Origin of the sequence: Rothia sp. HMSC078H08, assembly GCF_001808955.1 — a bacterium.
Classification (GTDB): Bacteria; Actinomycetota; Actinomycetes; order Actinomycetales; family Micrococcaceae; genus Rothia.
This window is the reverse complement of the sequence record NZ_KV795254.1, coordinates 103,503-161,173: the sequence shown is the minus strand read 5'-3', so window position 1 is coordinate 161,173 and position 57,671 is coordinate 103,503. Positions and strand designations below refer to the sequence as shown.

The following is a 57,671-nucleotide window of genomic DNA, read 5'->3' as shown; positions in this document are numbered from 1 at the left end:
CGACAGCGTCTGCCTTGCCGACCAGCTCGTCAGCCAGCTCGCGGTCGGCAATGTCGCCTACGACGAGCTTGAAGCGGGATTCGGGAAGACCCTCCAAAGACGCAGCATTTGCGGCATAGGTCATCTTATCCAGCACAGTAATAGTGTGATCAGTGTTATCGATGAGGTGGTGAACAAAGTTCGAACCAATAAAACCGGCGCCGCCGGTAACAAGAATGTGAGCCATACGGTAGATTTTACCTGGCTAAACAGCGATTTTTATGCCTCAACAAAGAGATAAACATGACACAATAAGAAGTTATGAAGGGAATTATTCTTGCCGGCGGTACCGGAAGCCGTTTGCCCCCTATCACTCAGGGCATTAGCAAGCAGCTCACTCCGGTCTATGACAAGCCGATGATTTACTACCCGCTGTCCACTCTCATGCTGGCGGGTATCCGCGATATTTTGATTATTACCACTCCTGCCGACCAGGAGCAGTTCCAGCGACTGCTCGGTGACGGTTCCCGTTTCGGTATTAATCTCGAATACAAGGTGCAGCCTTCCCCGGACGGTCTTGCACAGGCATTTATTCTGGGTGCCGACTTTATTGGTAATGACCCCGTAGCCCTCGTGCTCGGTGACAACATCTTCTACGGTCCCGGTCTGGGTACTCAGCTTGCCACCTACGAGCAGAAGGACGGCGCAACCGTCTTCGCTTACCGGGTTGCTGATCCTCGCGCCTACGGCGTGGTGGAGTTCGACGAGAACTTCAACGCACTGTCCATCGAAGAGAAGCCCGAGAACCCCAAGAGCGACTACGCTATTCCGGGTCTGTACTTCTACGACTCCAAGGTTGTAGAGTATGCACGTCAGATTAAGCCTTCTCCGCGCGGTGAGTTGGAAATCACTGACCTCAACCGCGTCTACCTGGAACAGGGTAAACTGAAGGTTGAGGTTCTGCCTCGCGGTACCGCGTGGCTCGATACCGGAACCTTTGATTCACTCGCTGATGCCACTAACTTCATCCGCACTGTTCAGAGCCGTCAGGGCCTGTCAGTTGGTTGCCCGGAGGAAATTGCGTGGCGCCACGGTTGGCTCTCCGATGAGCAGTTGCGCGACATTGCTACCCCGCTTGTTAAGAGCGGTTACGGTAGCTACCTGCTCGGATTGCTCCGCTAATAAACACCAGGGGATTTTCGTATCCCTTCACCGCCTGCAACAACACTCCACGTTGCAGGTACACTAACTCAAACTTTCTGGAGTATTCTCACTACCATGACCATTTTGGAATTTTTCCGCACCACGAGGGCTAACCTCTGGCTGCTGATTATTGGCATCGTTGTCGGTGCCGCAGCGGGCTTCGGCTATGCCTCTCTCCAGCCGAGGGTCTACGCTGCTTCGTCCTCGGGCTACGTGACCGTGGGCGAGTCCGGTACGGTGGATGTTCTCTCCGGCTCTACAGCCGCTAAGGAGCGCGCTCGTTCCTACGCTGCTATCGTCTCCTCTGAGGCCGTGGCACAGAAGATTAAGCAGAACAACCCCGAACTCTCCATGACTACCGGGCAGATTCGTGCAAGCCTCACTGCAACTGCGGGTGATAACGCCGCGCTGATTACCGTGAGCGCGCAGGCTTCTTCCCCGAAGAACGCACAGTTGCTCGCTAACGGTGCGTTGCAGGCTACCGCCGACTACATCAAGGAGATTGAGCAGAACCCCGGTAATGCTCAGGCTCTGGTAAACGGCGAAAACACCGGTGCATCCCCGACTGGCGGCAACACCGTTCGCGTGATTCCGCTGAATAACGCAAGCGTGAACCCGCCGCTGGTAGCTCCGAATTACCAGCAGAACACTCTTATCGGTGCTGGCACCGGTTTGGTTCTGGTCTACGCTGCAATCTTCCTGCGCCGCGCACTGGATCAGCGCATCCGCACTCGTGACGATGCTACCAAGGCAACCGGCGCGAGCATCCTGGGTGTTCTGCCCGTCAGTGACGACCTGAACGAAGAAAACATCGTTAACGGCAACACCGACGACCACATCGCACAGGAATCCATTCGTCAGTTGCGCACCAACCTGCGCTTCGTGAACGTTGACACTCCCCCGCGTTCGTTCATCGTCACCTCCGCAGTGCCCGGTGAAGGTAAGTCTACCGTGTCGCTGTCGCTGGCTCGCGCAATGGCTGATGCGGGTTCGCCCGTCATCCTCATTGACGCCGACCTGCGCCGCCCGACCGTGGCTAAGAAGCTGAAGCTCGACGCTAAGGTCGGTCTGACCCAGGTTCTGGCTGGTCAGGTTGAGATTGCTAACGCTGTGCACCAGCTGGGTGATTCGAACCTCTTCGTCCTGCCTGCAGGCCGTATCCCCCCGAACCCCTCCGAACTTCTGGGTTCGGATAAGATGCGCCAGCTGATTAACGAGCTCTCCGAAGAGTTCATCGTGGTCGTTGACGTTCCGCCGCTGTTGCCCGTGACCGACGCTTCGCTGCTCTCCCACTCCGTGGATGGCGTGATCCTCGTTGGTTCTATCGGCCGAAGCCACCGTGAGCAGATGACCGAGGCTGCCAACATCCTGAAGAAGGTCAACGCTAACCTCCTCGGTATGGTTCTGAACCGTGCACCCCGTAAGGGTCTGGGTAACTCCTACTACGGCTTCGGCTACGCAAGCGCCTACGTTGGTTATGCAACCTACTACGGTTACGGCAAGGACGGCGACAAGAAGTCGTCAAAGAAGTCCTCGGCTAAGAAGTAATAACGTAATAAGCGCCCTAAATTATAGGGAGCGACTTAGGGCGGGATGGGCAGTATTTTCTGTCTGTCCCGCCTTATACTTATCTGGTATACATGTGCACCGAAAGGCTATTGTGACCACTCACTCATCCAATACCCCGGAGCCGCAGACTACTCCGCTCGCGGCACGGATTCGGCTTGCGCACGCCTACTTCCAGCGAATTGCCGACATGCACTCCATCGATATTCTGCATGTCAAAGGCTACGCTTTCTCCCAGGAAATTTACCGCAAGGGCAGGTACAGCTCCGACGCTGACCTGCTCGTCCGTCCCTCTCACGTGGACCGCTTTGTAGAGATCCTTCTGGCAGATGGATGGCGTATCCAAGCCCACTTCGAAACAGGTTCCGTGTTCGAGCACGCGATGACGCTCTACCACGCTTCATGGGGCCTGACCGATATTCATCGTTTCTTCCCCGGTCTGGGACGCCACGGCGACTACGAGAAGGCGTTTGACCGCATCTGGGCAGCGCGCAAGACCCGTATGATTGCACACCGCCCCTGCACTGTCCCCAGTGACCTGGACGCGCGTCTTCTCGTGGTGCTTCACCGCGCCCGCGCTGCCTCACGTTACAGCGCAGATATTAACTACCTGGTCTCCCTGCTCTCGTACAGCGATTGGCAGCGCCTGCGAGCCCGCGCGGAAGAGCTTGACTCCTCCCTCGCATATAGCGCGGCTATGGGCGGTCTGGAGCAGTACCGTGACGACCGAGACTACCTGCTGTGGCTGTCGGTCTCGCAGGATGTGCCCCACTACATTCAGTGGATTGGGCGTTTGCAGTCGGCATCCACCCTGCACGATAAGCTGCGCACCCTCAAAAATATTTTCTTTGTGAACAAGGACCATTTGGCGATGCAGCTGGGACGCACCCCCACTAAGGCAGAGATACGTGCAAAGTTCTTTGAGCGTTTCGGAATCAAGGTGAAAAAATGAGCAATCCGGTAGATTCCCGTCAGACCGTCTACGGTATTCCCGAGAACATCGCGTACGTTCATTCTGAAGAGTTCGCTAAGTACTCCCCCACGGCAACTTATCTCGCGAATCTTGCCAACGGGGAGCTGTCTGTCCTTCAGGACTCAGCCTCCATTATTTGGAGTATTTTTGAAGACCCGATGTCTCTGCAGGAGGCTATCGACGTGCTCTGCGAGATGTATGAACAGCCCGTAGAGACTATGGGGCCGCAGATTGAGGGTTTTATTCCCGAGTTGCTCTCCAAGGGGCTCCTAGAGGCCCGCTAAGGCCTCCAGAAGGCGCAAAGAAGGCGGGGCGGTAGAAAAAAACCTTAGTTTCTACCGCCCCGCCTTCTTCTATGAGCCGTTGAGCTCTTTTAGTCTTCAGGCAGAGCCTGCACGTACATCTTCAGGCGGCTGATGAAACGAGCCTCCGAGAAGCCATCAACGTGCTCACGGATGTAGTCGGCATCCCAGTCATCCGGATTGAAAGCCTTGAGGGCTTCCACCAGCTGTTCCACAGTCGGCTGGTTGATGAACATGCCGGTCTTACCTTCCTGAATGGTATCCAGGAAGCCACCCGCACGGTAGGCAATCACGGCCTTGCCGCTAGCGCCCGCCTCCAGCGGGGTAATACCGAAGTCCTCATAAGAGATAGCCAGCAGCGCCAAGCAGTGACGGTACGCGTAACGAAGCTGCGCATCCGAGACACCCGAAGCAATACGAACAGTCGGGCCAGCAAGGGCCTCCAGGCGTTCCTTCTCCGGGCCGCGACCAATCACCAGCAGCTTCTTACCCAACTCATTACACGCCTCAACAGCCTTATCAACATTCTTGTAGGGCAGCAGACGCGAAACAATCAGGAAGTAATCGTCCGATTCGGTAAACTCTTCCAGACCCGGAATAGGCTCAACCGGTGCGGTGGCGTCTACCGAGTGCGGCGGGAAGAAAATCGGAACGTCCTTCTTACCGTAGACGTTCTCAATACGCTTCTTAATCACGCTCGCATTCGCCACGTACACCGCCGAACAGTGAGCCGCCCAGTGATCCCACAGCATCAGTGCAGGACGCAGAGTCTTCAGCAGCAACGGCACGGGACCGGTGCTCTTCTCACCCAGGTACTGATCGCTCAGGTACAGCCAACGCGCCGGCGAATGGCAGTAAATGAACTTACGACCAGCAAAGTTGAAGCCGTGCGCCCAGCCGGTCGTCGACACCACAGCACGCTCAGCCGGCACCTTCAAGAGAGAAGAAGCAAACGGCAGAATCGGCAGAGCCATACGGTGGTTACGACGCAGGTAGCCAATCTTGTTCAGCGGACTCGTGATAATCTTCGCGTCCTTGAACTCGGGGAAGGTGCCCTCCGGGTCGTACAGAGTCGTGTAAATCGGTGCATCCGGGAACGCACGGTGCATTGCCAGCACAACACGCTCCGCACCGCCGCGCTGAGTCAGGTAGTCGTGGGCAATTGCAATCTCTTCAGTAGCCTCAGGCTTCACCAGCGGCACGTAACGACGCACCAGGCGGCCAAGCTTCTTGAGGCTCTTCGGGATATCCGCAAGCACCGCGTCAGGGTTCTTCGGCCCGGTAAACGGAGCGGAGGTCAAGAGCTGAGTGAGTGACATTTTCTTTTCCTCCTAGAAAACTTTCTGAGCTCGCTCAGGATAGTGAATACCGGCGTAAGATGCAGCCTCAACCTGCAAAGCCACAAGCTTCTCAGCCGCCTTAGCCGGCAGCTTGAGCAGAATCTTATCGCTCGCATCCCCCAGAGCCTTGATGGTCTTCTCGGTGGTGAAACGAGCGAGGGTCTTGACCAAGAAACCCCAGGGACCGGTCGGGTTCGGGGCAGGGTGCGCCGCATCGCCGTGCTTACGCACGAAGATGGTGCGAGCAGAACCCGAGTGTAGGGCACGCAGGGCACGCACCGCAGTGGTGGTAGCCTCAGCATAGTGCTTGACTTCAACCTCATCAGAGATGATGATGCGGCCACCAGCGTCATGGACCATTTTGCCCATGTCTACGTCTTCCCACCCGTAGAGGCGGTACGCAGGGTCGTATCCGCCAGTACGGTCAAAGTACTCCGCAGAGATAGAAGAGTTGCCGTTCCAGTACAGCCAACGGCCTTCTTCAGCTACGCTGAGGGCTCCCTCCTTGAATCGGGCATCGCGGAAGTTACCGTACACACGAGAATAGGGAGTGTCCGGGTACACGTTCTTCAAGGTACCAATCACACCGTCATAATCACGGTGCAGGCGAATCTGCGCCTCGACATAGTCAGCAGCAGGCTCAAGATCGTCATCACAACGGATGAGGATATCCGCATCAGCCGCACGGTGACCAGCGTTCAGCGCTGCCACACGACCGCGGTTCTCCTCGAAAACAATCTTGGTCAGGTTCAGCTTGCCTTCCGCAATGTAGCGGTCAAGCACAGCTTCGCTGTTGTCAATATCGCCGTCGAGGACCACGATAACCTGGAAGTCCTTCTCGGTCTGGGCGGCAAGCGCATCCAGCGGGTAGTGCAGAATATCTGCACCACCGCGAGAGGGAATGATAACCGCAGCCTTGTAGCGGTGGGTAGTCGTCATAATTTTCCTTCGGGGTTTGAGTGAGAGGATATCCGTTGGGAATGATCTATAGGTTTAGAAGCACCTTAGCGGATAAAACGTTCCAGGATCTCACCGACACGGACCTGACCAGCCTCAGGCGAATAGTTCTCCTGCCAACGCCAGAACAGCTCGGAGGTTCGCTCCGCCAGGGCATCCGTATCTTCTCGAAGCTCAGTACCCAGGCTCTTAATGGCCTGTGCAAGAGCTACCGGCTGATCAGCAGGCACAACGTACGGGTACGACGCGCCGCCCAGCACCTCCGACAGAGCACCAGCATCACTGACAACCACAGGGACGCGCGCGCTCATCGCTTCAGCGACCACCAAGCCAAAGGACTCAGGGGCAATCGAAGGTACAACAAGCATGTCAATGTCACCGAAAAGACGGTCTGGGGTAGTCCAGCCCAAACGCGTGCTGAACGTAGCAACACGGGCTAGGGCGTCCTCAACCTCAGCACGTTCTTCATCAGTTGCGAAGACAGGCTCGCCACCAATCACCAGGTCGTATTCAATGCCGTTAGCGTTCAAGGAGCTCATCGCCTGGCACAGGGTTGCAATACCCTTGGACGGGGTCAAACGTCCCAGGTAACCGATACGGAGGCGTCGCTCCCCCACCCGGTGATCCAGCTCAGTGGACACACCACTGACCCAGTTCGCGAACAGCTCGCTACCGGGGCAGGCACGAGCCACATAGCGGCTAGGCACCAGGGTGACAGACGCCTTATGGCGGGCAAAGGGTACGAGCTTCGCGTTCACACCGGTAGGCAGCTGGTGCAGGTGCACGATGCGGTTCTTACGGCCGCCCGTTGCCGCTGCGGGAACCAGACCATTGCACCACAACAGAACGTCCTTATGGCGAGCGTGCCAGCTACGCAGAGCCACCATGTACTGTGCGCGGTTCTTAGCCGGCAAGACAATGCGGGGGAACCCCTCATCCGCAGCAGCTTCTACAAGCTGCTTCGGCTCGGAAGGACCCACAATAGTGACCTTGTAGCCAAGGCTACGGGCTGCGCGAGCAATATTCAGGAGCATGACCTCGCCGCCGCCTATGTCACCGTTATTGGTAGCTATATAAAGCTCTTTCATCGTTATATTTTCCTTGCCCGCTGGCGGATAGAACTGACGTCAAACGATTTAGAAGTAGTCGGCTTCTTAGGCGTTTCTTGGGGGGGTACAGAGACAGGAGCTTCTTGCTCGATGAGCTTGCCGTTCTGCGGCTCAGGTTTTTCATCACTGCTCTGCACCTTCTGCATAGCACCTGGTTCATGATGACCGCTATCCGAAGCGTCCAGATCCTTATCCGGGTTCAGGTACAGCAGTGCAAGACCCACCACGATAGCCCACGGCACAGTCAGAATCACCTCACCAAGACGCTGGGAGGTAATAATGATAATCACCATTGCGGCTTCGGCGATAACAATGCGCTGAGCACGCGGCTGCTTCCAGATGAATGCGGCAGAAATCATCAGGCCTACAATCACAATCATATAGAGCCATCCGGCCTCCTGGACCAGCGTCATATATGAATTGTGGAAATAGAAGTAACGATTCTGAAGTGGCACCTGAGCGGTACCCAGACCGCCACCATACCAAGGAACCATATCAATCATGCGGTACATGGTCTCATCGATTCGTTCACGCAGAAGGTCACTACCGAGTCGATCCGCGAAGGCACCGGCACGCGCAAAATTATCTTCCAGGTAGTTCACAGCCTGGTAAAACAACAACGCAAGAACTGCTTTACCGAACAAATTCAGGCGATGAGAGAAGTACAACCACAGGACAGCAAAAGCATATGCGGCAAGAGAGGTACGGGAACCGGTCAGCCACAGCATGCCGGAGGTAACAACAAAAGCAACGATACGGTGACTTGTCTTTCGGACCATAGCCACGAAAAGGAAGCCAAAAATTGCGTAATACAGACCAGACTGATTCTTATCGTTCAGCCAGCCGGTCAGCGTACCGCCGTAGTTATCGGGCGCAATACCTGCATAAAATCCAATGAGGTTGAAAATAAGGCCCGCAGCCACGCCAAAGATGAGGGAACGAATGTCAATCCTCTTTTGAGCAATCTGCAACGCCAGAAGAAGGACCACAGCCATGCGGATTGCACGGCGAATCGCTTCATCAACAGAAATGCCGTTAAAAGCTAGACTTTCAAACAAAGCCCAGCCAACAGCAAACAAGATGATTGAGAAGAACAAGGAGTTATACCGTGTCTCCAAGGTGGCAGGTTTTGTCAGCTTGTACAAGACAAACAACATCACAACAACGGTACCCACAGGCATGGTCACAATGGGCGTAGGGACGCCGATGAAGATCAGACCAAAACCAGCCCAAAAATCAAGCATTGACAGTCTTGAGACGCTACCGACAAGGTACTTTACTTCACCCGCGGTGGCCTGCCCAATGCGATATGCCTGGAGAGAATTAGGATTTTTATCCTGCTGAGAAGCTGCGGTCTCTGTACTTTGCGAGAAAGACACGGTCATTTCTTCTCCAATGTGCGAGTGTAAATATCAACCGTCTGAGCAGCCATCTGCTCATTCGAAATCCAGGTGAAAGGCTCAGACTCATCCTTCTGCAGCTGCGCACGCATAGCCTGCAGAACATCCTGAGTCAGGGTTGCACTCTGGCGGTCTACCAGCTCGTCGGCGCCCAAAATCTCCGGGTTGCCGCCCACAGCGGTAGCGACCGTCTTCAGACCAGCTGCCTTAGCGTCCAGCAGAGTGTAGGAGCAGTTCTCCCACACCGACAGCTGAACAATCATGTCGCTACGGCCCATCGCCTCAATCGGGTTAACGAAGCCGCTGAAGGTCACCGAATCACCCAGGTTCAGGCGCTGAGCCTGAGCCTGCAACTCGGACGCCAAATCACCAGAGCCCGCAATCTCAAGATGCGCCTGCGGGTAATCAACACGAAGCTGCGCAAAAGCAGCCAGCAGCACGTCAATACCCTTCTCAGGGGACAGACGGGACAGCGAGAGAATACGCGGACCTCCCTCTGCGGGAACACGCTGTTGCTCAACAGCCGCGTGCACCTCGGGGATATCCACGCCGTTGTACACCAGCTCCACGCCACGAGCGCCCCACTTGGCACGCATCTGATCAGCGGTAGAACGAGAAACAGCAATCGCCTGATCGGTGCCCCACAGGCGCACACGATGCACGGTCTCCATGAGCTTAGAACGCCAGGAGCTACCGTGGTACACCGAGTCATTACCGGCAATACCGTGCTCAGTGGTCAGAAGCTTCGGTACGCGGGTGCCGCGCTTGATGACGCTACGGATGCGTAGTGCGTTGACCACAGCGGTCGCTACAACGTCCGCATACGCCAGGTGGCTGTGCACAATATCCGGGCGGAGCTGCTCAACAGCCTTCTGCAAAGAAACAAAGGAAGTCTTAAAACCGTAGTCGGGGCCGAACTCAGCCTTGATGACGGTGACGCCCAGTTCCTCGAGGCGGCTCGTGAGCTTACCCTCGGGCGCGAGAACCACCAGGTTAAAGCCGGGGAGCCCGGCACGTGCCATATCGACAACGTGCCGAGCTACTCCACCAAAATCGGGAACCGGAACGACCCATAGAGCCGTTGGTGTAGAGGTCATGCCTTAGTCAACTTTCGAGTGAGGAAAGAACGGAAGGATGCAGAAACCTTAGTTTCAATGGAAATATGCACCAGGTAAGCGAAGCAGATCACCAAAACCAATGCAATAATACGTGCCCCCCAGGGACCAGCCACCGGGTAGAACATATCAACAAGCATATAACCGACCATAGCGTGGCCCAAGTAAAGGGGATAGGAAATGCGTCCCAAGAAATTCAGCGGACCCCTCGAAAGTACCGGAACATTCTTCAGGTATACAACGATGAAGAACACCAGACTAATCAATGCCACACCGATTCCATGAGCAAGATCATGCATCAGTGCCGCGTTGAGGGAAGCCAGAATCGCAAAGTACGGAATATGCCAGGTGAACTTTCGATCATGGCTGTACATGAAGAACACCATGCCCAAGCTAAAGAGCGAAGAATGTTCCGCAACCGCGGCCCACACAATCATCTTCGGTGCTCCGCCGAGAGAAGCCTCCGGGTGGAAAAGCAGACACAGAGCCGTACCGATAACCGACCAGGTGAGCAGAATCGTAGTCAGCTCCCCACGGTAAATCTTTCCCTTCCGGATAATCAGGTACAGGGCAACCATCACGTAGAACTGCAGTTCCACTGCCAGCGTCCAGTACACCTGATCCACGTTATCCACACGCAGGAAGCGTTGCAGCATCGTCGTGTTAATCAGGGTCTGCGGAATCGTAATATGGCGTCCGGGGTTTCCGTAGATGAAATACACCAGAGCCGATACCGCCAGCGCAAACCAATAGGTCGGGTAGATACGAGAAAAACGCGAAACCGCGAACTTCAGTGCCGACCCACTCTTGATAGCGCTGAGCAGAATCACGAAACCGGAAATGATGAAGAAGAGCTGAACACCCAACTCGCCCAGAGGAATGTCATAGGGCGAAGGAGCAGTCCGCGGATAGTTCTCCGTAGCGGGAACACCCAGGTGATAAATCACCACGGTAATAGCAGCCAGGCCGCGGAACCCGTCCAGCTCCCGGAAACGCCCGGGAGTGATGAAGTCCTGATCAAGGACGTCACCCTCCCGAGCTTTTACGGTCTGAGACTTGGCCATAGATGCCGGTCCTACAGCCACTTCTCGAGGCGGTCCAGGGCGGTGAAGAAGCCTTCACCGTTGTTGATGTGGCCCTGCCAAATCTCAGGGATGAAGGATGCCTTCGGGGCCAGCTCACGCAGCTGCTTGCCCAGTGCGGCCCAGTCCACGTCGCCTTCGCCAACCTGAACGCCCTCACCGTCAACACCAACGCCGTCCACCAGGTGCAGGTGAATCGACAGCGGTGCCAGCTGCTCAACAGCCTCCGACAGCGGAATGTTCAGGAAGTTAGAAGCCAGCATGGTGTGGGAGATATCCAGGCAGAGCGCGGTGTCGTAGGCACGCGAGAACTCCGCGGTGTCCTTCGGATCCAGGAACAGGTTGTGGTACTGCTGACCACCCATCAGCCAGGGGTACGGGGGCAGGGTCTGAGCGGCCAGGCGCACGCCGGATGCGTCCAGGTGCTTCAGGGCCTCGCCGATACGCTCGTACTTTTCGGCACGCTCGGAGACGGGGATGTGCTTGTCCTTGGTGAAGCCACCCATGGTCACAACCATGATCGGGTCCTCGTCCACGGTGAAGTAGCGGGTCAGGTCACGGGTGATGTCGATGGTGCGCTGCACCTCGGCGATGGAGCGTTCCCACACCTCGGGGTCCTTCGAGGCGAGGTCCACGAGGAAGTCACCTGCGAAGAGGTCGGGCAGGTGGGTGGTGAAGCCCATGTCCAGCTTGGAGTCGAAGACATCGTCGATGTTGATGTCCAGGTCCTTGTAGGAGAAGTGGAACTCCAGGAAGTCCGGCTTAGCCTCTTCAATCAGCGGCTTGTAGTCGTGGTAGCGGACGGGCAGACCCCAGGGGCGATCGAACTTGAAGTCGCGGCGGGTGACCAGGTCATCCTTCAGGTCGCCCTCGAAGAAGAACGAGCCTTCTTCAACGTCGCGCTGCATGGTACGGCCGACCAGCTGCGGCAGGTGGTTCGGCTGCAGGCCGCGGCCGGGGGACTTCACGGCCACGTCGGCCTCGGTCACGACCTCGCCCTTAGCGATGTGGCGGGTAGCGACCAGGGACTTGGCCAGGTTCACGCGGTTCATCAGCTCACCGGTGGACACCTCGCGGGGAGCGGCAGAACCGATAGCGGCCTCAACCTCGCGAATCTGCTGGACCATGGCCTTGAATTCCTCGGGCAGCAGAGAGACGGTGTGGTCGTTACCCTCGAGGGTCTTGTCGGTGGTGAAGTGCTTCTCGATGATCTTTGCACCGCGAGCAACGGCGGCAATCGGCACGTGGTAGCCACGCTCGTGGCCCGAGTAACCGACCAGGCACTGGCCAATCTCGGCCAGGCGGTCCATGTAGGCCAGGTTCACGTCCTTGAAGGGTGCGGGGTAGGCCGACTGGCACTGCAGCAGGGCGTAGGATGCGCCGGCGTTACGCAGCAGGGCCACGGACTCGCGAATCTCTTCCTCGCGGCTCATACCGGTGGAAACCAGCATGGGCAGACCACGGGATGCGACATCGCGCAGCAGCTCGTGGTTGGTCAGGTCGGCAGAAGCAATCTTCATGCCCTGAATACCGTAGTCGACCAGTGCCTGCACCGAGGGGGCATCCCAGGGGGTGCACATGATATCCATGTTGTGCTGCTTGACGTGGTCGAAGACCTCGTACATCTGGTCCACGCTCAGGGAGAAGCGGGAGAGCAGGTCCAGGGTGTACTGCACGCCCAGGTCCTCGCCCGCGGTGGCGGCACCGCGCTGACGGTAGAGGGCGTCCATGTCACGCAGCTGGAACTTCACGGCGTCGGCACCGGACTCAACGGCCAGGTCCACCAGTTCCTTAGCGAAATCAACGCTACCCTGGTGGTTGTTGCCAATCTCGGCGATGATGAAGGCCGGGGAGTCCTCGCTGATGGTGTGCTTACCGATGCGCAGGACGTCCTGCTCGTCCATGGCGAGCGCCACGAGGTGGCCGCGCTCGTCGGTCAGCGGAACATGGTTGATGCCCTTGGCAAAGTATGCGCGCAGGGTCTCGGGATCAGCATCAGCCGGTGCGGTCTGCGGGTTGGTGTTAGCGGCATCCAGGGCGCTGGTCTCCAGGGACGCGGTCGGGTTAGCAATCAGCCAGCGGCGGAAATCGCCATCGGAGAGAGAACCGCGCAGAATACCGGACTCGTTGACCAGGAAGATGATGCGCTGGCCGTTGGCAGAAATCTTCTGCAGTGCGGTAAGAATCGGGTCTTCAGCGAAGACCACATACGGGGCGATATTACGTTCAATAATCATAGGTTTGAACCTTTTCGTGAGTGTTCTATTGAATGACTGAGTGCCGGTCAATCCGGGATGGCGACGAGAATGTCGCCGGGACGAGGGTTACTTGCTCTCGTTCAGAATCTGAGTGAGCTGATGTTCCGCCACGGAGAAGTCAATCGGCGCGTCGATGTCGACGCCCTCAACCTCGTTGAGCAGGAACAAGTCAATCGTACCGCCGGGGTAGCCGGCCAGGCGGTTGTGGTGCTCAGTGTACACAGGAGTCTTCGTGATGTACATGGAGCCGTTCTCGCGGTAGCGGAAGGTTTCCTTAGTCAGCTCCTGGCGGCGCGGGCGAGCCATAATCTCGAACGCCGCGGTGGGTTCCCCATCGGCGTGCCAGGTCCAAATGAACGGGCCAATCGGGATCACGCCGACCATGGAGTCCTTGTCGTTCTCGACGAACTGGCGGACCGCGCGTGCCAGGGTTCCGGGTAGACGCACGGGGCTGGTTGCCTGCAGCAGCATGACGGCTTCGGGTGCCCAGCCGTTCTCGGTGTAGAACTCGATGGCGTGCTCGACGACCGGCTCGGTTGCGGTGGTGTCCTCCGCCAGGTGGGCCGGGCGGATGAACGGCACCTCGGCACCGTACTCGCGGGCGATATCAGCCAGCTCGGCATCATCGGTGGAGACGACAACGCGCAGCTCGTGCTCGCCGGCGACTTCTTCCTTAGCAGCCAGTGCCTGCTCGATGGTCCACGCGACCAGCGGCTTACCCGCGATGGGGCGCAGGTTCTTACGCGGAATGCCCTTTGAGCCACCGCGTACGGGAATGACGCAGAGAATACGCATTATGCCTCCAGAGTTTCGATGATGAGTTCAGCGATGCGGCGTGCCGGTTCCTTCTCGGGCTGAACCGGGGCGGGGGTGGGTTCGCTCCCCCACCGGTTCATGCCGTAGCGGTCCCAGAATTCCACAAGCCATGCCGGCGGTGCCGGGTGGTACACCCAGGCCGGGATGCCGCGGATAGCCGCCTCCAGCACACCGGTGGAGAAAATCGACACGACTGGGTTCGGTACCTCGTTCAGAGGGGTTCCGGAACGATCGATGCGGATGCCTTCCTTCTCCCACAGCTTGTGGGTCAGCACCGACAGCTTGTCCTTCTCGCTCGGGTGCGGGCGGTAGATACCGCCGTACTTCTTCAGGAAGGAGTGCGCAGCGAAAGCGAAGGATGCTCGCGGTAGCTCGGCGCCGTGCATCTGGCCCAAGAAGATTGGTTCCAGATCGTTCTGCTTCTGCGCCTCGGCGCCGGCGGCTTTCTGAGCGGCCAGGTAGAGCAGCTGGGAACCCACCGCGTGGGTGGTCACGTCGCGGCGACCCGACGCCCAGAACTCTGCGTCGGCTTCGCTGAACGCCAACAGAGTTGCGCCAACCGGCAGGGGCGGTGCCTGCGGCACGAGCAGACCGTGCTGTACGACCCAGTACTCAGCACCAATCGCGCGAGAGTACTCGTAGGCGGCCGCGCCGCGGGCCAGGTAGTGGCCGAGGGAAAGGACCACGCGCACACCGGGCAGGAGCCCCTGCAGCTGGTCGCCCGTCACTTCCTGTTCGGTCCAGGCATCACGGCCGTAACGCTCGGTGGCGTACTGGCCGTTGAGGTACTCCGAGGCGTCCTCGGGGACCCACAGGGCCACGCCCACGTTCTCGAGGTACTTGAGCGGCTCCAGAAGGGAGTTACGGCTCGTCGGAGAGAAAGAATCGAGCACAATGAGCACGCGGGGTACGGCGCCTCGGGTATAGAGAACACCGCCAACAGGTGCTTCCTGTTCCGCCGCGCCCCCGCGCAGACGTCCGATAAGGCTGCGGGCCTCGCCCTTAGCCCAGCGCAGGGTGTTCTGGCGCTTCTGCCAGGCGGCCCATGCATCAATGTCGAGGGGGTAGGTTAGGCCCATAGCTGCTCCAAAATCTTGACGCGCTGATCAAAGGTGTGCTCGGCCAGGGTTCGCTTCTGACCGGTTTCACGAATCTTTCGCGCCCACTTCGGGTCACGGAAAATGCGGGTACAAATCTCGATGAGCTCATCGATGCTCTCGTACACCAGAACCTCTTCACCCGGAATGTAGTAGCGGTCCACGTCGGGGCGATCAATCACCTGCAGGGCGCCAACGCCGGGCGCCTCGAAGGTACGCATGGTGAAGCCGTCCTGGTTGTTGTGGATGTTCAGGGTGGCCGGGGAGGACGCCATGATGCCGTACGCCTCAGAGCGGTCAATATCGCGGCCGGCGGGTACGCCGGAGTCTTTGAACTGCTTGGTGCGCAGAATATCGTAGGGGTGGCGCGACCAGGCACGGCCGTAGGCACGCACCGGCAGACCGGCGGCGACGAGGGCCTGCAGGGTCTCCTCACGGTTGGGGTACTTGGCGCCCACAAAGTTGATGGAGTCCTCGCGGACAGGAACAATCGGGCAGTGGGTGTCGTAGGCGTTGGGCATGTCGAGCACCTCGAATCCCTGCTCGCGCAGGTGCTGCGCGTCCAGCGGGCTGTAGCTTGCCAGCGAGCCCAGGTGGTGCAGGTCCTCTTCGGTGTAGCTCATGCGGCGCATCTCGTCGTAGAGCCAGGTGCCGTAGCGAACGCCGGAGGTTGCCAGCAGGTCCCACCATTCGCGGGAGAGCATATCGCCCTTAATGACCAGCACGATGTCGGGACGGAACTCGTTGAAAGCATCGATAGCCTTACGGGTTGCCTGAGCCGCAAAGCTTTCGGGGCGGTACTTCTCGGGCAGCTCGTGGGCGAGCTTGTTGAGGATGCGCTCGGAGAGGGTACCCGGAGCATCGTAGATGTGGGTGCGCACATCGTATCCGTGCACTTCCAGGGACGCTTGAATCGCCTTCCAGTACCCGTGGAATGCGGGTGAGAGTAGTAGAAGTTTGGGCTGAGTCATATGAGGAATGGATCCTGTCGGCGTTTGCTATAAGAACCCGCAGGGCAAAACCGTGCGGTGCTATGTGTTGGAGTGAAGCAGAGAGGCACGTTTCAAGCAGAGCTTACGCTCAAACATACCTACTAAAATTTTACAACGAAAGCAGAAGATGACACATGCTTACGCAGTGTGTCACCTCCAACGTTTAGCTATGGGGCGCTCCGCACCGGGTGCGGACACTAGAGCTAGTTTTCGCGGCGCTCGGCCTTGGCGATGCGCTCCAGGTCGGCGGCGAGGAACCCGCGAGCGTCCACATCCTTATTGCGCAGCGCACGCACAGAGTTCACGAGGAAGTTCGCGTAGCTGGTTGCACGCAGGGCTACGGCCAGCTTCTTTTCCCAGCCCCACTTGTCGGCGTAGATGAAGCGTGCGGTGGTCAGCCACTGGATGCGACGCTCCGAGGGGGAAGATCCGCCGCCCTCGTGGGTAACGGTCACCGAGGGAATCAGGTAGCGGTCCACGCCGGCCTGCGAGAGGCGGTACTGGAAGTCCACCTCTTCGCTATTCATGTAGAAGCGCTCGTCCATGCCGCCGAGGCGGTTGAATACGGCGCGAGGCACGACCATGCAGGCACCCATAACCCAGTCGACCTTCGCGTCGGAGGTTCCGGTGCATGCCTCAACATCGTGTCCAACGCCGCGGTGCCACCACTTCGTCGGCTTGAAGCGAGCCAAGGGGGTGAACCATTCCCAGGCGATATGTCCGGCGGTGGGGAACTTGCGGGCCACCCACTGCTGCTGGCCGTCGTGGCCGATGACCTGCGGGCTGGCCAGAACCTGGCCGTGTGCCTCGGCTGCGGCGAGCATGCGGGAGATGAAGGTGTCATCCAGCTCCAGGTCGCTGTTGAGGATGAACACCCATTCGCCGGTCGCGGCAGCGACGCCGGAGTTCACGGCCTTACCGAAGCCGCCGTTGACGGCACGGCGCACGACGGTCACGCCCTCAACCTCGGGGAAGGGAACGGGCGAGACGTCGTCCGAAACGACGATTTCGATATCGGAGGGGTCAATCCCCTTCTGCGCGTGGAGGGTGTCAATGATGGCGAGAACCGGTTCCGGCTCGCCGTAGAAAGGAATAACCGCAGATACACGGGGAGTATGAGTCACAATATATCCTTTGAGTGAGGCGCCTGAAAATCACAAGCGATAGAAGGTTAAATATGGGGGCGACCGTATCTATATCTCTATACGATCACCCCCATAGTTTCAATTAGTCGGGCAGCTGGCCCAGGCGAACGAGGTTCGCAAATTCTTCGTTTGCCGCCTGAACTTCCTTGAAGGTACCCTTATTGGCGATGCGGCCTTGGGAGAGGTACACCAGCTGATTAACGTTACGCACCGTGGAAAGACGGTGAGCCACGATAATCACGGTAATCTCCTTGGAGATGCGGTTAATGGTCTGAGTAATCTTGTGCTCAGTCTCATTGTCCAGTGCACTGGTTGCCTCATCCATAACCAACAGGCTCGGGTTGCGGTACATCGCACGCGCAATGCCCACACGCTGACGCTGACCACCGGAAAGGCGGTTACCGTTCTCACCAATCGAGGTGTTAATGCCGTCTTCCAGGGTCTCGACAACGGGCATCAGCTCCGCCAGCTCGAGGCAGTAGATCACACGGTCATCATCAATGTGCTTTGCGGGGATACCGAAGGCAACTGCCTCACGCAGCGTGCCGTTACCCAGGTAGGGATCCTGAGGGACATAACCAATCTTCTGATACCAGGAATGCAGGTCAGTATGGATGTCCTTACCCTGGCTAGAGATCGTACCGCTCGTCGGGGTCAGCAGACCAAGAATCAAGTCAACCAGAGTAGTCTTACCCGAACCGGAACCACCCACGAAAGCAACCGAGGTACCAGCCGGCACATCCAGCTGAATGTCCTTGAGAACGTCCTTATCACCGTCCGGGTAACGGTAGACCAGGTTATCAATCTGAACATCCACGGGCTCAATACCCGAGTTAATGATGGTTGCCGGATCAATTTCATCCTTGAACTCAACCATCTGCAGGCGCTGCTCTTCCGGGCTCATCGAGCGGATGACCTTAGCAACCTCTTCACTAGCGAACTCGTTCGCGCGAATACCGCCCAGGGAAGCAATCATACGGGTAGCGTTCGGAAGGATGCGGATACATGCGGTTGCGAAAAGCATGAGGGAAGGAAGACCATCAGCACCCTGAGTTGCGGTCACCAGAGCCAACAGACCAGCGATACCCACAATGAAAATAACTTCAAGGGTGTACTTGGGGAAGTCATTCAGGAACGAGAGGTTAACGTCGCTTTTAACGCTTCGTACTGCGGGCTCGCGGTACTGCTCGATAGCAGCCTTGTGTGCATTCGTAATACGAATTTCGCGGAAGCCCCTGATGTCATCCAGGAGGAAGCGCAAAGCGTCTCGACCTGCACGTGCCGTTATCTCACCATACTTCGCGTTACCGCGGCGCAAGAAGAACTGCATGACAGCAATGGTGATGCCGAAGTATGCGAAAGCGATCAGCGCCGGAACCGGCATGACGCAAAGAATCATGATGAGCAACACGATGATAGACAGGAAATCGCCCACAAAGTTAATAATCGATCCCACAAAACCGCGGTATGCAAACACCACGTAGGTGCTAATCAGGTATGCGGTTTCTTCAGGCTGAGACTTCTTGTGGTTGAAGTAGCTATCCTTCATGTAATGATTGAGGATTGTCGTCGACGTCGCCAACTGCTGGTAACCCGTAAATTTCAGGCTCCAGCGCTTAAAGAGGAGCGCAGCGATACCCTTAATCACAAAGGCGAGCACCAGGACAACACCCAAGTAGAGCACCAAATCAGAACGCGGAGGGTTGCCGAAGATATCAGAAATTACAGCCAGGTAGCCGGTAATTTCAGCGCCCATCGCAATATTCATGATGGGAAGAACAGCAGCAACACCGACCATTTCCATTAGCGAAAGAAGGAATAGGCCGATTAGATTCACAATTAGTAGTGTAAAGCTCCGTCCTGGGAAAAAGATACGAAGCTTAGTGTAAATACTCTTCATTGGTCCTCGTTGGTGAGTGTTTGCACTGGCTTCCGAGTGAGAAGAAGCCTAGCATTTCACGCCAATTCTAGCATGTGACCTCTAAACCCTTTCGCTATAAAGTTTGTACTTTAGGTCATCATCACGTCCCCAAGTTGAAACTTTCAGAGCGACCTACATTGAAGATGTATCGGACGAGGCCTTAGGGAATTCGCCACACTCGAGATTCAGAGACCTTTGAAGAGTCAAGCAACTCGGTATGATAGATACTATTCGTTCAACTTCACCCGACACTTCCGGCTTCCCTGTTCACCGTTGGGTACGTCAAGAGAAAAGGCTTTTGATGGGCATCTTCAACATCAAGTCCTTGAAGGACAAGTACACCCGGGGCTCCGCAGAGGAGATCACCGACTCCTCCAAGGCCCCCGAAACCACCGCGACCACTGCGCCGGCATCCGCCCCCTCCATTGCGGAAGGGGTCCGCTCGCTGATCCAGAACAACCCCGACCTGGCAGGCAAGAACCGCCGCGGGGCCGCCCAGCGCTCCATGGTCCCTTCGGGTTCGCTCCGCGAAGTCATGGGCGAGTATGAGGCTCACTCCCCCGCCGAGGTCGCCGCCCAGACGCCCCTTCCCAAAGCATCCGAGCCTTCCCACGCCGAAGAAATCTCTGAGGACGGCACCGTCACCATTGATGCGCAGCCGCTGAACCTCACCGAAACCTCGGGTACCGCCGCCGATATCCTCCCCCTGGACGAACCGTCTGCAGAGGGCTCCTCCTCACGCTCCGTTCACGTCGAGGAACACCACGCACCCACCGTCGCTTCGGGTGTTCTGGCCGACACCGCAGAAGAGCCCGCTCCGACAGCCCTCGCGGCACGTGAGGAGACCGCAAGCGCCCCGCAGGGTGAACGCGAACGCACCCCGCTCTTCAAGCTCTCCCCCGGTACCTTCACCCGCAGCGGCGCACACGACACCGACGGCCCCTTCCAGGCGCTCTTCGTGTGCACCGGCAACATTGCCCGCAGCGCCTCCGGCGAGGTTATTTCCAAGCACCTGGCCGCAGAGTACGGGCTGGAGGACAAGTGGACCTTCGCCAGCGCCGGTACCGGCGCGCTGGTCGGTCAGGGCGTGTACGAGCTCATCGCCAACGAGCTCATCGAGCGTGGCTACAATCCCGAGGGTTTCGCCTCCCGTCAGCTGACCGAGGAGATCATTAAGAACGCGACCATCATCCTGGTCGCGGAGAAGGTGCACGCCGACTGGATCGTGCGCGAGTGGCCCCAGTACCATTCCAAGATCGTGCTGCTCAAGCAGGCTGCTCGCCTTCGTGAGGAAGCGCGCCGTGCCGAGCCGCTCTCCTACCTCTACTCCTACGGTGGCACTCCCCTCGCGAGCGATAAGCTCGAGGACCCCTACCGTCGAGGCCCGGCCGCCGCGAAGAAGGCCGTGGACGAGGTTGAAGAGTCGCTACGCGTGATTCTGCCGTGGCTGGCGCGAGCCCACCGCTAAATCTCCGCAATACAGAATCTGCAGGGGCCTGCCCCCCCTCAGAAACGTAGAAAATCCCCCGCTACCACAACCGTGGTAGCGGGGGATTTTCTACAGCCTATTCAAGCCCTAGTGATCGAAAATCTCGGTCACGGAGCCCTCGTCAAAGACCTCGCGAATAGCGCGAGCGATGAGGGGCGCGATGGAGAGAACGGTCAGGTTCTCGAAGCGCTTTTCCTCCGGGACGGGCAGGGTGTTGGTCACCACGACCTCGACCGCGCCGCACTCGGACAGACGCTCAACGGCGGGATCGGAGAGAACCGGGTGGGTTGCCGCGATGATAACTTCCTTCGCGCCCTTATCCATGAGGACCTTCACGGCGCCGGCGATGGTTCCGCCGGTGTCAATCATGTCGTCAATCAGCACGCAGGTGCGGCCCTCAACGTTACCCACAACGGTCTTGGAGACCGCGTGGTTCGGAACGTTGATGTCTCGGGTCTTATGCACGAAGGCCAGGGGTGCGCCGTTCAGCAGGGTGGCCCAGTGCTCGGCCACGCGCACACGACCGGTGTCCGGGGACACCACGGTCACGTTCGACAGGTCCTCAACGCGCTCGCGGATGTGCTTAGCCAGCACCGGAATTGCGAAGAGGTGGTCCAGCGGGCCGTCGAAGAAGCCCTGAATCTGCGAGGTGTGCAGATCGACGCACATCAGGCGATCCGCGCCGGCGGTCTTGTACAGGTCAGAAATCAGGCGAGCCGAGATGGGTTCGCGACCCTTGTGCTTCTTATCCTGACGAGCGTAGGGGTAGAACGGGGACACCACGGTAATGGAGCGAGCGGAGGCACGCTTGAGCGCATCAATCATGATGAGTTGCTCCATGAGCCACTCGTTAATCGGTGCCGGGTGCGACTGAATCACGAATGCGTCCGCACCGCGCACAGACTCCTCAAAACGGACGTAGGTCTCGCCGTTGGCGAAGGTATATGCGGAGGTGGGCAACAGGTCGTGGTCAAGGGCCTGCGCAATCTCCTCGGCGAGCTTGGGGTGTGCTCGACCGGAGACCACTACAAGCTTGCGCTCACCGGGGTTGGTAATCTCGCTACTCATGGTGTTGTTCTTTCCTCGGATTAGGATTCTGCCGGTTCCTGTGCGCCCGCGGCCTTTGCAGCCTCAGCGGGTTCGGTACCGGCACGGTTCTTCAGAACCCAGCCCTCGATGGTGCGCTGGGAAGTCTCAGAGTAGGCGAGGGCGCCCGCAGGAACATCCTTGCGGATCAGCGCGCCCGCGCCGGAGTAGGCACCGTCACCCACGGTGACCGGTGCAACGTAGATGCCCGCGGATCCCATGCGGGCATGTGCGCCAATAACAGAACGGTTCTTCACCAGGCCGTTGTAGTTGGCGAAAATGGAACCCGCACCAATGTTGGCGCCCTCACCGATGGTGGCGTCGCCAACGTAGGACAGGTGCGGAACCTTCGCACCGTCACCAATCTGCGAGTTCTTGGCCTCGCAGAAGGTGCCGAGCTTCGAGCCCTTACCCAGGGTCGTACCGGGGCGCAGGTAGGCGAAGGGGCCGACGGTTGCGCCCTCGCCAATCACGGCGCCGAAGCCGTGAGCGCGGATGACGGTAGCGTCTGCCTCAACGGTCATATCGGTCAGGGTGGTGTCGGGGCCAATGGTTGCGCCGGTGGCAACGGTGGTGGAGCCGTGCAGCTGCACGCCGGGCAGGAGGGTCACGTCATTCTCGATGCGCACGGTCACGTCAATCCAGGTGTTCTGCGGATCGACGATGGTCACGCCGTTACGCATGTGAGCCTCGAGGATGCGGTTGTTGAGCATGCGGCCCAGCTGAGCCAGCTGCACACGGTCGTTAGCACCCTCAACCTCCCAGCGGTCCTCAATGGCCAGGGCGGAGGTACGGTGGCCCTTCGAACGGGCGATGGACAGCACATCGGTAATGTACTTCTCACCCTGAGCGTTATCGGTGGTCACCTCAAGCAGGGCTTCGCGCAACACGTCGGCGTCAAAGGCGTAGATACCGGAGTTGATCTCGGTAATCTCGAGCTCTTCGGGGGAGGCGTCCTTCGCCTCGACGATGGCGGTCACCTCGCCAGCCTGGTTACGCACGATACGGCCGTAGGAGCCGGGCTCATCAATGTGGGTGGTCAGGACAGTTACGGAGTTCTTGTCTTCCTCGTGGAAGGCAATCAGTTCGCGCAGAGTCTCGGGGCGCAGCAGAGGAACATCGCCGTAGGTCACCAGAACGGTGCCGGAGACGGTTGCCTGCGCATCCAAGGCATTCAGACCGACCTCAACCGCACGACCAGTACCCGGAATCTCATCCTGATCAACGATGGTTACCTCAGGGTCAAACGCAAGCACATGCTCAGCAACCTTATCGCGCTGGTGGCGTACCACAACAGCGAGGCGTTCAGGGTTCAAGTCACGGGCCGCGGCAACGGCGTGCTCAATCATGGATCGACCACCAATGCCGTGCATGACCTTGGGGGTTGCGGACTTCATGCGCGTGCCAGCGCCGGCGGCGAGAACAATCACCGCGGAGGGTGCCAGTTCAGTGTTCACTGAGAAGACTCCTTATACGAGGTTGTAAGAGTGAGAGGTGAGCGCGGAACCGCCGACTCTCATTCAACGATTCCGTTGAGTGCTTACGCTCCGCCACTAGGACTCGAACCTAGACAAACGGCTCCAAAGGCCGCTGTGCTGCCATTACACCATGGCGGATTATCCTTACATTCACGACAAGCCCCCGCTAGCGGGTCCTCATCGTCATTGACCGCCATTTTGGGCACAGAACAGCGCAATGCAGGAAATGCTTTCCTCAGTTTATCAAATATCTGTGCTCAACTTAGCCGCGCGCCCCGCAATCCCCACAGCTTTTCTCAGCACCGCCAAGTAGCCCCTCATCAAAGCTTGGAGCGCTACTTGAACTGAACACTCACCCTGTACCCTAGAAGGCGTGGCACATCTACTTGGCGGCGAATCGCTGCACCTCGAATTCCCTACCCGAACCATCTTTGAAGGCATCACGGTCGGCCTGAACGAAGGCGACCGCATAGGCATTGTCGGTCGCAACGGCGACGGCAAGTCCACCCTCATGAAGATCCTTGCCGGCCGGCTCGAACCGGACTCCGGCCGCGTTACCGTGCGCGGCGGCACCCGCATCGGCTACCTCGACCAGTCCGACGTACTCGATGACGACCACACGGTCGGCTACGCGATTGTGGGCGACACCCCCGAATACGAGTGGGCCTCGCAGTCCCGTATCCGCGATGTCATCTCGGGCCTGGTCTCCGATCTGCCCTGGGATGCACCCGTCTCTTCGCTCTCTGGCGGTCAGCGCCGACGCGTAGCGCTCGCATCCCTGCTCGCGCAGGAGTGGGACGTGCTGATGCTCGACGAGCCCACCAACCACCTGGACGTTGAAGCCATCACCTGGCTCGCTAACCACCTGAAGTCCCGCTGGTCCAAGAACGCGGGCGGACTCATGGTCGTCACCCACGACCGCTGGTTCCTCGACGAAATCTGTACCGACACCTGGGAAGTGCACGACCGCATCGTCGAGCCCTTCGAGGGCGGCTACGCGGCGTACATCCTGCAGCGCGTGGAACGTGACCGTCAGGCGGCCGCTGCGGAGGCGAAGCGCCAGAACCTCATGCGCAAGGAGCTCGCCTGGTTGCGCCGCGGTGCGCCCGCACGTACCTCCAAGCCGAAGTTCCGCATTGATGCCGCCAACGCCCTCATTGCGGACGTTCCGCCTGTGCGTGACACCGTGGAGCTGAAGAAGATGGCGGTTTCCCGCCTCGGCAAGGACGTGGTCGACCTTGAAAACGTTTCCGTCGTCTACGACGACCCCTCGTTGCCCGGCGGCAAGCGCCCGGTGCTGAAGAAGGTTACCTGGCGTATTGCCCCCGGCGAGCGCACCGGCATCCTGGGCGTGAACGGCGCGGGTAAGTCCACCCTACTCTCCCTGGTGACGGGCGACCTGAAGCCGACTGAGGGCCGGGTCAAGCACGGTAAGACCGTGAAGATTGCGACCCTGACCCAGCAACTCGATGAGCTCAACGAGGTTGCTAACGACCGCGTCTCGGATGTGATTGGCCGTAAGAAGCGTAGCTACATTGCCGATGGTAAGGAGCTATCCCCTTCGCAGATGCTGGAGCGTCTGGGCTTTACGAGCGCGCAGCTGTCTACCCCGGTCAAGGACCTTTCGGGTGGTCAGAAGCGTCGCCTGCAGCTCATGCTGATTCTGCTGGATGAGCCGAACGTGCTGATTCTCGACGAGCCCTCCAACGACCTGGACACCGATATGCTCGCCGCGATGGAAGATCTGCTGGACACCTGGCCGGGTACCCTGCTGGTGGTCAGCCACGACCGTTACCTCATGGAACGCGTCACCGATCAGCAGTACGCCGTGATTGACGGTTCGTTCCGCCATCTGCCCGGCGGTGTGGACGAGTACCTGGCACTCTCGGCGGCAGGTGCTGGCGGTTCTGCCGCCGGTAGCGTGCAGGCGCGTGCCGCCTCCTCGGCGCAGGCTTCTGCTGAGCCGGATACCCCGAAGGTCTCCGGTGCCGAGCTGCGTGCGGCGCAGAAGGAATCCGGTGCGATTGAACGCCGCCTCGCCAAGCTCGCTGCAGAACAGGAGAAGCTCTCCGAGCAGATGAGCGCGCACGACGCCTCCGACTACGCCGGTTTAGCGGCACTCGGCGAGCAGCAGCAGACACTTCAGGATGAGATTGACGAGCTAGAAATGCGCTGGCTCGAGCTCTCCGAGCTGCTGGGCTAAGGTCTATAGACATAGAAGAATGCCGGTTCTAGATTCAATCTAGAACCGGCATTCTTCATATATTCAGCGCTCAGCTACAGCGGCAACTAAGGGTGATTCAGAATCGCACTAACCGCGCTCACAGCGTGGTTGCCCGCAGCGCGAAGAGTGGAGGCAAGAGCCTCCGCCCGAGCCTGCGAAGAAACCAGCAGAAGCACCGTCGGACCGGAACCGGACACCAGGGAGGCGTACACGCCCTCACTCTCGCGCAGGTTCAGGGTCTGTTCCAGCTGCGGGGCGCACGAAAGCGCGGGAGCCTGCAGGTCGTTACGTAGCAGCGGTGCCAAGGAGGCGAGCGCCGCCTCCGAACCATCATAAGAATTCAGGGTGCTCAGAAGCTCTACGGGTTCCACCAGCTTGCCTGAGGCAGGGTACAGCCCCGAGGCGCGGCCCGCGTCCAGCTGCTTGAATACGCTGGGGGTGGAGAGGCCAAACTGCGCGGCAACAATCACCAGGTGCAGAGGTTCCCGAGGCGCCGCAATATTCTGCAGCTCGGTACCGGTCCCCTGCCCCAGTGCGAGGGTCTGCCCGAGCGCGGCACGCACGCTAAAGGGAATATCGGCGCCCAGTTGCGCGGCAAGACGTTCATAATCCGTCTGGGTCAGGAGCGCACCGGTGCGGCCGGTTGCGTGCAGGTAGCGGTCCGTAGCAATGAGGGCAGCAGCCGCGTCCGCTGAGCCGCCAGCCATACCGCCAGCCACGGGCACAGCCTTCGCAATATGCAGGTGCAGCGCCGGGACAGATTCGATGCCGTGCTCCGCAAGAATCAGCGCAGCGGCATGGTACACAAGATTCCGCTCATCCATTGGCACAGCGGCAGGGTCGAACTGCCCCGCCTGCATCTGCTGATCTACCAGGGAGCCGGGCACAATATCCATGCTCAAGCTCAGCCCCGGTGCCTGCCCCTCAGAGACCGTGATGGTCTCCGTCAAAGAGACCGCCGCAAAAAGCGTAGTCAACGGGTGGTAGCCGTCCGGACGAACATCCCCCACGGCAAGGTACAGATTGACCTTGCCGGGAGCATCAACCGAAATAGCGGTCTGGGAGGCGGTACTCATCAGCGCATAAACCTTTCGCGAGGGAACTCGCGTGAGAACGTCAGTGAAAAATTTAGAGCGGGAAGAAGCTATTCCACTACAGGCTCAGCCGGGACAGTCAGCGAAGCCTCCGCAATGCGGATAAAACCGTGAATATCCAGCTTCTCGCCGCGCTCCGTCGGAGCGATACCGGCAGCCACCAAAATCTGCTCCGCGCGCGCTCCGGAGCCCGCCCAGGAGCTCAACGCAGCGCGCAGAGTCTTACGGCGCTGAGCGAAAGCGGCGTCCACAATCGTAAACACCAGGTCGCGGTCAACGGTCGAGAGAGGCTCCTCGCGCATACGGAAACCCACCAGACCAGAGTTAATCTTCGGTGCAGGCCAGAACACGTTCTTGCCAATCACGCCCGCCTTATACACCTCGGCATACCAATTAGCCTTCACCGAGGGCACACCGTAGATCTTCGAGCCCGGGGTCGCCGAAAGACGGTCGGCAACCTCGTCCTGAACCATCACCAGGGCGTGACGGATACTCGGGAACTGCGCAAACAGGTGCAGAAGCACCGGAACCGCCACGTTATAGGGCAGGTTCGCCACCAGAGCATCCGGAGTGCGAGGCAGCTCGGTGACCTTCAGAGCGTCCATAAGCACCACGTCAATATCGTCCGCCTTCTCGGGGCGGAACTTCTCAATCGTGTGCGGAAGCTGCTGCGCCAGCGGCGGGTCAATCTCAACCGCAACCATATCCTTCGCAGCATCCAGGATGCCGAGGGTCAACGAACCCAGGCCCGGGCCGACCTCCAGCACCGTCTCCTCCGGTGAAATCTCTGCCGCATTGACAATACGACGAATCGTATTGGGGTCAATCACAAAGTTCTGCCCAAGAGTCTTCGTCGGACGAATACCGAGCATCTCGGCAAGCTCGCGAATCTCAGCAGGGCCGAGCAGGGGCAGATCGTTCACAGCGTTCCTTCACATAGATGGATGGTGGGGAGGTTACAGTTTAGATTACCGCGAGAAACGCTGCTTTACCTCATCAAGAGTGGCTTCCAGAACGTTCTTAGCGTTCGTAATACGCTTCTTCGGAGCCAAAGCAATACGCACTCGATCCAGAGGACCAGTACCGTGCTGGAGGCTATTCACCTTATCCAGATGACGCTTACCGGACTCCAAGATGACGCTACTACCCTCCCAGCCGCACAGGCCCGGCTGCACAAAACGCACATCCACACCCCACTGCTGGTACAGCTTGTAATCATCAGCCACAGTACCCGGCACCTTGTCTTCAAACTGCTTGAGCAGCAGCTCAGCACCCGAACGGGAAATCAGGTACAGACCGGTGCAAATCAGGGGCCAAGTACCGTACGGCTTACCCATACGGTACTTACCGTGTACAAAAGGAGACAGCAGAGACAGGCGGATGTATTCCACCTGCGGGTTCAGCTTGCCGGCATCATTCGCAAAAGAATCGCTGAGGTTCACCAGCTGCACCTGCGGGTACTTCGTGATGATTGCGTTCACCACCGCCTCAGCATCCGGAGAAAGAAGAATGTCGTCTTCAGCAATCAGTGCCCAGTCGGCGTCGCTCGCAACAAAGTCACGCCACATCTTCACGTGGCTAAGCATGCAACCCTTCTCCGCGGGGCTCGGGTCGCGATGCCAGCGGCTACGGAAAAACTCAACGTCAAATTCTTCATCAGTGACGTGATTATCGCGGTTATCCACCGCAGAATAACGGACAAAATCCTGCGCGGGTGCGCCCACCGAATAGAACGAGTCAAAACGGTTCGCGCCATCCAGGCCCAGAACATACTTCAGAATCTTTGCCATGTTTTTCCCTTCAATAGCTCATCCAGAAGACCTAAGCAGTAGAAGATCGCGTCGGTTAATGATGAGTTTTCAGAACTTCAGACCACCTGCACAACAGAGGGGTTCATCAATCTTAAAAATCAGTGCGTAAACGGCAGGGAGTCTGAAATATTGAGCGTGTGATAAATACGCACACCGCAGTGCAACGTAAAAAGAATTCTATCATTCACCATGCGCCAATCTCAGGTCTCCTCAGGTTAAAACGCGATGTGGCACGCGTCGTACTGGTGCACAGCAAAAATCCCCTCCCTACCGGATATACACAATAGGGAGGGGATACTGGACAGGCAGAAGACCCACATATTTAGATTTTTATGTGATGACAGTAGCCCAATCCGTCTCTGGGTTATCGTCCCAGGCGCTGCTTCACATCATCAATGGTGGCTTCCAGAATATTCTTCGCGTTCGCAATACGCTTCTTCGGCGCCAGGGCGATGCGCAACCGATCGAGAAAACCAGTGCCATGCTGCGTGCTCTTGAGGCTTTCCAAGTGACGAACGCCAGAAGTTTGAATGAGGCTAGTACCTTCCCAACCGCATAGACCGGGTTGCACCAAATATACGTCTACCCCCCATTCTCGATAGAGGGAATAATCATCGGCAACAACGCCAGGAACCGTCTCTCCATAACATTCCACGAGTCGTTCAGCCCCAGAACGCGAAAGAAGATACAGGGCAGCACCATACAGAGGCTTTGAACCATAGGCATTACCCATACGGTACTTGCCGTACACAAAAGGAGAAAGCAACGAAAGACGAGGGTAATCAACCTGCGGGGTGAGCTTGCCAGCTTCAGAAGCGTAGATATCGCCCAGGTTAACCATCTGCACGTGAGGATACTTTTCGATAATCCTATCCACTACAGGTTGCAGGTCAGGGGAAATGAGGACATCGTCCTCAGCAAACAAAGCCCAGTCGGCATCTGAAGCGAGGAAGTCCTTCCACATGTGGTAGTGGCTCAAAGCGCAACCCTTCTCGGCAGGCCTCGGCTCTTTACCGTAACGAGCCAAGAACTGCTTGCTATCGAATTGCGCATCAGTGACGTGATCATCGCGGTTATCCACCGCAGAATAACGCTGAAAATCTTGAGCGGGTGCCCCCACCGAGAAGAAAGAATCAAAACGGTTCGCGTCGTCCAGTCCCAGAACGTATTTCAGGATTTTTGCCATGGTTTTCCCTTTGCTGTGGCACGCCCATACAGTCTTTATCTGAAACGACAGAAGCCACGCATGAGTGCCGAGTATTGACTTGGCAACGACAAACGCAAAGCGCGCAGAAAATATGCGCGCACGATAACAAGTCGCCCAGTCAGTGAGTGATGAATCGTATGTATAAAAATACACTATCATTCAATTGAATGATAGTACCCAACAATTGGCGTACGGCCCCCTGTTATGTCTCGCACGTTACATGCTACCTCACGCACTAGAGCTGAAAATAGCTACAAAAAAGCCTCTCCCCGCCATACATATATGACAAAGAAAGGCTTTCTCAAAGAGGCTTACTTATTTCGCCTTGCCCAGACGCTGCTTCACCTCATCAATGGTGGCGTCCAGGGCGTTCTTTGCATTCGCCAAACGCATCTTTGGAGCCAAGGCAATACGCAGGCGATCCAGAGTAGCTCTCCGCTACAGGCTGTACGCGCCTACCACTGACCGTAAACGCGCTCCGAATTCTCACGGATACGGCGGCAGAGCGCCTCCAGCTCCTCACCGCGATGAGCCGCCATGAACCGCACCGTGTAGTTCGTCATGTAGGACGCATTCGGGCGGCCACGGAACGGATGCGGGGTCAAGAACGGCGCATCCGTCTCAGCCAGAATCAGCTCCGGACGAGCCATCACCAACGACTCCTGAATACCCTTCGAGTTCTTGAAAGTCACCGTGCCGGCAAAGCTCATGTACCAGCCGCGCTCATTGCAGATTTCGGCAAGCTCCGGGCCGCCCGAGTAGCAGTGGAACACGGTACGTTCCGGTGCGCCCTCTTCATCCAGGATGCGCACAACATCCTCGTGCGCGTCACGGTCATGAATCTGCAACGCCAGGTTGTGCTTCTTCGCAATGCGAATATGCTCGCGGAAGCTGTAGTGCTGTGCTTCCTTACCCTCCTCGCCGGTGCGGAAATAGTCCAGGCCGGTCTCACCAATAGCGCGTACACGGTCGGCGGTGGCGAGCTCGTCGAGGGTGGCTAGCGCCGCCTCCAGCTGACCGGCTGTAGCCAGCTCGGGGGCGGTATTGGGGTGAATCGCGATGGCGGCGAGGACACGCTCATCAGCCTGCGCGGCGGCGACCGCGTACAGGGAGGAGGGGATATCGTATCCGACCTGCACGATGGCGCCGATGCCGAGCTTCTCACCGGCGTCGAGTGCGTCGCGGGCGCTGATTTCTACTTCGCCGTCGAGCAGGTCCATGTGGGTGTGGTTGTCCACAATCGGGTACGGCAACGGCTCGGGGGCGGGCGGGAAGACCAGGTTGCGACTGCGGCCGTTCTCGCCGGTGGTGGAGCGGCGGCGGGTTCCCTCTCCGCCTTCGGCGTCACTGATGCCGGTGTAGAGTTCCGCCTTATAGGGTGCGGGTACTTCACCGGGCACCGGCTCCCAGCCGTTAGGCAGGGCGGTTGCCTGGAGTGCCGCGGGGGTGGGCAGGGTGTAGTTCGCCAGGGCGGCGAGGGAGTTCAGGTACTCCTGGGTGATTTCAGGACCGGGGTGGCTCTGACACATTGATAAATCCTCGGGGTAAAACTGCGGGTGTTTTGGGTTATTCGGAGCGGGCAGCCAGGGCTGCCTCGTACAGGTCACGCTTGGAGGTGCCGGTCTCAGCGGCAACCGCGGCGCAGGCGCTCTTGAGGCGCTCGCCGCCAGCCACGCGGTCGAGGACCAGCTTCACTACGTCCTGCGCTTCGGGGGTTTCTGGGGCTTGCGCACCCTCGACAATAATGACGATTTCGCCTCGGACGCGTTCAGACTCAGCCCATTCTGCAAGCTCAGCCAGGGTACCGCGTCGAACCTCTTCGTGAAGCTTAGTTAGCTCACGGCTGACCGTTCCGCGGCGGTCAGCGCCGAAGATCTGCACGAAGTCTGCCAGGGTTGCGGCGGTACGGTGCGGGGATTCGTAGAAAATCATGGTGCGCTCCTCCCCCGCCAGCGAGGCGAGGCGGCGCGAACGCTCGGAGCCCTTGCGGGCGAGGAAACCCTCAAAGGTAAATCGTCCGGTGGGCAGGCCGGAGAGCGCGAGCGCGGTCAACGCGGCGGAGGGGCCGGGCACCACGGTGACGGGCAGGTCGGCTTCCGCGACGGCTGCGGCGGCAACGTAGCCGGGGTCGGAGATGGTGGGCATGCCCGCGTCCGAGAGCAGCAGCACACGCTGACCGTCCTGTACCGCCTGCACGATGGTTTCGCTACGTTCGGCTTCGTTGTGGTCGTGGTTGACGATGATGCGGCCGCGGGTGCGCACACCAAGCCCGGAGGCGAGGGTTCGTAGCTTGCGGGTGTCTTCGACGGCGATGAGGTCTGCGGTGGCGAGGGCTGAGCGCAGTCGGTCGGAGGCGTCAGCGAGGTTGCCGATGGGGGTGCCGCCGAGGATGAGCACGCCGCCTTCTTCGGCGGTGACGGCGGTGTCTGCGGTGTCAGCAGTGTCAATCTCGAGTGCCTTGACCGTTTCTGAGGGGGCTGTGGTTTCTGAGGGGGCGGCGGTTTCTTCGGTGTATTCTGCGGGTGCGGTCATGGCAGGCCTCATGTCTGTGTCTGGTCTTCGTGTACCCACTAAGTGTAACGCCCGCGCTCAATCCGGTGCCGGGTGGGCTTACCGGGTGAGCCCGCCGATAGAAGTAGCTAGTGCGGGTGGGGCTCCGAGCGCGTCATATATGCTGTTCACGGGCTGAAATGGTGCATCGTGCGTTCTGACCCTTTAGGATTGATGGGGTGAAGATACCTAAGCTACTTTCTCCCGCATCTGCCGCTCCAGCTGGTCAGGCTGATTCGGCCCGTTCTTCGTCTGAACGCGGTCGTTACAGCCTCGATTCTCTGCTGGATGCGCTCGCTGTTGCCTATATTCGTGCCCCGCGTTGGGGTTGGTTGGCGCCTGCATTGATTGTGCTGGTTGCCGGCATTCTGCGTTTTTATAATTTGGCGCATCCGAATGCCATTGTTTTTGATGAGACCTACTACGCCAAGGACGCCTACTCGTATGTGCATTATGGCTATGAGTTGAGCTGGTCGAAGGACGCTAATGCTTCCTTTGCGGCGGGTCACCCGTCGGGTCTGTTGACGGATTCGCCGGAGTATGTGGTGCATCCGCCGTTGGGTAAGTGGATGATTGCCGCGGGCATGGCAATTTTTGGTGATAATAATCCCTTTGGTTGGCGTGTTTCTGCTGCGGTGATTGGCACCCTGTCGGTGGCGTTGATTGCGTATGCTGGCTGGCTGCTGTTCCGTTCGATGACGGTGGCGACTATTGCGGCTCTGCTGGCTGCGGTGGATGGCCTGATGCTGGTGGAGTCTCGCCTGGCTCTGCTGGATATTTTCCAGATGTTCTGGATTTTGGCGACTTTTGTGTGTCTGGTGCTTGACCGTATTCAGGCGCGGCGCGTGTTGGCGCGCAATATTGCGGAGGCGGCACGCCAGAATAGCGGTGTGCTTCCGCCGATGCCGTGGGGCCCAAGCATGGGTCTGCGCCTGTGGCGTTTCGCGGCCGGTGTGTGTGCCGGTGCCGCGGTGGGCGTGAAGTGGAATTCGTTGTTCTTCATTGCGGCTATGGGTCTGCTGACGGTGTTCTGGGATATTAATGCTCGCCGTATTGTGGGTCTGAACAAGTGGGGTTTGACGGCGCTGGTGCGTGACGGCATCCCCGCGTTCTTCCAGATGATTGGTGTGGGTCTGCTGGTATATCTGAGCACCTGGGCGGGCTGGTTCCAGTCGTCGAATGCGTATTTCCGCCGCTGGGCGGTTGAGAACCCGGGCAAGGGTGTCATGTGGCTTCCTGAGGATTTGCGTTCCCTGTGGGAGTACCATGTCTCGGCGTTTAAGTTCCATTCTGGTTTGAGCAGCCCGCATACGTATTCTTCGCAGGCGTGGCAGTGGCTGGTTTTGGGTCGCCCGACCTCGTACTACTATGAGTCGCCGAAGCTGGGTTCTTCGGGTTGTACCGTGAAGTCCTGTTCCGAGGCTATTTTGAATATCGGTAACCCGGCGATTTGGTGGGCTTTTATTCCGGCGATTATTGTGGCGCTTCTGGTTCTGCTGCTGAAGCGGGATTGGCGTTTTGGCGCGCTGCTGGTTGTGTTCGGTGCGGGCTATTTCCCGTGGTTTATGTACCCGACTCGCACGATGTTCTACTTCTACGCCCTGTCCTTTGAGCCGTTCCTGATCCTGCTGTTGGCGGGTGTTTTGGGTCTGGCGCTGTCGGGTGCTCGTGGTTCGGTGTTGCGTGCCCGTTTGGGCGTGACGCTGGTGGCGATTTACCTGGTGGGTGTGCTGATGTTGAGTGCGTACTTTATGCCGCTGTGGACTGCTCAGGTGATTCCGTATGAGCAGTGGTATTCGCATATGTGGTTTAAGTCCTGGATTTAGGCTTGAGTTTTAGGCTCGGTTTTTAGGTTCGAGCGATGCGAGCTTAGGTATAGCAAAGGGGGCTGGGTTCTACCGTGTGGTAGAGCCCAGCCCCCTTTGGGTGCCCTTTCCGCGCTGGCTTGCGCGGTGAAGTGGCTGATGATTTTTAGTTGTCGCCGACGCGTGTGTTAGTTGTCGCTGACGCGTGCGGAGGCGAGCTTGACGCGCAGTTCCTGGCGTTCCTGGCGGCGGCGTTCTGCCTTAAGCTTGCGGTATTTGGTGGGCCAGGTGGTCACGAGCAGGAGCGTAATCTGCGCTGCTACGAGGACCGCTACGGCGATTGCCGCGTCGATCCAGAATTGCGGCGGGTAGAGGCGAATCAGGGAGCTTCGTACGGAGAATTCCCAGTTGCCCTGCGGGAAGAACACCTGGTGGAAGGTGGTGAACAGCCACTCCCAACCGAAGACGCCCACAACGCCGAGCACTGCGATGAGTCCCAGGGTAATCCATGCGCCACAGAAGAGGCTGCGGCGGATGGTTCCGGGGGCGCGCTCGCGCAGGGAGATGCTGCTAAAGAGCGTCAGCAGGAAGAGCGCGGCAACGGCTACGGTGGCGATGAGCAGTACCCACTTCACGTCGTGCATGTGGTTCACTTCTGCTTCGGTGAAGGCGAGGGTGTTGTCGGCACCGGTGGTGACGCGGGCGAGGTATTCTCGCGGCGCGAAGTTGTTGATGTAGTCCACGCCGTAGGAGCCCAGGCGCATCCTCTCGACGAGGTAGTAGCCGTAGCTGTCTTCGGGGAATCCGGGGCGGTGATATTCGAGCCAGAGGAAGGGCGCGGAGGCTACAGCGCGGATTGCAATCATGAGTACGGTCAGCGGTACGGTGAGCGCGATGAGGGTTGCGCGGAGCTTGAGGAAGCGCGGGGTGTCTTCCACGGCGTCTTCGCGGGCTGCGGCGCGTTCTGCAGCTTCGGGCGAGGCAGCCAGGGAGGACAGCGGTGCGTTGGGGTCTGCGACCGCGTGGGTGTGGCCGGTACGGGTGGTTTCGGTGCGGTACTTGCGTCCGGCGGTGGAGGCGCTTGCCGCCTCCGCGGTAGCGACGGTTTCTGCTTCAGCCGCATTTTCGGCTTCTGCTGCTGCAGCTGCTTCTGCTTCGGCTGCCCTCTGCATGGTTTCGCGGTTGAGGTCGCTGAGGGTCGGATTTTTGGGGGTGCTCTGCGAGTCACGCACGAGGGGCACGAAGCCGGTGGAGACGTTGGTGCGGGTGCGCACGCGGGTGCCGACACCCTGTTCGCGGAGTTTGCTGCGTGCGGGGACAACGGGTACGGAGCCGGTAGGCAGGTCGGGTTCTTCGGCGACGGTGGGTACGTCTGCTACGATGCGTCCGAAGGCTCCGGTGCGCGGTGCCGGTTCGCTGGTCACGGTCTCTGCTCGGCGAGCTTTGAGGAGTTCTTCGGCGCTATTTCGACGGATGGCCGGGCGCAGTGCGCCCCACATTCCTCGGTGTGTTTCTTTGCTCATGGATCTCGCGTTCTTTTCGAGTGATCGGTGTTTGAGTGAGTTGCGGGTATCTGTACTATCTGCCAGTTTCTCATATGCAAAGAACCTTCCGCATGAATTCGCGGAAGGTTCTTTGCATTCGGGTGTTTAATTCTTAGTTTTGAATTCTAGGATTCGGTGGTGTCCTGAACGGGTACCTTGTAGACCACTCGCCAACCCTGGGGTGCCGTCAGCCGTGCAGCGTGATGGTCGCAGAGGTCGTAGGCGTGGGGTTCGCGAAATTCTGAGAGTGCGTCGATAAGTGCCGTGGAGTCTGCGTAGGAGTAGTGGAGAGTAACAGTCGCCTCTCGCTGGCAGGTCTGGCGGGAGCACAGTCGTGCGGTCTGCATGTGGGTGGTACCTTCCTGGCTTAGTTCGCCTGCTTACGCAGTCGGCGGCGTTCACGTTCTGACAGCCCGCCCCAAATTCCGAAGCGCTCGTCATTGTCCATTGCATATTGTAGACATTCTTCGCGCACGGGGCATACACCGCATACCCTTTTGGCGTCTCGGGTGGAGCCGCCCTTCTCGGGGAAGAAGGCCTCGGGGTCGGTTTGGGCGCAAAGCGCTTCAGCTTGCCAGGCGAGTTCTCCGTCTTCGCCTTCGGTTCCGTAGAGTCCTGCCGCGGCGGTCCATACGTCGGTGCAGGCAGGCATGTTTCGTTCTGCTTCTGTGAGAAAGGCGTCGGCGGCTTTTTCGAGGGGCTGAGTGGGATTCATGCTACGGCGCTGAGCGCCTGATGCGCGCGCGGCCGCGACAGAGCGGTCGGATGCAATGTAGGAGCCCATGGGTTTTCCTTCCGTATTCTCATTGTGAACTTAATGAGTCTGCGGATCCGTCGTGGACGGAATCTTCGTGTGTATGGTGTGGCATGGTTTGCTCTGGCCTCTACGGTCCCTTCCAGAGCAAACACGCTTATATATCTATTAGACGTGCGACACGCCGTTTCGTCAAACTAGACTTAATCAATGTTTAGATGTATGTGTTACAGGCGTCATATTTAATGTGAATTTGACCTTTATATATTTTTCACCCCTTCACTTGCCCCTGGTCACATCTTGAGCCAGCCTCAAATTTCCCCTTTCAGGACCACTTGCCGCCGAATGCAAATTCCGCATCTTGACCGCAAATATAAGGGAAGTCGGCGGTGCAACCCCCTGCAGGAATCTCCCAAACCCCACTCCCAGAAATTTTCAGGAAATTCGAAAAGAAAAGTTTATCTTTTTGACATCCATGTTCTGCATATTTTTCCAGGCTTATTGCGAAACATTTATATTCCCAATTTATCTGCATGCCCTATTTCAAAATAGGACCTTAGTTAGTGCAAAGGTTTTTCATCATTAGGTTTTTTCAAGCACCATCAGAAGTTTTTACTTTACTTCTGTACTTTTCTAGCCCGGCAATCGGCCCTCCCCTCCTCTCCGCTCCCGGAATTGTCCCTGCGCCTCCGCTCCTTCTGAACCGTGAGGTAGAGTGAAACCCATGGTTACTCTCTCCCCCACCGGCGCGTCCGCGCCCACGACTCTGAACCGTTTCTTCGAGAAACTCAGCACTCAACAAACTCCCGCCCTCATCTGGTATTCGGCGGCAGGCGAGCGTATTGAGCTCTCCGGCAGGGTCCTCATGAACTGGGTAGACAAGAGCGCAAACCTGTTGGTTGAAGAATGCGAACTGGCGCCCGATGAAGGTTTTGATCTGCAGGCTCCCCTGCACTGGCGCACTATTGTTCTGGGTCTGGCGGCTCTGCGCGTGGGCGCGATCCTCGATCAGGACGAGCCGCTGGTTGCCGTGGTCTGCACCGAGCAGGAGGCGGGCTACACGAATGACCCCGCGTACCTTCTGGCGGTTGACCGTGCGCCGCTGGCTCTTTCCTACACCGGCGATCTGCAGGCACTGGCTCCGCACGCCGAGGAGGTACTCGATTACTGCGCTCTGGTGCGCAGCTTTGGCGACCAGTACTCGGGTCTACTTCCCGATGATTCGGCAGAAATTATTGAGGGTTTCAGCTATGCGGAAGCCTACGAGCAGGTTCTTGCGCAGGCACAGACCTATCGCACGGCGGGGTACACGCTACCTTCGGGGCAGCGGGCGCTCGCACTGGAGTTGAGCCCCGACTACGGTTTTGATGCTTCGGAGGCGACCCTGAGCGCTCTGCTGGAGGTGCTAGCTATTTTGGCTTCGGGGCATGCGGTGTTTGTGGCTGACCCGAGCGTCAACTGGCAGGATGGACAGCTGGCCTCTCTGATGGTTGCTGAGCGTGCGGTGGAGATTCCCCGCGCATAATGCGCCTTCCCCTGTTGCCCGAAAAATCGCGCGGAAGGCTAACGACCGCGCAGGGTACCAACAGACACAGCACCAACAAGCACATAGGGGTTTAAATGATTCATCCCCCGATACCGTTCGTATCGGGGGATGAATCGTTATATCACGTTCTAACTATGCTGCTTCTACAATCCGAGGAGCTTAGGAGTTCTGCGAGCCGGGCTTCGACTGTGCCTCGGATGCAGCCGCCTCAGAGCGTGCCTTCTGCTTGGTGGGTTCTTCGCCGTCGAGAATAGCGGCGGCCTTATCAAACATGCGGCCGAGTTCCTCGTGGTCGGTACCTTCGCCCTTTTCAACCTGCTTGCGGTGCGATCCGTACACCCAGAAGCGGTAGAGGAAGTAGCGAAGAATGGTGCCCAGAATGGTACCGATAATCGTACCGGAGATGAAGGACGCCTCGGGGGTACGCAGGTTCAGCACGTAGGTACTGAATGCCACACAGCCGGCTTCGACGAGAATACCGAGCAGGTTCACCAGACCGAACTCGATAGCTTCGCGCTTCCAGTTTTCGGAGCGGGAGTCGCGGAAGGTCCACAGGCGGTTCATGAGCCAGGAGAAGATGGTTGCGACAACACTCGCTACAACCTTCGCCTTGGTGTGGGACTCCGACATGATGGTCATCATCAGCACCCACACCGTCACAGAGTTGACGATGAAGGCGGCGCCGCCCACGGTACCGAATTTGAGAACCTCAATACCGTAGCTGTCCCAGAGGGATTTCAGGCGTTCGGTAATGGTCGGTTTCGTCTGTGCGCTCATGCGGGGCCTATCTAGCGGGGTTTTATCGGAGAAAAAGGTGCCGATGCTGCGACGGTGAGCGTTGGTTACGTTGTCACTGCGTGGCGCTTCGGTCTCTTTTACAAGCTCTTATATGTTAGTACAGTCCCGGTACGTTGTTTGTCCCTTTGGGAGTTTTTCCATAGACCTCTCAGCTACCGGGTGACTCTTTTCATCATGCGCTGATAGTTTCGTCTCTGCCTGACCGCGCAGAAGGCAGGTTTTTACGATTTCTTCCGGTATTCACGCCCAAATATTGGGCTCTGAAGCCCAGTTGAACCCATTCTGCGACCTTCATGTGGTCTTGCTCCCATAAGCACTCCGAACCCGGTACACTTAGGTGATGTGACTTACCCTGTGACTGGACCCGTAATTGGTGTCATCGGCGGCGGCCAGCTGGCCCGCATGATGGCTCCCGCAGCAACTAACCTTGGCCTGAACCTGCAGATTCTCGCGGAGGCGCCCACCGTTGGCGCCGTGGCAGCGGTACGTACCGCTCCCGTCGGGGACTACAAAGATCTGGACACCCTCCGCGAATTTGCTCGCGGCAAGGATGTCATCACTTTCGATCATGAGCACGTGCCCACTGAATTTCTGCGCACCCTCATGGCGGAGGGTGTGAATGTTCAGCCCCGTCCCGAAGCTCTCCAGTACGCTCAGGACAAGCTCCTGATGCGCGCCGCTATTGAGCATCTGGGCCTGCCGAACCCCCGCTGGGCTAAGGTTTCTACCCTGGACGAGCTGCTCGCCTTCGGCGATGAAATCGGCTGGCCCGTAGTGCTGAAAACCCCGCGCGGCGGTTACGACGGCAAGGGCGTACTCGTTCTGGATTCCCCCGAGGAGGCTCGCGAGCGCAGTACTGCGTGGTTCGAGCAGCTGCCTTCCCGCACCGATTTCTCCGCCCTGCTTGCCGAGGAGAAAGTGCCCTTCACCCGTGAGCTCTCCGCTCTAGTGGCTCGCCGTGAGAGCGGCGAGGTGCGCCCCTGGCCGGTCGTTGAGACCATCCAGGTGAACTCTATCTGCGACGAGGTTATTGCCCCCGCGCAGAACCTGGCCCCCGAGATCGCTGAGGCTGCCGCAGCCGCTGCTGTGACCATTGCCTCCGAGCTGGGCGTGACCGGTGTAATGGCGGCTGAGCTTTTCGAGGTGCCCGGCTCCCCCGCCGGCTTCTACATCAACGAGCTGGCGATGCGCCCGCACAATACTGGCCACTGGACTCAGGACGGCTCGGTGACCAGCCAGTTCGAGCAGCACCTGCGTGCGGTACTTGACCTTCCGCTGGGTGATACCTCCGTGTTGGAGGGTGTTGCCGTGATGAAGAACTACCTGGGCGGTGAGAACGAAGATATCTTTGGCGTCTATCCGCTGGCGCTTTCGGCTGAACCGCGCGCAAAGATTCACTTCTACGGCAAGGAAACCCGCCCGGGCCGCAAGATTGGTCACGTGAACATTACCGGCACGGTGGCTGAGCTTGAGGCGCTGCGTCATAGCGCCGCGAATGCCGCCTCCATTTTGCGTGACGGCCGCCCCCTATAGCCCCTGTTTTAGCCGGTGCGTGGGGTGAGAGCATCCTGCGTATCCGGATCCCCCTAATGATGGTGGTTCGCCACCGCATCCTGAAAGGATATGAGGATTATGTCTCAGTCTCCCTATGATTCTTCCCAGCCTATTGTTGGCATTGTGATGGGTTCGGATTCGGATTGGTCGGTCATGGAGGCCGCAGCCGAGGTTCTGGACGAGTTCGGCATCCCTTACGAGGCTGATGTTGTTTCTGCACACCGCATGCCCGAGGACATGATTGAGTACGGCAAGAAGGCTCACAGCCGCGGTATTCGCGTGATTATTGCTGGCGCCGGCGGCGCCGCTCACCTGCCCGGTATGCTCGCTTCCGTCACCGCTCTGCCTGTGATTGGTGTTCCGGTGCGTCTGAAGAACCTCGAGGGCATGGACTCGCTGCTGTCGATTGTTCAGATGCCCGCCGGTGTTCCGGTAGCTACCGTCTCCATTAACGGTGCTCGCAATGCGGGTCTGCTGGCTCTGCGTATTCTGGGTTCGGGTACCGATGCGTTTGCTCAGCAGGTTCACGCTGATTTGCGTCAGTTCTCTCAGGATCTGCGCCAGACCGCGATGGACAAGGGAGCCGCTCTGCGCACCCGAGTTGCCGAGGCGAAGGCTAAGGCAGCGGCCGAGCGCGAGGCGGAGGAGAGCTCCTCCGCCCCCCGCCCCGCTTCTGCTCCCGAGGCCTCGTCGGAGCCCCAGGCTTACGTTCCCTAAGCTCGGATACACTAGAAGTATGAGCAATATTCTTCAGTCCGATATTTGGGCACGTTTTCAGGAATCTAATGGTCACACCGTAATCCGTAAGAGCGGTAACGGCTGGTCGTACCTTGCAACCGTTGAGGGCGGCGCTACCGGCCGCTACCTGTACAGCCCGTACGGACCGGTCGCCTCCAGCGCTGTGGCTTTTGATGAGGCTCTCGCGTCATTGAAGGAAGAGGCTGCGAAGCTTCGTTGCCTGTTTGTGCGCATTGAACCCACTGAATCCGCTATTTGGGGCGATCAGGATGCGGCTACTTTCCTGGCTCGTCGCGGCGCGGTTCTGGCTCCTCGCCAGGTGCAGCCTTCGCACACTCAGATTATTGATCTTTCGGGCTCTGAGGACGAAATCCTCAAGGGAATGATCCCCAGTTACCGTAATCGTCATCGTAATCTCCACAAAAAGGGCGTGACCGTTGAGGTTTCGACCAATCCCTCGGATATGACGATTCTCTTCGGCTTCCTCGAGGAAACCGCGGACCGTAACGGTTTTAACCGTCAGCAGGATGAGTACCTGATGCAGGTTGCTCGCGTGCTGATGCCCGCCGGTGCGGCGTCCCTGTACATTGCGAAGCTGACCGATGAGAACGGTGAGAGCACCCCGATCGCGGCGGCGTTTGTGTACGATTCGGATGACACCCGCACCTACGCGCACGCTGCGGCTTCTTTTGAGCACCGCAACCTTAGTGCAGGTGTTGTGGTGGTGACGAACTTTATCCTGGACGCTAAGCGTAAGGGTCTGAAGTACGTTGACCTCTTCGGTATTGCGCCGGAGGATCAGCCGGATCACGAGTGGGCTGGTTTCACGAAGTTCAAGAAGTCCTTCGGCGGCGAGTCGGTGGAGTACCCGGGTACCTGGGATGTTCCGGTAACCTCGTTGGGTTACCGCGCCTACACGCTGGCGTACAAGGCTCGTCCGGCAGTTCGTGATGCTGTGTCGAAGGCGAAGGCGAAGGTTCAGTCTTTCCGCTCTCGCTAACGGGTTCAGGCTCGTCCTTACTGGGGCGTATCCTGAGAACTAAAAGCTAAATACATGAGGGAGCCGCCCTCACCGAGTTCTTCGGTGGGGGCGGCTCCCTGTGTATGTATGTGCAATGTTTGAGGAGTCTTAGCGCGGCTCCTCAGCCCTTGCGGGGGCGAAGATTACTGCCCTTCGAGGATTACTGCGCTTCGAGGATTACTGCGCTTCGAAGATTACTGCTCTTCGGGGCTCTTGGTGTGCGAGAGAATCTCGCGCAGGCGGGAGAGGCGGTGCTCTGCCTCGACGGTACGCACGGTACCCGAGGAGGAACGCATAACCAGCGACTGGGTGGTCACAACGTTCTTGCTGTAGCGCACGCCGCGCAGCAGCTTGCCGTCGGTGATACCGGTTGCGGCGAAGAAGCAGTTGTCGCTGGTGACCAGGTCGTTGGTGGTCAGCACACGGTCGAGGTCGTGGCCGGCTTCCAGTGCCTTTTCACGTTCTGCCTCGTCGGTCGGTGCCAGGCGGCCCTGGATGACGCCACCGGTTGCCTTGATAGCGCATGCTGCGACAACACCTTCGGGGGTGCCGCCGGTGCCGAGCATGAGGTCCACGCCGGTGTTTTCGCGGCAGGCTGCGATAGCGCCGGCGACGTCACCGTCGAGGATGATGCGGGTACGGGCGCCGGCCTCGCGAATCTCCTGGATCAGCTTGGCGTGGCGGGGGCGGTCCAGCACGCATACGGTCAGCTCGCTGACCTTCTTGCCCTTAGCCTTAGCGACCAGGTGCAGGTTCTGCTTGACGGGCAGGCGCAGGTCGACGAACTCTGCGGCTTCGGGGCCGGTGACCAGCTTCTCCATGTAGAACACTGCGGAGGGGTCGAACATGGTGCCGCCGTCTGCCACAGCAATCACGGAGAGGGCATTGTCCATGCCGAGTGCGGTCAAGCGGGTACCGTCGATGGGGTCAACCGCCACGTCGAGGGAGGGACCGGAGCCGTCGCCGACGTTCTCGCCGTTGTACAGCATGGGAGCCTTGTCCTTCTCGCCTTCACCGATGACAACGGTGCCGTTGAAGTTGACGGTGGAGAGGCGGTAGCGCATTGCGTCTACGGCTGCACCATCTGCGAGATTCTTTTCGCCTGCGCCGACCCAGGGGCCTGCAGCAATTGCTGCTGCCTCAGTCGCGCGGACCAGTTCCATTGCGAGGTTGCGATCGCCGTGGTTGTTGTTCGTAGTCATAGACTCACCTTCGAGATTTCTGAATACACCGTCGGCTGGCTGGTTCTTTCCAGCACGAAGTCGCCGACGCAGTAGTGCTCCTTTCAGGATAGCGCGCGGGCGCTTCGTTTTTCTTGTTCTGAACGAGTTTGCGTGCGTGTTGACTTTAAGGTGAGCAGATGCGGCAAATTGGTGAGGGCTGCGTCTCTCTTCGGCGCTTCATACGCTCTGAGGCACTGATTTTGGGTGTTGTGAAGGCGTGCCAAACTAGCTATTTTTCGCATATTTAAGGCATATTTGAGGTAGGTTCTTTCTCCGGGAGGCTCCCGGCGAGAAACTCAGCTTCAGCGCGAGCGCCTGAAGCCCCACATACCCGTTCGCAGATTCGCTGCCTCCGACGGCATGCGTTATCTGTACTTGTCCGCTAAGGAGCATCACATGGCTGGCATCCAACCGACTCCCGCAGAAGCATGGAAGCGTCTGAAGGACGGTAACCGCCGTTTTGTTGAGGGCAGCAACGAGCACCCCAACCAGGACACGATTCGCCGTACCGACCTGGCATCGGGTCAGTTCCCGTTCGCCTCGATTTTCGGTTGCGGTGACTCTCGCCTCGCGGCAGAGATTATTTTTGATCTGGGCCTGGGCGACGCGTTCGTGGTGCGTACCGCCGGCCACGTCCTGGAGAATGCCGCGCTCGGTTCGTTGGAGTACGCGGTTGATGAGTTTGAGACCCCCATTGTGATGGTTCTCGGTCACGACTCCTGCGGTGCTGTGACTGCGGCCAGCAAGTCCTTGGAGTCCGGTGAGATGCCGCACGGCTTCATCCGTAACCTGGTGCAGCACATCCTGCCTTCGGTGATGTCCCCGAAGCTGCCGGAGAACCCGGTCGTTAACGACATGGTGCGTGAGCACACCCGCCAGACCGCCATCCGCATTATTGAGCAGTCCCACATCATTTCGGATGCGGTGGTTGAGGGTAAGGTCGCCGTGATTGGTGTCTTCTACCATCTGAAGGAGGGTAAGGCGGAGCTGGTGTTCAGTTCGCAGGATCTGACCCTGCCGGAGGAGAAGAACGACGCGCAGAACCCGCCGACTCAGACGCTTCCGGTGGTCGTGAAGACTCCCCCGCGCGTTGTGGTTGCCGAGAACCTGGACTAGGTTTCCTCTTCTCCGCTCATTACGAGCCTTAGCGCGAGAACCCACATGCTCGCACTTAACAACAGATTTTTCTATGGGATACCCCCGCCACGGTAGCGTGTTCGCACATCTACCGGGGCGGGGTTTTTACGTGCCTTCTCACGCCTCAAAATTTATGAGCGTTTTTCCTCTTTTGACACCTTTTCGAGGCGACGTAAGCCACTTTGAACGCCTATCCTAGAGATATGGCTGAAAACATTGAATACCGCATTGAACATGACACCATGGGCGAAGTTCGCGTTCCGGCTGATGCACTCTACCGTGCACAGACCCAGCGCGCAGTCGAGAACTTCCCGATTTCGGGTCAGACCCTCGAATCCGCCCATATTCGTGCGCTTGCCCTCGTGAAGAAGGCAGCCGCGACCGCCAATGAGGAACTCAAGGTGCTCGACGCTGAGCGCGCCCAGGCTATCCGCGACGCAGCGGATCTGGTAGCAACCGGTGACTACGACGCCCACTTCCCCATTGACGTCTTCCAGACCGGTTCCGGTACCTCCTCGAACATGAACGCGAACGAGGTCCTGGCAACCCTGGCAACTCGTTCCCTGGAGTCCAAGGGCATTGAGGTTCACCCCAATGACCACGTGAACGCTTCCCAGTCCTCCAACGACGTCTTCCCCACCTCCGTGCACGTTGCTGTGACCGAGGCTCTGGTGAAGGACCTGATTCCCGCTCTCGAGGTGCTCGCTGAGTCCCTGGAGCGCAAGTCTGCTGAGTTCAAGGACGTTGTGAAGTCCGGTCGCACCCACCTGATGGACGCAACCCCCATCACCCTGGGCCAGGAGTTCTCCGGCTACGCCGCAACTGTGCGTTACGGTATTGAGCGTGTGAACGCTTCCCTGCCCCGCGTGGCTGAGGTTCCCCTGGGCGGTACCGCTGTGGGTACCGGTATTAACACCCCCGACGGCTTCTCCGCTCGCGTGATTGAGCTGCTCGCTGAGGAGACCGGCCTGCCCCTGACCGAGGCTCGTAACCACTTCGAGGCTCAGGCTAACCGTGACGGCCTAATTGAGGTTTCCGGTCAGCTGCGCACCCTGGCGTACGGCCTGATGAAGATCAGCAACGACATCCGCTGGATGGGTTCGGGCCCGAACACCGGTCTGGGCGAGCTGCACATCCCCGATCTGCAGCCCGGCTCCTCGATTATGCCCGGTAAGGTCAACCCCGTGATTTGTGAGGCTACCATCATGGTCGCCGCTCAGGTTATCGGTAACGACGCAACCATTGCTCTGTCTTCCACTAACGGCGCGTTTGAGCTGAACGTGGGTATCCCGGTGATGGCTGCTAACCTGTTGCAGTCGATTCGCCTGCTCGCTAACGTTTCTCGCGTTTCGGCGGAGAAGATGATTGACGGTCTGACCGCTAACGTTGACCGTTGCCGCTTCCTGGCTGAGGCTTCGCCGTCGACCGTGACCCCGCTGAACAAGCTGATTGGTTACGAAGCTGCTGCGAAGATTGCTAAGTACTCGGTGGCTCACAAGGTGACTGTCCGTGAGGCAGTTGTGGCTCTGGGTTATGTGGAGCGCGGCGAAGTGACTGAGGAGCAGCTGGATGCAGCTCTGGACGTCACCAAGATGCTGGGCAACTTCTAATCCAAATCGTCTGATCACACCGCATACAGAATCGGGTGTGGCGCTACTGTTCCCACGGTATCGTCACACCCGATTTCTTATGTTCGTCTTGCCTCCCACGTGCGCAAAGGTAGTAGATACGACGGAGGGGCCCGCCTTTCGACGGGCCCCTCCGGTAGCGTTAAGCATCCCTTACGGACTAGCTGAACTGCCTCCACGCGGACATGTTACGCAGGTTCGAGCGAGCCATTGCCACGGCCTCCGCTGCGCCGCGGTTCAGCGCAATCTTGGAGAGCGAGGTGGCGAAGCCAACGATCTGCTTGGCCTCGACCTCGGGCGGCATCGACAGAGCGTTGGGGTCGGTAATGATCTCGACCAGGGAGGGGCCGCGGTGAGCCAGGGCGTTGCGCAGCGCACCTTCCAGGTCTTCAGCCTTCTCAACACGCTGAGCTTGGAAACCAGCGGCGGTTGCGATGTCGGCGTAGTTGACGAGCGGCACATCCACGCCGAAGTCCTCGAAGCCCTGAACCAGCTGCTCAAGCTTCACCATGCCCAGGGTGGAGTTGTTGAACACCACGATGGTCAGCGGCAGATCGTACATGACCGCTGTCAGAATATCACCCAGCATCATGGACAGGCCACCGTCACCCGAGACCGAGATGACCTGGCGGTTAGGCTCGGCAATCTGGGCGCCCAGGGCCATAGGCATGGCGTTCGCCATGGAGCCGTGGAGGAAGGAACCCAGCAGACGGCGCTTGCCGTTGGGGGTGATGTAGCGGGCGGTCCACACGTTGCACATGCCGGTGTCCGCGGTGAAGATGGCGTCATCGGAGGCCAGCTCATCCAGCACGGATGCGGCGTACTCGGGGTGAATCTTGCCCTTGGTGGGGTTGTGGGTGTAGGCACCGACGACCTTGGTCATGATCTTCTCGTTCTTCTTCAGGAGCTTCTCCAGGAACGAGCGGTCGCTCTTGCGCTGCACGAGGGGCAGAACGGCCTTCAGGGTTGCGGCAACGTCAGCCTCAATCAGCAGGTCGACGTTGGTACGGCGGCCCAACACCTCGCCGGCACGGTCAATCTGAACGGTCTGCACGTTGGGCAGGAACTGGTCGTAGGGGAAGTCGGTACCCAGCAGGAGCATCAGGTCGGAGTCCTTCATACCCTCTGCGGCCTCACCGTAGCCCAGAAGACCGGTCATTCCCACATCGAAGGGGTTGTCGTACTGGATGTACTCCTTACCGCGCATCGTGTGGCCCACGGGAGCCGCGACACGGTCGGCCAGCTGAACGACTTCATCATGTGCACCGGCCACACCGGCACCAGCGAAAATCGAAATCTTCTTGGCCGCGTTGATGCGATCGGCCAGGTCGCGCACGGTGGTCTCATCGGGAACGATAGTGCCGGGGCGGTAGTCGCCCCATGCGGGCACGTGGTCAACGGCATCCTGGATGGCAATATCGCCGGGAATCGATACGACGGCCACACCGCGGCGGGCGATAGCGTGACGCATACCGGAGTTGATGATGCGCAGGGTCTGGTGGCCAGAGACTGCCATCTCGTTGTAGACCGAGCAATCCTCGAAGATGCGCTCGGGGTGGGTTTCCTGGAAGTATCCGCTACCAATCTGGCCGGAGGGGATGTGGGAAGCAATCGCCAGCACCGGAGCGTGGGAGCGGTTGGCATCGTAGAGACCGTTGATGAGGTGGGTGTTGCCCGGACCGCATGAGCCGGCGCACACGGCCAGCTTACCGGTCACCTGGGCCTCGGCGCTTGCGGCAAAGGCCGCGGCTTCCTCGTGGCGCACGTGAATCCAGTCGATACCGCCGTTCTTCGAGCCGCCGGAGGCGCGCACTGCGTCCACGATGGGGTTCAGGGAGTCGCCCACCACGCCGTAGATACGCGTGACACCGGCCTCGACGAGCTGTGCGACAATCTGTTCTGCCAAGTTCATAATTACCCTCTTTCGTTGGCGTTCCACGGGGTGCAACGGCCCGGTGGGGAACGCTGTGTATCCCCTCAGACTAGCACTCTTTCCTCGTCAAAGAAGGTCTTGCTTTTAAAACACTTAGGGTGTATCAACTTGGCATAAAGTCGGGTCTCGTTCGCGCAGGGCGGAGGGCAACCCTCGCTTGGCTAGTCCTCTTCCGGCGGCACCGACTCCAAACCAAAACGGCAGTGGCCGTCATAGTTCAGCGCTGCATCAATACGGTCCAGCATCCGCTCCGAAAGCAACGCACGCTCCGCCGGGTCAGACACATCCACCCAACGCACCTGCGAAGACTCCTCATCGTTCACCTTCGCCTCACCAGAAACCCAGCGGCACAAGAACGTATGATCCAAGAACTGGCAGCGGTCACCATTACCGAACTGCATCGGCGGGTCAGCCTTCACCTGCGCCAGCTCCAGCACCTCAATCTGCACGTTCGCCTCCTCCTGCGCCTCACGCAGGCAGGTCAGTGCGGGGCTCTCCCCCGGGTCCACAATGCCCGTGATCGGGGTCCACGCCCCGTTATCGCTACGGCGCACCAGCAGCACCTTAGAATCCTGCTCACGGTACACTACAGCCGTCGCACCGGACAGCCACAGGTAATCCGAACCGATCCGCTCACGCAGCTTACGGATATAGGGAGGAGTAGGCATAACATCAACCTTTCAAAAGCCCCGGCAGTTCTGCCGAGAAATAGGTGCTAGGGAGCAGAGCAAACAGCCGCGAACCGCACGAAGAACGAACCCGCCACTTAGCCGGACGGTCGCCCTACTTCGGAATCTACCACAGAGAATACACCGGAGCAGCCAACGCCACCAGCGCACCCAGAAGCATAAACGGGCCGAACGCAATGCGGGTGCTACCGCGCGCCTTCGTGAACAGCACTAGAGCCAAAGACACCAGACCACCGGCAAGGAACGTCACCAGCGACGCCCAGCCCAGGTTCGCCCAGGACAGGTACCCGAGCACGCCGCCCAGAATGCCGGCAAGCTTCACATCCCCGCGGCCCAGCGCGCCAAAGGACAGGATACGCAGAAGCAGGTAGCAGAACCACAGCACCAGACCGGCACCAATCACGCGCCAAATATCGGCGGGACGGCCCGCAAAAAGCAAAGACACCGGCAGAGCCGTATAGGTGGCAATAGCCAGAGGAATCAGGATGCGGTGGGGCAGACGGTGCTCGCGCACGTCAATACGCCACAGTCGCAGGGTGCACCACAAAAAATACAGCAGGTAGCTGCCGAGCACCAGAGCGGCAATAACGGAGGCGCCGCCTGCGCTGTAGAGGCGGGAAAGCTCAGCGAGCATAGAACGTCCATTCTGTAATGCTGGGGGCTGTACTACCGGAGGCTGCTAGCCGGGGAGACAAGAACCGAGAGGCCAACACCACCGGTGCTAGAGCGTATAAGTTCTAGGAGCCGAAACGGCGGGAACGGTTCGCGTAATCCCGCAGGGCACGCAGAAAATCAACGCGTGTGAAATCCGGCCACAGGGCGCGGCAGAAATAAAACTCAGAATACGCGCTCTGCCAGGTCATGAAACCGGACAGGCGCTGCTCGCCCGAAGTGCGAATCAGCAGGTCCGGGTCGGGCATATCGGCGGTGTACAGGTGCGAAGAAATATCCTCCACACTCAGCTGTTCGGCAAGCGAGTCCAAGGATGCGCCCTCAGCGGCAGCCTCACGCAGAACCGATCGGACCGCGTCCACAATCTCCTGGCGGCCGCCGTAGCCGACCGCAATGTTCACACGGACACCGGGTAGGTGCGCAGTCTGCTCAATCGCCCAGTCCAGGCGCTCGTGCAGCTGGCGAGGAATCAGGTCAATATTGCCGATAGCGCGCACCGGACCGCAGGCGGACTCCACCAGACGCACCAGAAATGCATCAATCACAGCGACCAGGCCGGTCAGCTCCTTCTCGGGGCGCTTCAGGTTCTCAGTGGAGAGCATGTACAGGCTCACCTGCGGAATCGACAGCTCAGTACACCAGGCCAGAAAATCAATAATTCGCTCCGCACCGGCGGCGTGGCCCTCACGGGTGCTCAAGCCGCGCTGAGCCGCCCAGCGGCGGTTACCGTCCACCAGCACTCCAATATGTGCCGGCAGGGATTCGGGGCTCAGCGAGCGCGCCAGAGCCTGCTCATAGACGGTAGGCTCAGTGACAGTGCCGGGGTTGCTGGCGTGGCCGTGCACAGTAATCACGGGCAGGGCGTTGGCGCTCATAGCTCATACCTCATTCGGCTGTCGTGGCAGATAATTCAGCAGGCTCATAACGAAAGAGCCCAAGCTCTTATTCTACGCCGCCGCGCCGTACCTTCGCGGCAATCGGCATCACGGTTGGGCTGAGAATCGGCTCAAAATTTGTGGCATCTGGTGGTGGCATTCGGAGTTGCGTGCAGGGGTGCAGACATCGCGTGCCTAAGAATGGATGATGCCCTTCACCTACGACTCATATCGTGGGTGAAGGGCATCATTGTAACGCGCGGGGCGCTACGCCCCAGCCTAGATAACGTAGTAGTCGCTCAGGCCCTCGTCCAGGCTAGATTCGGGCAGCTGAACCTCAGTATGCGAGGCGGCCAGCGTGTAGTCCTCCCAGGGCCAAATGTCCTTCAGCTGTTCACTGGGAACGGCGAAGAACACGCCGTTCGGGTCCACCTGCGAGGCGTGCGCGCGCAAAGCCTGATCGCGCTGCTCAAAGTGATCGGTCACCAGGATGCGGGTCGTAGTCTCGTGGCGAGGCGCCTCACCCGAGGAGGCGCGGTGCGCGAGGTTCTCAATCCAGCCGCTCAGCAGGCTCTCACCGTGCGTATCGAGCAGATGCTCGTGCAGGGCGAGGGTGCGTTCGGGGTTGAATGCGCGGTCGTAGTAGAGCTTCAGCGGGGTCCAGGGCTCGCCCTCACCCACGTAGGCATCCGGGTCGCCCGCCTTCTCGAAGGCCTCCACGGCAACCTTGTGGGTCATGATGTGGTCGGGGTGCGGGTAGCCGCCGATTTCGTCATAGGTGATGATGATGTGCGGGCGGTACTCACGCACCAGACGCACGAGCGGCGCGGCGGCACGGTCCAGGGGCATGGTGCCAAAGCTACCGAAGGGAAGCGGCGGCATCGGGTCGCCCTCGGGCAGGCCAGAGTCGAAGAAGCCAATCCAGCGGTGTTCAATACCCATAATCTCGCGGGCAGCCGCCATCTCAGCACGGCGCAGACCCGGTAGGTCGCGGTGCGCACGCGGGCTTTTATCGATCTCCTCATTCAGGATGTCACCGCGCTCGCCGCCGGTCATCGTCGCCACCATGAAGCGGGCGCCACGGGCAATATACGCCGAGGCGGTACCGGCACCCTTGGAGGACTCGTCATCCGGGTGGGCGTGCACCGCGAGGATGCGCAGACCGGTGTAGTCCTCCTCCAGCGGTTTGAGGGAGTCCACGGGAGGGTGAGTCGGCAGATTTGCCTTCAGCTGTTCAATGGCTTCGCTCACGGTGGTCTCCTTTAGGTGATGCGCCAGGGGGTCGATGATGTGTCTGTGACTCGCGAATACGAGCGCTACACGGCAGAAATTTTACGGTTGTAGCTTCTCGTATGATACCCAAGGATAGCGCCGGTACACTAGCGCAGATGACGCCGTGTGACATCGTGAAACATGCCGTCATATCAGCAGATTCTTGGGCATGAAACAGGCTGATGCTGGCGGAGCGTTCAGCTACAGGCGTGCGTACCGACGAAGATGCGCTCAGAGGGGAAGATACGACCGGCATAACAGCCGAAAATCCTCCGGTGCTCTAGAATAGGTCTGTTGATTCATTCCGTTACCGGTACCGCCGCGCATTGAACGCGGCACGCGGTAGCGGGTTTATTCGTTTCGCACCGGCAGAGCCGGCGCATAAGCAAAGGACACGCATGGCTGAAAACACCGGTGCATGGCTCACTCAGGACGCCTTCGACCGCCTCACCCAGGAGCTGGAGCACCTCTCCGGCCCGTACCGCCAGGAAATCGTTGACCGCATCGCGCAGGCACGCGACGAGGGTGACCTCCGCGAGAACGGCGGCTACCACGCAGCACGCGACGAGCAGGCTAAGAACGAAGCTCGCATCAAGCAGCTCAAGCACCTGCTGGAAACCGCGCACATCGGCGACACTCCCGCTGACGACGGCGTGGTAGAACACGGCATGGTTATCGAAGCTGAGGTTGCCGGACGCACCCTGAAGTTCCTGCTCGGCTCCCGCGAAATTGAGGACACTCTGCCGGCAGGTAGCGACCTGAAGGTCTTCTCTGAGAAGTCCCCCCTCGGCGCAGCAATTATGGGCGCTAAGCAGGGTGACGAAGTCACCTACACCGCTCCGAACGGTAAGGAACTGAGCGCCAAGATTATCTCCGCAACCCCCTACCTGGGCTAAGAAGTTAGGGCTAAGAGACAGCGCTAGATTTAAAACAAACAGTGCGGGGTGCTGACTATAACGGTCAGCACCCCGCACTGTTTTTTGTCTGCCTGCGTGCGCCTATCTGGTTGCCTCCACCCTTCCGATTCGAGGCAACGCTATAGCTCGTCGGCTAATAAATATATCGGCTTAGTAGACGATGATGGGCTTGAAACCCTCATCCTCCAGGGCAGAAATCACCTGGCGGCAATGCTCCACGCCCTTGGTCTCCATGTCGATCGTAATCGACACGTCACCCATGGACAGCGAACCACCCACACGGGTGTGATCCACACCGGTCACGTTCGCATCATTCTCAGAAATAATGCGGGAAATGGTCGCCAGCTCACCCGGACGGTCAGACAGCATCATCTTCACGGTCATGTAGCGGCCAGCCGCAGACAGACCGCGCTGAATCACCTTCAGCATCAGCATCGGGTCAATATTGCCGCCGGAGAGCACACACACGACCGTACCCAGGTCGCCGTACTCTTCCTTCAGCTTGCCATTCATCAGCGCCGCCACGGGCACCGAACCGGCAGGCTCCACCACAAGCTTGTTACGTTCCATCAGGAAGATCAGGGCGCGAGCAATATCGTCTTCACTCACGGTCGCCACATCGTCCACCAGCTCCTTGATGATGGAGAAAGGCATCTGGCCGGGGCGACCCACCGCAATACCATCAGCGATGGTGGAAACCTTCTTCAGCGGCACCAGAGCATCCGCAGCCAGCGACAGCGGGTACGCCGCCGCGTGCTCTGCCTGAACACCAATAATCTTGATCTTCTTACCGAGCTTCTGCTCCTTCGCGCGGATAGCAGCGGACAGACCAGCAAGCAGACCGCCGCCGCCAACACCCACAATCACGGTGTCAACGTCCGGAACCTGCTCCAGGATTTCCAGACCGATAGTGCCCTGACCGGCAATAATGTCTTCATTGTCGAAGGGGTGCACGAACACCGCGCCGGTCTCTTCGGCGTAGCGCTTCGCCTCCGCCAGAGCCTCATCCACGGTCAGGCCGTGCAGCTCAACCTCAGCGCCGTGATCGCGGGTTGCGGTAATCTTAGGCAGTGCCGCACCCAGCGGCATGTAAATGCGAGCCTTAATGCCCAGACGGTCAGCAGCCAGAGCCACACCCTGAGCGTGGTTACCTGCACTCGCCGCCACGACGCCGCGCTTCTTCTCCTCCTCGGAGAGCTTTGCCATGCGCACATACGCGCCGCGCACCTTGAACGAACCGGCGCGTTGCAGGTTCTCACACTTGAAGAACACCTCGGAACCCAGGCGCTGGCTCAGGGCACGCGAATGGGCGACCGGGGTGCGTTCAATAACGCCTTCGAGCAGCTCTGCGGCACGTTCAATATCGGTAATGGTCACGGGCAGGGAGTCGAGATCTACGCTCACGGGTTTTCCATTCTGACGGTGCGTTGTCCCGCGGGCGCGGGATGGTGATGTATTGCTCATCCCATTTTAGAGGATGGGTACAGCGAAGGGGGCTACCCGGTCGCAAGTAGCCCCCTGGCGAGACACCGCCGTAGACGGCATCGCGGCCGGCGGTATCGCCGGGACGAGTTAGCGGTGCGTTATCGAGGGTGGCGGGGTGCCCTACGCCAAAACCTCCCGCTCGATGCAGGCCCCTAGTCTTCGGAGGAGTCCGAAGCCTCGGAAGCCTGGTTCTCAGGCTCCTCAGCCTTCTGACGGCTCGGCACCCGGGAGGCCAGATTCTTGACGCTCTCCTGCCGTTCCTGGGCCTTCTCCTCAGCCTGCTCGCGGCGAGCCACCTCGTGCGGGAAGAGGAACTCCTCCTCACGAGGTGCTTCCTTCTCCCAGTCACGGTTCGCCAGGTAACGCACCACCGCGTTGACCACAGCCAGAGTCGGCACAGCGAACAGAGCACCCACCGCACCAAAAATCATGGATCCACCAGCCACCGAGAAAATAACCGCCAGCGGGTGCAGGGAGACAGCCTTACCCATAATGAGCGGCTGCAGAATGTGGGATTCGAGCTGCTGAACCAGCAGAACAATACCGAGCATAATCAGCGCCTGCACCGGGCCCAGAGCAACCAGCGCCAGCAGCACAGCCACAGCACCGGAAATGAGAGCACCAATCACCGGAACGAAGGAGCCGAGGAAGACCAGCACACCCAGCGGGATAGCCAGCGGCACGCCCAGAATTGCGGCACCAATGCCAATGCCGATAGCGTCAATAGCCGCCACCAGAATCTGAACGCGCACGTACGCGCCCAGGGACTTCCAACCCGCACGACCCGCACCGTTGACGGCGGCACGCGCATCCTTCGGGAAGAGGCGGGTGACGAACAGCCAGATACGCTCGCCCTCCATCAGGAAGAAGACCAGGGTAAACAGGGTCAACAGGGTGCCGGTTGCAACCTCAGCCGCAGTCGAACCCACCCGAGACACACCGTGCAGCACGGAGCTGGGGTTATTGGTTGCAGCACTCTCCATCTGTTCCAGCAGCTGGTTCAGCTGGTCTGCACCGAACTCGTAACCGAGGTCCTTCAGCCAACCAATCAGCTGCTGGTAGCCCTGCATCGCCTTATCCGCCATGGACACAAAACCGCGCAGAATCTGCTGACCGGTCAGCGAAATAATACCGGCGAGCACCAGAATCATACCGATTTCGGCAATAGCCGCCGCGCCACCGGCACGAACGCCCTTCTTACGCAGAAGCATCACGGCGGGGCTCAGCAGAGCCGCCAGCAGCAGAGCCACCAGAAGAGAAATAACCAGCAGGGAGACGTGCCCCAGGCCCTTCCAAAGGATCCAACCGGCACCGGCAATCATAATGATGCGCCACGCCCAAGCACCAGCAACTTCCATAGCAAAAGGCACCCGGTAGCCGCGCTTCTCCTCGGCTACATGTTCTTCTGCAATAGGTGTAATTTTCACGGTGTCTCCAAATCGTTATCGGTGTCGCGCCCGCGCGGGGCAGCTTCGGCTGCCCCAGCGGAGGCGGTATGTGGTGATGTTGTTGCGCCCCTCCCCTGCGCCTCGATACATCGGGGAAGTAAAGCGGCAAAGGCGGCGGCACCATCACGGTACCGCCGCCTCATAACGAGCTTTAGTCGTTGCTAAAGATGCTTGCCAGGTACATGAGAACACGCAGGATCTCAACATACAGCCAGACCAGAGAAGCGGTCAGGCCGAAAGCAAGGCGCCAAGACTCACGCTCGGGCAGGCCAGCCTCCACAGCCTCGGAGGTGGTGGTGAAGTCCAGCAGCAGCGAGTAGGTTGCCAGCGCAACAGCGAACAGACCAACCACCAGGCCCAGCGGAATACCACCAATAGAGAAGCTGTTCAGCGAGGAACCGAAGATACCCGCGGTCAGCATGGACACCAGGCCGTAACCCAGGTAGCTGAGCGCACCAATCATGAAAATCTTATTCAGCTTGGGGGTGGTGCGAATCTTGCCGTTGGCGAAGAGAGCCAGGGTCACACCCGCAACCACGAGGGTTGCCAGAACCGCCTGAACTGCCACGCCGGGGTAGCGCATATCCACAACAGCGGACAGACCACCGAGTAGCAGACCTTCCATGAGCGCGTAGGTCATGACCAGAATCGGGGAAACCTTCTTCTTGAAGGAGTTCACCAGACCCAGGACCAGACCGCCAACCATGCCCAGGAGCAGCAGCACCGGTGCATTCCATGCAACAGCGGCACCGACAGCGACCAGGCCCAGGTTGATACCGGTCTTAACCAAGACATCGTTCATGGTCAGGCGCTCACCGGCGGGGATGGGCTCCGAGTAGGTGGGGGCTGCTACGCCGTAGTCAGCCTCACCGTACGGCTGGCCGTACTGTGCCTGCTGACCGTACTGGGGCTGACCATACTGCTGGCCATAGGGCTGCTGGCCGTAGGTGTTCTGGCCGTAGCCCTGCTGATCATACTGCTGACCGTACTGGCCATAGGTCTGCTGCTGACCGTACTGTGCCTGCTGACCGTACTGCGCCTGCTGGCTGGTCTGCTGCGGCTGCGCACCAAAACGACCGAAACGAGAGTCACCCTGAGTGACATTCTTCGTCATTGAATTCAGAAGCGGGTTTCCCGCCATCTTTCTCTCCTTAAACGGGTACAAAACTAATTCTGTTAATTATATCGGATAGATTCTGTGCTCACGGGCGCTGTTCGTTACCAGCATGGGCTTCTAGCGACCTTGCCAGAATATTTCAGGGCGGTGTTTACCTGAGGTTCACCCAGGCCCGCGCCGCCCCGCATGCAAAGGCTTCTGCGCGTCTCTTTGTGAAGCGTCTAGTGCGAAGCTTCCAAACGGTCCAGGAGCTGTTCCAGATACTCCAGAACTGCCTGTTCCTCGTTCGAGCCAATCACCTCATCAGCAGCATTTCGCACAACCTCCGGGGCATTAGACATGGCAACACCCCAGCCCGCGTAGCGGAGCATTTCCATGTCGTTCTCACCGTCACCGAAGGCAAGAATGCCCGCCGGATCAGCATCCAGACGCTCGCACAGGTCCTCCAGACCGGTCGCCTTATTGACACCGGTACGCACCAGATCAATGGCACCGAAGCCGCTAACCATCGGAGTGACGGTCTGCGGAAGAACCTCACGCAGGTAAACGCTCAACTGCTGCGTCTGCTTAGGCGGAGTCAACAGCGGGAACTTAATGGGTGCGCCCTCAAAATCCTCAACAGAGTCAACCATGACCGAGCCGGGGAAGAAGAACGCCGCAAAGTCCTCCAACGTGAGGGTTTCGGGAAGCTCCTGACCGGTGTCTTCAAAATAGCCGCGAATCATGTGCACAATCTGGTCGCAACGGTCCTTGGGCAGGTAGATACCTTCGGTGGTGCAAACCAGCAGACCGATCCGGTCCAATCCCTGCACTACCTCAATAATGCGCGGCACATCTTCGTCCAGAAAGGGATGCACGGCAAGCTTGCCACTCTCATCGGCAAGATACGCACCGTTTTCAGCGATATAGATGAGACCCTGGTTCTCGAAGCCGCGCATATAGTCCTGCAGCTTGGCGTAGGTGTTTCCGCTCGCCACAACAAAGTGGATGCCCTGCGCCTGCAGGCGGGGCAGGATGCGCGCGAACCGTTCGGTGTCGAAGGTTTTGGAGTCGGTGAGGAAGGTGCCGTCCATATCGACGGCAATGATGGAGGGTTTAGTCTGCATGCTGTGCCTTTCTGACTCTGCTCCCCCGTTCAGGTTGGGGTGTATCTGTGGCTGTGTCTCTTCTAGGGTCTCACGTTTTTAAGCTCCGGAAGACGGTATGCGGGCGTTTTTGAGCGTGGAGCCCGCGGGTACCATCGCTTCCTTCGAGCAGGTGGGCATCCCCATGGCAACCGAACTGGTCGGGGGCATCGTCTTTTACCCCCCCCCCCCCCCCC

At 59.0% G+C, this 57,671-nt stretch carries 49 protein-coding genes and 1 tRNA gene (1 of these 50 only partly in view); 14 read left to right on the top strand and 36 right to left on the bottom strand.

The window, feature by feature from the left end; all coding sequences use genetic code 11:
- Positions 1-226: the start of a dTDP-glucose 4,6-dehydratase gene (gene rfbB, locus HMPREF2528_RS04275; RefSeq protein WP_005506949.1), read on the bottom strand. It extends 773 nt beyond the left edge of the window; the window shows 226 of its 999 coding nt (coding positions 1-226); it begins with the start codon at positions 224-226; its stop codon lies off the left edge, out of view.
- A gap of 74 nt (positions 227-300) precedes the next feature.
- Here rfbB and rfbA point away from each other — a divergent pair, with 74 nt between their 5' ends.
- The 4 genes from rfbA (at position 301) to HMPREF2528_RS04255 (ending at position 4,005) form a co-directional block, all read left to right on the top strand.
- On the top strand, positions 301-1,161 hold the full coding sequence (gene rfbA, locus HMPREF2528_RS04270) for a glucose-1-phosphate thymidylyltransferase RfbA (RefSeq protein WP_070542636.1): 861 nt from the start codon (positions 301-303) through the stop codon (positions 1,159-1,161).
- A 96-nt stretch (positions 1,162-1,257) separates the two neighbouring features.
- Positions 1,258-2,730, top strand: coding sequence for a tyrosine-protein kinase domain-containing protein (locus HMPREF2528_RS04265; protein ID WP_012904015.1), 1,473 nt, complete (start codon positions 1,258-1,260; stop codon positions 2,728-2,730).
- A gap of 112 nt (positions 2,731-2,842) precedes the next feature.
- Complete coding sequence (locus HMPREF2528_RS04260; protein ID WP_049356079.1) at positions 2,843-3,700, top strand: nucleotidyltransferase family protein; 858 nt, start codon at positions 2,843-2,845, stop codon at positions 3,698-3,700.
- The gene (locus HMPREF2528_RS04255; protein ID WP_070507827.1) at positions 3,697-4,005 is read left to right on the top strand and encodes a PqqD family protein; all 309 of its coding nucleotides are present in this window, start codon (positions 3,697-3,699) and stop codon (positions 4,003-4,005) included. The genes HMPREF2528_RS04260 and HMPREF2528_RS04255 overlap by 4 nt, the downstream gene beginning before the upstream one ends.
- Before the next feature lie 89 nt (positions 4,006-4,094).
- Here the strand turns inward: HMPREF2528_RS04255 and HMPREF2528_RS04250 are convergent, their stop codons facing one another.
- From HMPREF2528_RS04250 to HMPREF2528_RS04195, 12 genes are all read right to left on the bottom strand, one after another.
- Entirely contained in the window at positions 4,095-5,342 is a 1,248-nt protein-coding gene (locus HMPREF2528_RS04250) for a glycosyltransferase (protein ID WP_070507830.1), read from the bottom strand.
- A 12-nt stretch (positions 5,343-5,354) separates the two neighbouring features.
- Positions 5,355-6,302: a glycosyltransferase family 2 protein gene (locus HMPREF2528_RS04245; RefSeq protein WP_070507832.1), complete on the bottom strand. Its 948-nt coding sequence runs from the start codon at positions 6,300-6,302 to the stop codon at positions 5,355-5,357.
- A 65-nt stretch (positions 6,303-6,367) separates the two neighbouring features.
- A complete protein-coding gene (locus tag HMPREF2528_RS04240; protein ID WP_049352043.1) occupies positions 6,368-7,408 on the bottom strand; it encodes a glycosyltransferase family 4 protein in 1,041 nt (346 codons plus the stop codon).
- Between the two features lie 2 nt (positions 7,409-7,410).
- Positions 7,411-8,814: an O-antigen ligase family protein gene (locus HMPREF2528_RS04235; protein WP_070507834.1), complete on the bottom strand. Its 1,404-nt coding sequence runs from the start codon at positions 8,812-8,814 to the stop codon at positions 7,411-7,413.
- Entirely contained in the window at positions 8,811-9,926 is a 1,116-nt protein-coding gene (locus HMPREF2528_RS04230; RefSeq protein WP_070507836.1) for a glycosyltransferase family 4 protein, read from the bottom strand. Before HMPREF2528_RS04230 ends, HMPREF2528_RS04235 begins: the two co-directional genes overlap by 4 nt.
- On the bottom strand, positions 9,923-11,008 hold the full coding sequence (locus tag HMPREF2528_RS04225) for an acyltransferase family protein (RefSeq protein ID WP_049332964.1): 1,086 nt from the start codon (positions 11,006-11,008) through the stop codon (positions 9,923-9,925). Before HMPREF2528_RS04225 ends, HMPREF2528_RS04230 begins: the two co-directional genes overlap by 4 nt.
- A gap of 11 nt (positions 11,009-11,019) precedes the next feature.
- Positions 11,020-13,263, bottom strand: a complete 2,244-nt coding sequence (locus tag HMPREF2528_RS04220; protein ID WP_049343032.1) for an N-acetylneuraminate synthase family protein — start codon at positions 13,261-13,263, stop codon at positions 11,020-11,022.
- A gap of 87 nt (positions 13,264-13,350) precedes the next feature.
- Positions 13,351-14,079, bottom strand: coding sequence for an acylneuraminate cytidylyltransferase family protein (locus HMPREF2528_RS04215; RefSeq protein WP_070507838.1), 729 nt, complete (start codon positions 14,077-14,079; stop codon positions 13,351-13,353).
- Positions 14,079-15,179: a hypothetical protein gene (locus tag HMPREF2528_RS04210; RefSeq protein WP_049332971.1), complete on the bottom strand. Its 1,101-nt coding sequence runs from the start codon at positions 15,177-15,179 to the stop codon at positions 14,079-14,081. Before HMPREF2528_RS04210 ends, HMPREF2528_RS04215 begins: the two co-directional genes overlap by 1 nt.
- Positions 15,170-16,168 (bottom strand): CgeB family protein, encoded by a 999-nt coding sequence (locus HMPREF2528_RS04205; RefSeq protein ID WP_070507840.1) that lies wholly within the window; start codon positions 16,166-16,168, stop codon positions 15,170-15,172. Before HMPREF2528_RS04205 ends, HMPREF2528_RS04210 begins: the two co-directional genes overlap by 10 nt.
- Before the next feature lie 224 nt (positions 16,169-16,392).
- A complete protein-coding gene (locus tag HMPREF2528_RS04200) occupies positions 16,393-17,313 on the bottom strand; it encodes a glycosyltransferase family 2 protein (protein ID WP_070507842.1) in 921 nt (306 codons plus the stop codon).
- Between the two features lie 103 nt (positions 17,314-17,416).
- Positions 17,417-19,132: an ABC transporter ATP-binding protein gene (locus tag HMPREF2528_RS04195; RefSeq protein ID WP_231840259.1), complete on the bottom strand. Its 1,716-nt coding sequence runs from the start codon at positions 19,130-19,132 to the stop codon at positions 17,417-17,419.
- Between the two features lie 424 nt (positions 19,133-19,556).
- Between HMPREF2528_RS04195 and HMPREF2528_RS04190 the strand changes: the two genes are divergently transcribed.
- Positions 19,557-20,723, top strand: a complete 1,167-nt coding sequence (locus HMPREF2528_RS04190) for an arsenate reductase/protein-tyrosine-phosphatase family protein (RefSeq protein ID WP_070507844.1) — start codon at positions 19,557-19,559, stop codon at positions 20,721-20,723.
- A 108-nt stretch (positions 20,724-20,831) separates the two neighbouring features.
- Here the strand turns inward: HMPREF2528_RS04190 and HMPREF2528_RS04185 are convergent, their stop codons facing one another.
- The 3 genes from HMPREF2528_RS04185 to HMPREF2528_RS04175 form a co-directional block, all read right to left on the bottom strand.
- Positions 20,832-21,812, bottom strand: coding sequence for a ribose-phosphate diphosphokinase (locus HMPREF2528_RS04185; protein WP_012904032.1), 981 nt, complete (start codon positions 21,810-21,812; stop codon positions 20,832-20,834).
- Positions 21,813-21,832: 20 nt separating this feature from the next.
- Positions 21,833-23,287: a bifunctional UDP-N-acetylglucosamine diphosphorylase/glucosamine-1-phosphate N-acetyltransferase GlmU gene (gene glmU, locus HMPREF2528_RS04180; protein WP_070507846.1), complete on the bottom strand. Its 1,455-nt coding sequence runs from the start codon at positions 23,285-23,287 to the stop codon at positions 21,833-21,835.
- Positions 23,288-23,375: 88 nt separating this feature from the next.
- A tRNA-Gln gene (locus HMPREF2528_RS04175) sits at positions 23,376-23,446 on the bottom strand.
- A gap of 235 nt (positions 23,447-23,681) precedes the next feature.
- On the opposite strand from HMPREF2528_RS04175, the gene HMPREF2528_RS04170 reads away from it, so the two are divergent.
- Positions 23,682-25,511 (top strand): ABC-F family ATP-binding cassette domain-containing protein, encoded by a 1,830-nt coding sequence (locus tag HMPREF2528_RS04170; protein ID WP_070507848.1) that lies wholly within the window; start codon positions 23,682-23,684, stop codon positions 25,509-25,511.
- 86 nt (positions 25,512-25,597) lie between these two features.
- Here HMPREF2528_RS04170 and HMPREF2528_RS04165 read toward each other — a convergent pair whose 3' ends face one another.
- The 6 genes from HMPREF2528_RS04165 to rsmI all read right to left on the bottom strand — a co-directional run bounded on the left by HMPREF2528_RS04165 (position 25,598) and on the right by rsmI (position 32,176).
- Positions 25,598-26,608, bottom strand: a complete 1,011-nt coding sequence (locus HMPREF2528_RS04165; protein ID WP_070507851.1) for a GHMP family kinase ATP-binding protein — start codon at positions 26,606-26,608, stop codon at positions 25,598-25,600.
- Positions 26,609-26,676: 68 nt separating this feature from the next.
- The gene (gene rsmA, locus HMPREF2528_RS04160) at positions 26,677-27,549 is read right to left on the bottom strand and encodes a 16S rRNA (adenine(1518)-N(6)/adenine(1519)-N(6))-dimethyltransferase RsmA (RefSeq protein WP_012904036.1); all 873 of its coding nucleotides are present in this window, start codon (positions 27,547-27,549) and stop codon (positions 26,677-26,679) included.
- 45 nt (positions 27,550-27,594) lie between these two features.
- Positions 27,595-28,416 (bottom strand): glycosyltransferase family 25 protein, encoded by an 822-nt coding sequence (locus tag HMPREF2528_RS04155; RefSeq protein WP_070507852.1) that lies wholly within the window; start codon positions 28,414-28,416, stop codon positions 27,595-27,597.
- A gap of 385 nt (positions 28,417-28,801) precedes the next feature.
- Positions 28,802-29,623 (bottom strand): glycosyltransferase family 25 protein, encoded by an 822-nt coding sequence (locus tag HMPREF2528_RS04150; protein ID WP_044150717.1) that lies wholly within the window; start codon positions 29,621-29,623, stop codon positions 28,802-28,804.
- 476 nt (positions 29,624-30,099) lie between these two features.
- Positions 30,100-31,173, bottom strand: a complete 1,074-nt coding sequence (locus HMPREF2528_RS04145; protein ID WP_070542632.1) for a TatD family hydrolase — start codon at positions 31,171-31,173, stop codon at positions 30,100-30,102.
- A 37-nt stretch (positions 31,174-31,210) separates the two neighbouring features.
- A complete protein-coding gene (gene rsmI, locus HMPREF2528_RS04140; RefSeq protein WP_070542629.1) occupies positions 31,211-32,176 on the bottom strand; it encodes a 16S rRNA (cytidine(1402)-2'-O)-methyltransferase in 966 nt (321 codons plus the stop codon).
- 197 nt (positions 32,177-32,373) lie between these two features.
- Here rsmI and HMPREF2528_RS04135 point away from each other — a divergent pair, with 197 nt between their 5' ends.
- Positions 32,374-34,020, top strand: a complete 1,647-nt coding sequence (locus tag HMPREF2528_RS04135) for a dolichyl-phosphate-mannose--protein mannosyltransferase (RefSeq protein ID WP_070542624.1) — start codon at positions 32,374-32,376, stop codon at positions 34,018-34,020.
- A 167-nt stretch (positions 34,021-34,187) separates the two neighbouring features.
- Here HMPREF2528_RS04135 and HMPREF2528_RS04130 read toward each other — a convergent pair whose 3' ends face one another.
- From HMPREF2528_RS04130 to HMPREF2528_RS09320, 3 genes are all read right to left on the bottom strand, one after another.
- On the bottom strand, positions 34,188-35,522 hold the full coding sequence (locus tag HMPREF2528_RS04130; protein WP_070542621.1) for a DUF1461 domain-containing protein: 1,335 nt from the start codon (positions 35,520-35,522) through the stop codon (positions 34,188-34,190).
- Positions 35,523-35,668: 146 nt separating this feature from the next.
- The gene (locus HMPREF2528_RS04125; RefSeq protein WP_049362309.1) at positions 35,669-35,890 is read right to left on the bottom strand and encodes a DUF3499 family protein; all 222 of its coding nucleotides are present in this window, start codon (positions 35,888-35,890) and stop codon (positions 35,669-35,671) included.
- Positions 35,891-35,910: 20 nt separating this feature from the next.
- Positions 35,911-36,327: a WhiB family transcriptional regulator gene (locus HMPREF2528_RS09320; RefSeq protein ID WP_049346778.1), complete on the bottom strand. Its 417-nt coding sequence runs from the start codon at positions 36,325-36,327 to the stop codon at positions 35,911-35,913.
- A 694-nt stretch (positions 36,328-37,021) separates the two neighbouring features.
- Here HMPREF2528_RS09320 and HMPREF2528_RS04115 point away from each other — a divergent pair.
- A complete protein-coding gene (locus HMPREF2528_RS04115; RefSeq protein WP_044150721.1) occupies positions 37,022-37,822 on the top strand; it encodes a TIGR03089 family protein in 801 nt (266 codons plus the stop codon).
- Positions 37,823-38,002: 180 nt separating this feature from the next.
- Here HMPREF2528_RS04115 and HMPREF2528_RS04110 read toward each other — a convergent pair whose 3' ends face one another.
- Positions 38,003-38,620 carry a GtrA family protein gene (locus HMPREF2528_RS04110; protein ID WP_070542618.1) on the bottom strand — a complete coding sequence of 206 codons (618 nt, stop codon included), beginning with the start codon at positions 38,618-38,620 and terminating at the stop codon, positions 38,003-38,005.
- Positions 38,621-38,983: 363 nt separating this feature from the next.
- On the opposite strand from HMPREF2528_RS04110, the gene HMPREF2528_RS04105 reads away from it, so the two are divergent.
- The 3 genes from HMPREF2528_RS04105 (at position 38,984) to HMPREF2528_RS04095 (ending at position 41,933) form a co-directional block, all read left to right on the top strand.
- The gene (locus tag HMPREF2528_RS04105) at positions 38,984-40,174 is read left to right on the top strand and encodes a 5-(carboxyamino)imidazole ribonucleotide synthase (RefSeq protein WP_070542614.1); all 1,191 of its coding nucleotides are present in this window, start codon (positions 38,984-38,986) and stop codon (positions 40,172-40,174) included.
- A gap of 99 nt (positions 40,175-40,273) precedes the next feature.
- The gene (gene purE, locus HMPREF2528_RS04100; RefSeq protein ID WP_049350050.1) at positions 40,274-40,912 is read left to right on the top strand and encodes a 5-(carboxyamino)imidazole ribonucleotide mutase; all 639 of its coding nucleotides are present in this window, start codon (positions 40,274-40,276) and stop codon (positions 40,910-40,912) included.
- Positions 40,913-40,931: 19 nt separating this feature from the next.
- Entirely contained in the window at positions 40,932-41,933 is a 1,002-nt protein-coding gene (locus HMPREF2528_RS04095; protein WP_049362316.1) for a lipid II:glycine glycyltransferase FemX, read from the top strand.
- A 215-nt stretch (positions 41,934-42,148) separates the two neighbouring features.
- Here the strand turns inward: HMPREF2528_RS04095 and glpX are convergent, their stop codons facing one another.
- Positions 42,149-43,156 (bottom strand): class II fructose-bisphosphatase, encoded by a 1,008-nt coding sequence (gene glpX / locus HMPREF2528_RS04090; RefSeq protein ID WP_049327916.1) that lies wholly within the window; start codon positions 43,154-43,156, stop codon positions 42,149-42,151.
- 417 nt (positions 43,157-43,573) lie between these two features.
- Between glpX and HMPREF2528_RS04085 the strand changes: the two genes are divergently transcribed.
- Together HMPREF2528_RS04085 and HMPREF2528_RS04080 are read left to right on the top strand one after the other, a co-directional pair.
- Positions 43,574-44,293, top strand: coding sequence for a carbonic anhydrase (locus tag HMPREF2528_RS04085; protein WP_005508935.1), 720 nt, complete (start codon positions 43,574-43,576; stop codon positions 44,291-44,293).
- A 224-nt stretch (positions 44,294-44,517) separates the two neighbouring features.
- Complete coding sequence (locus HMPREF2528_RS04080; protein WP_049354998.1) at positions 44,518-45,924, top strand: class II fumarate hydratase; 1,407 nt, start codon at positions 44,518-44,520, stop codon at positions 45,922-45,924.
- 178 nt (positions 45,925-46,102) lie between these two features.
- On the opposite strand, the gene HMPREF2528_RS04075 is transcribed toward HMPREF2528_RS04080, so the two are convergent.
- From HMPREF2528_RS04075 to mca, 5 genes are all read right to left on the bottom strand, one after another.
- The gene (locus tag HMPREF2528_RS04075; protein ID WP_049350049.1) at positions 46,103-47,854 is read right to left on the bottom strand and encodes a pyruvate dehydrogenase; all 1,752 of its coding nucleotides are present in this window, start codon (positions 47,852-47,854) and stop codon (positions 46,103-46,105) included.
- A 182-nt stretch (positions 47,855-48,036) separates the two neighbouring features.
- Entirely contained in the window at positions 48,037-48,543 is a 507-nt protein-coding gene (locus tag HMPREF2528_RS04070; RefSeq protein ID WP_049342934.1) for an NUDIX hydrolase, read from the bottom strand.
- A 127-nt stretch (positions 48,544-48,670) separates the two neighbouring features.
- Positions 48,671-49,198 (bottom strand): prepilin peptidase, encoded by a 528-nt coding sequence (locus tag HMPREF2528_RS04065; protein WP_070507869.1) that lies wholly within the window; start codon positions 49,196-49,198, stop codon positions 48,671-48,673.
- A gap of 103 nt (positions 49,199-49,301) precedes the next feature.
- Positions 49,302-50,111, bottom strand: coding sequence for a polyprenyl diphosphate synthase (gene uppS / locus HMPREF2528_RS04060; protein WP_005508943.1), 810 nt, complete (start codon positions 50,109-50,111; stop codon positions 49,302-49,304).
- 279 nt (positions 50,112-50,390) lie between these two features.
- Entirely contained in the window at positions 50,391-51,362 is a 972-nt protein-coding gene (gene mca / locus HMPREF2528_RS04055; protein WP_070507871.1) for a mycothiol conjugate amidase Mca, read from the bottom strand.
- Between the two features lie 419 nt (positions 51,363-51,781).
- Between mca and greA the strand changes: the two genes are divergently transcribed.
- Positions 51,782-52,279 (top strand): transcription elongation factor GreA, encoded by a 498-nt coding sequence (gene greA / locus HMPREF2528_RS04050; protein ID WP_070507873.1) that lies wholly within the window; start codon positions 51,782-51,784, stop codon positions 52,277-52,279.
- Positions 52,280-52,450: 171 nt separating this feature from the next.
- Here the strand turns inward: greA and ilvA are convergent, their stop codons facing one another.
- The 4 genes from ilvA to HMPREF2528_RS04030 form a co-directional block, all read right to left on the bottom strand.
- Positions 52,451-53,704 carry a threonine ammonia-lyase gene (gene ilvA, locus HMPREF2528_RS04045; RefSeq protein ID WP_049358314.1) on the bottom strand — a complete coding sequence of 418 codons (1,254 nt, stop codon included), beginning with the start codon at positions 53,702-53,704 and terminating at the stop codon, positions 52,451-52,453.
- 233 nt (positions 53,705-53,937) lie between these two features.
- The gene (locus HMPREF2528_RS04040; RefSeq protein ID WP_049358313.1) at positions 53,938-55,212 is read right to left on the bottom strand and encodes an AI-2E family transporter; all 1,275 of its coding nucleotides are present in this window, start codon (positions 55,210-55,212) and stop codon (positions 53,938-53,940) included.
- A gap of 172 nt (positions 55,213-55,384) precedes the next feature.
- A complete protein-coding gene (locus tag HMPREF2528_RS04035) occupies positions 55,385-56,374 on the bottom strand; it encodes a Bax inhibitor-1/YccA family protein (RefSeq protein WP_044150729.1) in 990 nt (329 codons plus the stop codon).
- Between the two features lie 197 nt (positions 56,375-56,571).
- Entirely contained in the window at positions 56,572-57,456 is an 885-nt protein-coding gene (locus tag HMPREF2528_RS04030) for a Cof-type HAD-IIB family hydrolase (protein ID WP_044150733.1), read from the bottom strand.
- Positions 57,457-57,671: the final 215 nt, after the last annotated feature.

What these genes read in the sequence shown, in the direction of transcription:
- rfbA (WP_070542636.1), top strand. Translation starts at nt 301, where the DNA reads ATGAAGGGAATTATTCTTGCCGGCGGTACCGGAAGCCGTTTGCCCCCT.
- HMPREF2528_RS04265 (WP_012904015.1), top strand. Translation starts at nt 1,258, where the DNA reads ATGACCATTTTGGAATTTTTCCGCACCACGAGGGCTAACCTCTGGCTG.
- HMPREF2528_RS04255 (WP_070507827.1), top strand. Translation starts at nt 3,697, where the DNA reads ATGAGCAATCCGGTAGATTCCCGTCAGACCGTCTACGGTATTCCCGAG.
- HMPREF2528_RS04250 (WP_070507830.1), bottom strand. Translation starts at nt 5,342, where the DNA reads ATGTCACTCACTCAGCTCTTGACCTCCGCTCCGTTTACCGGGCCGAAG.
- HMPREF2528_RS04245 (WP_070507832.1), bottom strand. Translation starts at nt 6,302, where the DNA reads ATGACGACTACCCACCGCTACAAGGCTGCGGTTATCATTCCCTCTCGC.
- HMPREF2528_RS04240 (WP_049352043.1), bottom strand. Translation starts at nt 7,408, where the DNA reads ATGAAAGAGCTTTATATAGCTACCAATAACGGTGACATAGGCGGCGGC.
- HMPREF2528_RS04235 (WP_070507834.1), bottom strand. Translation starts at nt 8,814, where the DNA reads ATGACCGTGTCTTTCTCGCAAAGTACAGAGACCGCAGCTTCTCAGCAG.
- HMPREF2528_RS04230 (WP_070507836.1), bottom strand. Translation starts at nt 9,926, where the DNA reads ATGACCTCTACACCAACGGCTCTATGGGTCGTTCCGGTTCCCGATTTT.
- HMPREF2528_RS04225 (WP_049332964.1), bottom strand. Translation starts at nt 11,008, where the DNA reads ATGGCCAAGTCTCAGACCGTAAAAGCTCGGGAGGGTGACGTCCTTGAT.
- HMPREF2528_RS04220 (WP_049343032.1), bottom strand. Translation starts at nt 13,263, where the DNA reads ATGATTATTGAACGTAATATCGCCCCGTATGTGGTCTTCGCTGAAGAC.
- HMPREF2528_RS04215 (WP_070507838.1), bottom strand. Translation starts at nt 14,079, where the DNA reads ATGCGTATTCTCTGCGTCATTCCCGTACGCGGTGGCTCAAAGGGCATT.
- HMPREF2528_RS04210 (WP_049332971.1), bottom strand. Translation starts at nt 15,179, where the DNA reads ATGGGCCTAACCTACCCCCTCGACATTGATGCATGGGCCGCCTGGCAG.
- HMPREF2528_RS04205 (WP_070507840.1), bottom strand. Translation starts at nt 16,168, where the DNA reads ATGACTCAGCCCAAACTTCTACTACTCTCACCCGCATTCCACGGGTAC.
- HMPREF2528_RS04195 (WP_231840259.1), bottom strand. Translation starts at nt 19,132, where the DNA reads ATGGTCGGTGTTGCTGCTGTTCTTCCCATCATGAATATTGCGATGGGC.
- HMPREF2528_RS04190 (WP_070507844.1), top strand. Translation starts at nt 19,557, where the DNA reads ATGGGCATCTTCAACATCAAGTCCTTGAAGGACAAGTACACCCGGGGC.
- HMPREF2528_RS04185 (WP_012904032.1), bottom strand. Translation starts at nt 21,812, where the DNA reads ATGAGTAGCGAGATTACCAACCCCGGTGAGCGCAAGCTTGTAGTGGTC.
- HMPREF2528_RS04165 (WP_070507851.1), bottom strand. Translation starts at nt 26,608, where the DNA reads ATGAGTACCGCCTCCCAGACCGCTATTTCGGTTGATGCTCCCGGCAAG.
- HMPREF2528_RS04155 (WP_070507852.1), bottom strand. Translation starts at nt 28,416, where the DNA reads ATGGCAAAGATTCTGAAGTATGTTCTGGGCCTGGATGGCGCGAACCGT.
- HMPREF2528_RS04150 (WP_044150717.1), bottom strand. Translation starts at nt 29,623, where the DNA reads ATGGCAAAAATCCTGAAATACGTTCTGGGACTGGACGACGCGAACCGT.
- HMPREF2528_RS04145 (WP_070542632.1), bottom strand. Translation starts at nt 31,173, where the DNA reads ATGTGTCAGAGCCACCCCGGTCCTGAAATCACCCAGGAGTACCTGAAC.
- rsmI (WP_070542629.1), bottom strand. Translation starts at nt 32,176, where the DNA reads ATGACCGCACCCGCAGAATACACCGAAGAAACCGCCGCCCCCTCAGAA.
- HMPREF2528_RS04130 (WP_070542621.1), bottom strand. Translation starts at nt 35,522, where the DNA reads ATGAGCAAAGAAACACACCGAGGAATGTGGGGCGCACTGCGCCCGGCC.
- HMPREF2528_RS04125 (WP_049362309.1), bottom strand. Translation starts at nt 35,890, where the DNA reads ATGCAGACCGCACGACTGTGCTCCCGCCAGACCTGCCAGCGAGAGGCG.
- HMPREF2528_RS09320 (WP_049346778.1), bottom strand. Translation starts at nt 36,327, where the DNA reads ATGGGCTCCTACATTGCATCCGACCGCTCTGTCGCGGCCGCGCGCGCA.
- HMPREF2528_RS04115 (WP_044150721.1), top strand. Translation starts at nt 37,022, where the DNA reads ATGGTTACTCTCTCCCCCACCGGCGCGTCCGCGCCCACGACTCTGAAC.
- HMPREF2528_RS04110 (WP_070542618.1), bottom strand. Translation starts at nt 38,620, where the DNA reads ATGAGCGCACAGACGAAACCGACCATTACCGAACGCCTGAAATCCCTC.
- purE (WP_049350050.1), top strand. Translation starts at nt 40,274, where the DNA reads ATGTCTCAGTCTCCCTATGATTCTTCCCAGCCTATTGTTGGCATTGTG.
- HMPREF2528_RS04095 (WP_049362316.1), top strand. Translation starts at nt 40,932, where the DNA reads ATGAGCAATATTCTTCAGTCCGATATTTGGGCACGTTTTCAGGAATCT.
- glpX (WP_049327916.1), bottom strand. Translation starts at nt 43,156, where the DNA reads ATGACTACGAACAACAACCACGGCGATCGCAACCTCGCAATGGAACTG.
- HMPREF2528_RS04085 (WP_005508935.1), top strand. Translation starts at nt 43,574, where the DNA reads ATGGCTGGCATCCAACCGACTCCCGCAGAAGCATGGAAGCGTCTGAAG.
- HMPREF2528_RS04080 (WP_049354998.1), top strand. Translation starts at nt 44,518, where the DNA reads ATGGCTGAAAACATTGAATACCGCATTGAACATGACACCATGGGCGAA.
- HMPREF2528_RS04075 (WP_049350049.1), bottom strand. Translation starts at nt 47,854, where the DNA reads ATGAACTTGGCAGAACAGATTGTCGCACAGCTCGTCGAGGCCGGTGTC.
- HMPREF2528_RS04070 (WP_049342934.1), bottom strand. Translation starts at nt 48,543, where the DNA reads ATGCCTACTCCTCCCTATATCCGTAAGCTGCGTGAGCGGATCGGTTCG.
- HMPREF2528_RS04065 (WP_070507869.1), bottom strand. Translation starts at nt 49,198, where the DNA reads ATGCTCGCTGAGCTTTCCCGCCTCTACAGCGCAGGCGGCGCCTCCGTT.
- uppS (WP_005508943.1), bottom strand. Translation starts at nt 50,111, where the DNA reads ATGAGCGCCAACGCCCTGCCCGTGATTACTGTGCACGGCCACGCCAGC.
- greA (WP_070507873.1), top strand. Translation starts at nt 51,782, where the DNA reads ATGGCTGAAAACACCGGTGCATGGCTCACTCAGGACGCCTTCGACCGC.
- HMPREF2528_RS04035 (WP_044150729.1), bottom strand. Translation starts at nt 56,374, where the DNA reads ATGGCGGGAAACCCGCTTCTGAATTCAATGACGAAGAATGTCACTCAG.
- HMPREF2528_RS04030 (WP_044150733.1), bottom strand. Translation starts at nt 57,456, where the DNA reads ATGCAGACTAAACCCTCCATCATTGCCGTCGATATGGACGGCACCTTC.